The sequence below is a fragment of the Sciscionella marina DSM 45152 genome (genome assembly GCF_000379465.1).
Lineage (GTDB): Bacteria > Actinomycetota > Actinomycetes > Mycobacteriales > Pseudonocardiaceae > Sciscionella > Sciscionella marina.
Genome location: NZ_KB905399.1, coordinates 1 through 56,936, shown reverse-complemented (window position 1 = coordinate 56,936; position 56,936 = coordinate 1). Strand labels below are relative to the sequence as shown.

The window sequence follows — 56,936 nt, the reverse complement described above, 5'->3', positions numbered from 1 at the left end:
GCCGCGACCGTGGACGCCTGCCAGCCGTCCTCGAGCCGATGCCGATTCTGTTCCGGCTTGCTCGCCGAAGGACACGCGATCCCGTCCCGACACCGAGCACGCGGTCACTTACGACGACCTTGCGCGCGCCATCATCGAACAACACGGCCAGTACTCCGCGCTCTGTGGCACGCTCCTCCACCCGGCCGCACTCACCGCGACACCACTCAGCCGGTGCCCGCGATGCCATGCCGCCCTGCGCGTGACCGACATTCAGCCGAGCGGGCGGCACCGTGCCAACTGAATCCCGCCCGCCGATTTTCGTCCGCCTCCGCAGGGGCTTGGTCGGCGAGTCCCAGCGCGTCGTCCATCTCGTGCCGCCCCCCGACGACGTGCCCGACGAACTCGAAGCCTACTGCGGCCGGACCTTCGCAGCTGACACCACCGAACACCTGCCGCCCTTCTCCGGCATGCCGTGCATGTCGTGCATCGCCGCCGCGCGTCGAATTCACGCACCCGCACTCCCCGGCGACCAGTAGATGGACACCGGGACAGCCTCGAATCCGAGTGGCATCGACCCGATTTCACTCCGTTTGGGACGGCTGGGACACCCTTTGTCCCAGCCGTCCCAAACGTATTCAGCGTTACATAATCGCAGGTAAAGTGCTGTAGGTTGCTTTCCCAGCAGGTTGTCCCAAACGGACCGCCCTTGGGAAACTCGGCTAAAAGTTCGCTCGTTGAGCTCGGTCGACCGCAATGGCGCTACCGAGTTCAGTGCGGTTGGCCGGATGCATGTAGTAGTAGCCGAGCAGGTAGTAGGCGAACGTTGCGTCGGCTCCGAGCGTCTTCGCGGGAATCTGAATCACCGGACGATCTGGCAGTCGATCCTGCCGCCACCAACGCGTGAACTGTTTACGCTGCCACTGTTGCTCGCCGTCTCCAGCGGCTACCCAGATCTCGGGTCCATCGAGGAAATACGGCTGGATCGAAGTTATCGCCGACCACGGCAGAAACGACTCGAAGGTCCATCCTCGCTGATAAACCCCATCAGCCGTAAGCAGGATCCGGCCCCGGCGAAACCAGCCGAGCAGCACCACCGCCGGGAACGTCAGGACCAGTACGCCCACAATCACGAACGGGATCGTCGCGTTCTGCACAGTCGTGTCATCGGATGCGCTCGCGAGAACCGCGGCCAGGAAGAGAGCGACCGCGATCCAGAGCATCACGAACAGGTAGCCCACGAACTGCACCGCAGAATAGCTCAGTCCTGTTGCCGCGCGTCCCTCAGCGGTCACGGTCGTCACCACAGCCGAACCAGCCGGTTTCTTGCGTCGCAACCGTGCATCTACTCCGACTATGACCCAAGCGGCTATCAAAACCGCGAACCACAGTCCTCCGGTTCCGGCGATCCAGCGTCCCTCAGTGTACTCGTATCCACCGACCACTAGCGCCAGTATCGTCAGCACAACTAGGAAGATGATGGCGTTACGGTACCGGCCGATCGGTCCCGAAGCCCAAACATCCGGCGTGCTCAAGTGATCAGAAGATCGAGTCCCAGACATGCTTCACCCCGCTACCGACATCCGATGCAAGCGATCCAATCGCCTTGCCGGTATCCGCGACTGCCTTCGTGCCGTCTTCTATCGCCGTACCGACATGGCCGACCCCATGCTTGAACATCGAATCTACCGCACCTGAGGTGAAGGCACCGACCACCGTCCCCGCTACCGCCCCCACAGCCGTACCAACCGGTCCACCGATCACCGTGCCGACAGCTGCGCCAGTCGCCACGGAAGCACCGAAGCCTGCGGCTCCGGAGGTGACGGCCTGCGCTACGGGTTTGCCATGTGCGATGTCGTAGGCGACTCCGCCAGCGGCGAGGACACCACCCCCGACATTGCCCACCCGACTGAGCGTCTTACCGAACTTCGCCGCCCGTGCCGCCTGGCTGTCCGCAGCCGCAGTGTCTGCCGCAGCCGCGTCCAGGTTCTTGTAGAAGCCTGCAGGATCCGTACCGCCGATCGCTTCCGCATGCTTGAGCGACTGGGCGGCTCGAATCTTCAGTTCCTTGGAGTCATTCTCAAGAATCGATTTATGTACGCCTGCCGCCGTAGTTCCACCGGTCACCCCGAAACCGGCGAGCGTGAAGATGGTCTTGTTCTTCGTATTCTGGAAGTCCTGCGATCGCTGGTCGATCTGCTGTTTCCAGCGCCGATGCGCATCCTCCGCGTCGGCCTTAGCCTTGTTGTACGCATTGACCTTCGCAGTGTGGTCCTGCTGCGCTTGGACCGCCCCAGTGTGCTGCTGAGTTGCTTCCGGCGTAGCGTCCGAACCAGCCGGGGCAGGACCTGGTGCCGCCGGTGCGGGACCGGGGTCCTGAATGACAGTGCCTGATATCTGCAGCCCGGCTCCGGACGCTTCCGAGCGGATCCGCTGCATATCGGTCTGCACCTGTTGCAGAATATCGGCAGCGGCATCTACCTTCTGCGACACACCGGAAATCCCTTCCGTGAAGTCGTCAGCTTGCCGCGCTCCGGTCGTCAGCTTGTTCTGCAGACTGTCGGCCGCATCGCCCCGCAGACCACTCGCGGCACTGTTCCGCGCACCATAAACCTTGTCGTTTGCACCATGGATGGCACGCGAGAAGTCCTGCCGCAGCCAGTTCGCCGCAGCACGCATACTGCCGGGGTTGCCCTCTACCTTGGTCTCAATTGGCATCACTTCCCCCCTCTCACGCGGTGCAGCCGGTCCTTGGCGTCGGTCTCGACGCGGTCGTAATCTTTCTTACTGGCATCGACATCATCGGCCACACCGCCGAGTGCCGTCGAGAACTGTGCTGCGTTCTCGACCAAACTCGACAGCACTGCCTCGATCGGCCCCGTCAACAGACCAGCATCAACGCCGTGCGGAACCGAACCCGACAATCCCTCGATCTGGCCGCGCGCGTCACCCAGCTTGCTCCGAATGCCATCAAGTACACCCGGACCGAGCTCATATCCCTTACCCACGCCTGCCCCCTTCTTCCGTTCCACTCACTCCGAGCGATACTCCGGCGGGATGAACACATCCAGCAGTATCAGCTCAAACCCTTGCGACTGCTGCAACGGATCCATGGCCTGCACTGGGAGCAAAATCCACGGATGACCCGAACCACATCCCTCATGCAATCGGTCAAGAGCCGAATACACAAAGAGGGCGAGCTTTCCCTCCTTCGTCCGCCTCATTACCGGCCGAGCATCCGCGATCTCCTCGACGTGCTCAGCACACGGCACGTACACCACTGGAGGGAAATCCGGCGGTATCGGGGCCTGCCCAGCTTCTACCGACTCACTCACAGTGACCGATTGTCACAAAGACCAGCGCAAACCGCAATCGAATCGGACAAACTGGCACTGGACACCAGTCCAGCTCTCACTCGGACCTCACACCAGGCCATCAGACGCCGGATAAGGACGGCTGGGACACCCCTGACCTAGCCGTCCCAACGTGCCCACCGCAGTATAATCACAGTCCGTAGCCGGTACTCCGCTGTCCAAGCAGGGTGTCCGAGTCGGGAAGCTCATGGGACAGCTGGGACAGCGACCCCAGCCCACTACGCGGCCTGTTCGAAGTACACGCGGCGGGTGAATTGTTTCCGATAGCCCCCTCCGACACATTTGCAATCCCTACCAAGGGATTTCGCTTTCACAGTATTTTTCTAATCAAAGATCAGCTCCAAGCCAAGCTTCTTGTATAGCTCTTGTAATCGTTCCGGTTTTCCTTGATCGAGTATCCGGTCCACGTCTTCGAGATAATCGAGTGCCGCTTCGGTCTGTACCCGATCGACCGTGCGCCCCGCAGGTACTGCGCACGGCCCCGGCGACACGCCCGGCAGCGGCCGCACACCGCACGCCAGTTCAACACGACAAAGTCGCCGGGCCGCACCGAGTCCACGTCCTCGCCGACGCTCTCTACGGTACCGGCAGCTTCGTGCCCCAGCAGAAAGGGGAACTCATCGCTGACCCCACCCTCACGGTAGGTCAGATCCGTGTGGCATACCCCGCAGGCGCCCACCGCGACCACCACCTCGCCGCGCCGCGCCGCGCCCCGGCCCGGGAACGACGATATCCGTGAGTTCGACGGGCGCGCCGGAAGAACGGGCGATGGTACCACGCACGCGTTGCGACATGAGACCTATTTCCTTCTTACTCGGCGAAAAATATACGCCACAAGGCATTCCGGCCCCGACACCGGCGTCGCGAGCCCGGCGGGCGACCTAGCCATAAGACGAACAAAACCCGATCTTCCGAACAGGAGCTGGCACCGCTTGAGTGATGCGGTGAGCACCGTCCCGGACGAGGTACTCCCGGCGCTGCGTGAGGTGATCGAGGGGCCGCGGCACGAGATCGCCGCGAGGTTATCCCGGCTTCTGGCCAACCGGTGGCCGCACACCGCTCTGGTGATATTCACTCGCGAGTGCACCGGCCGGCCCCGCAAATTAGCCGGTGACACGACGACGATCAACAAAGTCACCCTCGCGGAGTTGGAAGAACTCAAAGCCATGGTGGAACCGGGCGTTCCACGAACCGCCACGGCGACGATCGCCGGAGCGCAACGAACGGCATGGGTGGTACTGGATCCGGTCGGCACCCTGCTCGTGCTCATCCCCTGTTCCCGGCGTCGGCACTTCCCGGATTCCGCCACGCTGGCAAAGATCTTCGGCATCGTGGCGACCTCGATTCGGCAACAAGTGTCCCAAGTAAGCCCTGACTACCTTGCCGAATCTCGCGCGGCATCCAGCGAACGAGCACGCACCATCGCGGAATTGTCCGCGCCCCACGAAACCACGCTGGTCACCATCCTCACCTCGCTACGCTCTGCGGCCTTGGACGATCACCAGGCACGCCACGCGGCCACCGACTCCGCCGCGCTGGTGGCGCTGCGTTCAGCACAGACGTCGGATCTCGCCTCGTCCGATGACTCGAGGTCCACCGCATTCACCAAGCTGCGCAAGGAAATACGGCAGATGCTGCAACACCATGACGCGCACATCGAGTTCACCGCTCCCTCCAAAGATGCGCCCGCGCTACCCGGCGAAGTGGCCAAGGCCGCGCACGCGATGACCCGGACCGCCGTCTTGGCCTTCACCGCCCAGCCGGGGGCTCGACAGAATGCGCATCGCCTAGCACTGCAACGAGAAAACGCTGCGCGTCGATGTGCGAGACCAGGGCACCGGAAGCGTGGACGCCCCGGCACTACGCCGCGAGCTGGCAGGACGCGCATATAAGCTCGGAGCCACCCTCGACATCGACACGGTTCCCGACTGGGGAAGCCGGACCACTATCGATCTGCCCCTCTCCCCAGCCGCCGAGCACTCCGAGAAGAACAAGCTCGCCGAGCTGAACCGGCGAGAAATGGACGTCCTACGGCTTGTCACACAAGGAAAACGCAACAAGGCCATCGGCGCCGATCTCGGTGTCAGCGAAAGCACCGTGAAATTCCACGTCGCCAGCCTGCTGAAAGAGCTGAACGTGATCACCCGCGGCGAAGCAGCCGCACTGGCAACGAACGCAGGCATCGAGGCCACGGCAACTTGAACCGGATTTCCGGTTCCCGCCCTCACCCGAACCGGCAGCCACCGCAGGACCCTCAGACCCGTTCGGGGTCGACGGATGCGGATTCCTCGGCTGCGCACCGCTGCTTCGCCGGACGTTGGTCCACACCCGGCAACAGCATCGTGGCAACAAAAGCAACCACACAGGTCACCATGAGGTACACGGCGATCGCGACCGAGGAATGCAGCGTCGCGATCAACGCCGTCGCGATCAGCGGAGCCGGACCGCCCGATGTGATCGAGGTAAGCTGGTAACCGAGCGAAGCGCCGCTGTAGCGGACATCGGCAGGGAAACTCTCCGCGATGAAGGATCCCTGTGGCCCGTACTGCATGTCCTGGACGATCATCGACACCACGACACCGACGAACAGCAGCACCGTGCTGCCACTGTCGAGTAATGAGTAGTACGGGATCGCGAAACAGAACATCGCCACTATTCCGATGAGCACGATGCGTTTGCGGCCGATCCGGTCGGAGACGGCGCCCCAGAACAGAGTTGTCCCGAGCGATACGGCCGCTGCGAGCAACACGGCGACCAGCATCGTGGAGCGCTCACGGTGCAGTGAGGTGACTCCGTAGCTCAGCACGAAGGTGGTGAACAGGTAGAAACCGGTATTCTGCCCGGTACGCATCAGTGTGACCTTGATGACTGTACGCCAGTGATGGCGCAACAGGTAGGCAACCGGAGCCTGGCGAAGCGCGCCGGTCTTCTTGGCGTCCGAGAAGGACGTGGTTTCGCGCACGCGTAGCCGCAAGAACAGAGTGAGGACAGTCAGCAACAGACTGAACAGGAACAGGATCCGCCAGCCGAAGGATTCGTAGTTCCCTGTGGGGAACAAGCGGTTGGTCGCTTCGGTGACAATCGTCGCGGTGATCAAACCGAGTGGACTGCCAAACTGAGGCAAGGCACCGAGCAGTCCGCGCTTACCGTCGGCGGAATTCCACTCGGTGGCCATGAGCACTGAACCGCCCCAGTCGCCGCCGACACCGATGCCCTGCACGACACGCAGGACGACAAGGATGACCGCACCCCAGCTGCCGGCGATCTCGTGGGTGGGTGCGAGTCCGACGAAAAAGGTGCCCAGTCCCATCATCAGAGTGGTGGCGATGAGTACCGTCCTGCGACCGAGCCGGTCTCCGAAATGACCGAAGAACATCGCGCCGAGCGGTCGGGTGAGGAATCCGGCGAAGAAGGTCGACAGAGCAAGCAGGGTGCCGGAGTAGGCGCTGCTGCTCGGAAAGAACAGGTGGTTGAAGATCAGCGCGGCCGAGAGACCGTAGACGTAGAAGTCATACCATTCGATGGCGCTTCCGACAGCAGAAGCCACCAGTGCTCGGCGCGCCATCCTGGACTCGGGTACGTCTTCTTTACGGGCAGCGGTGTTCGACATCCGAGACCTCCTTGTTTCGGACAGCGATGGCTGGTGTGCAAGAGTTCAGCGGCGACGCAGCAGTAGCGCACCTCCCTGGCCGCCACCACCGCAGATCGCCGCGACACCGACCGCGGCTCCGCGACGACACATTTCGTAAGCCAGGGCAAGAACGAGCCGGAATCCCGATGCGCCCAGGGGATGGCCGAGAGCGATGGCGCCCCCGTTCACGTTGACGCGGTCGAGATCGACGTCGAGATCCCGCGCCGTGGCCAGCACGACGGCGGCAAACGCCTCGTTCACCTCCCAGAGATCCACGTCCGCCGGACTCAGGCCATGCACTTCGAGTAGTTTCCGGGCCGCCCGCGCGGGTTTGAGATGCAGCGTCGGATCGGGACCCGCGATGGACACGTACCCTCCGATCTCCGCGAGCGGCTCGATTCCCATCGCCTCTGCCCGCGCCATTGTCGATACGAATCCGGCAGACCCCGCGTCGGACATTTGCGACGAATTGCCAGCGGTCAACGTTCCTCCCGGAGTGAAAGCGGGCGAGAGCGAAGCCAGCTTCTGCTGGGTCGAACCGGCCCGTACCCCTTCGTCCCGGTCGAGTTCGCCAAGTGGTGCGATTTCTTCGCGGAGCCGGTCGAGGGCAGCGGCTGCGCGAAGGTGGCTTCCCGCCGCGAACGCGTCCTGGTCATCGCGCGAGACACCCAGTTCCGCGGTCGCCGCGTCGGACATCGGCCCCATTCCCTGGTCACTGAGCGAGCACCACAACCCATCACGCACCAGAAGATCCACAGTGGACGCATCGCCGACTTTCGCCGCACCGCGCAGGCGGATCCCGTGCGGCGCGCGGCTCATCGACTCGAAACCGCCGACAAGCGCCGTTTCCACCTCACCGGCACGGATCATCGAGGCCGCCATTCCGGCTGCGGTCATCGAGGCCAGGCACACGTTGTTCAGCGTGATCCCGGGTACCGTGGTGGCGACACCTCCCCGCGTCGCCGCCACCCGCGCGGGGTTCTGCCCATTACCCGCCTGCACCACGTTGCCCAGCAGGATCACCTCGGGTTCGACGTCACCGGCGCGGTTCAGCGCGGAGCGCACGGCGTGGGCACCCAGATCGGCAGCGTCCACTCCGCTCAGCGCTCCACCGAATCGGCCCACGGGAGTCCTCGCCGCGGACAGCAGCACGGGGGCGCGTTCACTCATCGCCAGGCCCCTTCCAGTCAGACATCGCCATCGTGAAACAGACCGCGGTTCCTTCCAGGGCGACGGTTCCATCGCCGCGGACGACGGTGCACTTGAGTTTCGTGATGGGTTTGTCTTCCCGGACCTCGGTGACTTCGACCTGGCCGGTGATGATGTCACCGGGCCGGGTCGGCGCGGTGAAGTTCCACGAGACACTGAGGAAGACCGTGCCGGGGCCGGGCAGCTTTTCGGCAACGACCGCGTTGAGGATCGCGCTGGTGACCCCGCCCTGCACGACGATCTCGCCGAATCGGGATGATTTCGCGGCGGCGTCGTCGTAGTGCAGGGGATTGCGGTCGCCGGAGAGCTCCGTGAAAAGCGCGATATCGTCCGGTCCGACGGTGCGGCTCAGCTCGGCTTTCGCGCCCAGCTCGGGCATTCCGAGCGGCCAGGTTTCGGTCGTGGTCATATTGACTCCTTCAACTGTTTGGTGGCTCGCGAACCGAGCGCCCGCATCGCGAGCGCCCCGAGCACGGGGCCGGGAATGAGCAGCAGAAAAGCGAAACGCCAGCTGGTCAACCCGACCAGCACCGGGATCAGCTGGATGCTGACGACCGTCAGCGCGAACCCGAGCGCGGTCTGGGCAGTGAGCGCGGTACCGACGAAACGAGCATCGGCTGTTTCCGAAAGCGCAGCAGAGAACACACCGGAATCGGCGATGACCGCCGCACCCCAGATCGCGCAGAACACCGAGAGCACAGCCGGGCCGGCGTTGAACACCCACGGCGACAGGGCACAACACGTCCCACTCACGACCAGAGCGACAACCGCGGCCGGCGAACGCCCGTAGCGGTCCGCGCCCCAGCCCCCGAGCAGGCAACCCAATGCTCCGGTGACCCCCATGGTCGCGAACACGACGATCTCCGTCGACACCGGGAAACTCCTCGCAGCAGGTGTGGCCAACAGATAGCTGGGAATCCACGTCCACAGTGCGTACAGCTCCCACATGTGGCCGAAATACCCGATGTTCGCCAGCAACGGCCCACGCTCACGAAACATCATGAGGGCGTAGCGCGCGTTGCGAGCCGGGGCGGCGGTGCTCAGGTGCGGGCCCGGGCGCACGACGACCGCCGCGACAGCGGCCCCCAGCAACCCGATCAGCGCAGCCGCTTCCAACACGGCACGCCAGGGGAGGCTACCGAACCCGCCGATCAGGTGTGGCAAGGTCGACCCGAGCGTGAGCGCCCCCACCAGGATGCCCAGCGCACGGCCCCGAGCGGCCTGCCCGGACCACGACGCCATCAGCTTGATCCCCACCGGATAGACACCGGAGAGGAACACCCCGGTCAGAAACCGCAACGGCAACGCACCCGGCATCCCGTCGACGAACCAGGCCAGCAACACCGTGCACACCGCGGCGAGCCCCGCACTACCCGCCAGCAACACATGCGGACGTACCCGGTCAGGCAAGTTCAACGCCGTGGACCCCAGCGCGCCGGCGACGAATCCCAATTGGACGGACCCGGTCAGCCACACCGCCGCCGTCGTCGACACACCCCAGTCCGCGCGCAGACTGGGCACCACCGCCGACACCGAAAACCACACCGCCAGCCCGAACACCTGCACCAAAGCGACCGCACCACGCTGCAACCGGGGGCTCACGGCTCATCCCTGGCAAAGAACGGGAGGGGCCCAGCGGGGTCTCCCCCGGAGTCGGCGACGAACCGGACCCGCTGCCCCACCGCGACCCGGTACGGATCCGAGCCGAGCACGCCCGCGAGCAGGCAAGGGCCTTCGTCCAGCTCGACGAGCGCGATCAGGTAAGGGGCTTCTTCCCGCCATGCGGGATGGCCCGGCACCTCGATCACGGTGAACGTCCTGACCGAGCCGGTCCCCACCGTTTCCTGCCATCCCAGTTCCGCCGACCAGCACCGGGTGCACAGTGTGCGGGGGTAGAGCTGCTTGTGTCCACAATGGAGGCAACGCTGGATCAGCAGGTGACCGTCGGCGGCTGCCCGCCAGTATTCGGCGGTCGCGGGCGTGCTCAGGCGCCCCGGGCGCGGTACGGCGCTCATCCGGCAGCTCCCAGCACGATCGCGACCTCTTCGCCGAGCGTGGCACCGTTCCCGGTGACGAGCGCGAGTTCGGCGTCGGTCACCTGCCTGGCACCTGCTTCGCCGCGCAGTTGCCGGACAGCCTCCACAAGGTGACACATCCCGCCCGCGAGATCAGCCTGCCCGCAGGCGAGCTGACCACCGTGCGGGTTGACCGGGAAATTGCCCGTTGAGGAGAAATCCTGATCGGCCATCCACGGCCCGACGTCACCTTTGCGGCATAGCCCGGCATCTTCCAACGTCAGCGCGAGCATGATGGAATAGCAGTCGTAGAGGGAGAACACGTCAACGTCGTTCGCTTGCACTCCGGCCATGTCGTACGAAGTGGCGATCGCCGCCGCCAGCGGCGTGGTCGTCAGTTCCGGAGCCTGGCTCAAGGACCGGTGAGTCAGCTTCTCCCCCGCCCCGAGCAGCAGCACCGGACAGTGCGGGGCGCGCCGGGCTGGGTCCGCGCGCTGCACCACCGCAGCGGCCCCGCCACCGCAGGGCATCACGATCTCCAACCGCCGCAACGGCCACGCGATCATCGGCGATGACAGCACATCCTCGACGGCGATGTCCTTGCCGTGGAACACCGCGTCGGGGTTGAGCCCGGCGTTGCGGCGTTCGAATACCGGGACCGAGGCCAGTTGTTCCGCCGTGGTACCGAAATCAGCCATGTGACGGGCGGCGGCCATCGCATAGGCCTGGTTCGCGCCGCTGGCACCATAGGGAACTTCGAACTCGCGGATCGGGTTGCGGTTGGGCGAGCGCGGCACGTTGTCCGGGTCCCGGGTGTTGGCGAGTACACAAAGGACGGTATCGCACATGCCGGCTCGGATCGCCGCTGCCGCGCGCCAGATCATACCCGGCCCAGCGGCACCGCCGAGATCGACTACATCACCGTAGCGGGGCTCCAGGCCCAGGTATTCGGCGACGGTGGCCGGCACGTGCTGCGGGGTCTCGCCTACCTGGGGGCCGACGAGCAGTCCGTCCACATCGGACGGTTCGAGTCCGGCGTCGGCCACGGCGGCCGCGGCGAGCCTACCGATCAGCCCTAGCGTTGTCTGCCCGCGCGTCGTGCGGCGCGGAGGGATTTCTGCGACACCGGTGACGGCACAGGATCCGTGCAGGGTCATCGCGCCTCCCGGATGGATTCGAGTGCGTCGGCGTTCTCCAACGCGGACACGTTCGTCACCTCCTGGCCGAGGTACACGGCCCGAACGACTCTTCGCATGATCTTCCCGCTGCGCGTACGGGGCAGTTGATCGACGACCAGCACCGCCTTGGGCTTGAGGGGTTTGCCGAGGTTGTCCACGATCCGGCCACGCACCGCCGTGCGGACAGGTTCCTCCGCAGTGCCGGGAGCGAGCCGCAGGAACACCGCGATCGCCTCGCCCTTCACATCGTCGGGGACACCGACCGCGGCGGATTCCAGGACCACGTCCAGGCTGTTGGCGATGCCTTCGACTTCCGCAGGACCGACGCGCTTGCCGGCCACCTTCAAGGTGTCGTCGCTGCGCCCGCGGATGTACCAGACCGCCTCGGGACCGCTGACTTCGACAGAATCGCCGTGCACCCAGGTGCCGGGCCAGCGGTCCCAGTAGGTGCGCCGGTAGCGTTCCGGTTCCGCCCAGAAGGTGGTGGGCATTCCGGGTGACGGGGTGCGCAGTACGAGCTCCCCGACCCCGTGGTGCACCGGATGTCCTTGCTCGTCTGCGATTTCTGCCGCCATACCGGGCAATGGGCCGGCGAACCCGCACGGATGGATCGGTTGCGATGTGGTGTTGGACAGGATCGCACCGGAAACCTCGGTACCGCCGGAGTAGTTGATGATCGGTATTTCCCGGCAGCCGATTGTGGCGAACAGCCAAGCGTAGGCGTCCGGCGTCCAAGGTTCGCCGCTGGAGGCAAAAACGCGTAGCCTGCCGAGTTCGGGCGCAGCCAGATCGGGATCGGCGGCTGCCAAGATGCGCACCATTGTCGGCGAGACACCCAGCATCGTGATCCCCAGCCCATGCACCACGCGCCACAATCGGCCGGCGTCCGGGTGGTCGACCGAGCCCGAGTACACCCCCACCGCACTCCCGGCCAACAGACCACCCAGGACGGTGATGGGGCACATGATCCAGCCGGGATCGGTGATCCAGCAGGCAAGGTCGCCTGGGCCGATGTCAAAGCAGAATGCCGCATCGAACGCGGCCTTCACCGCGAATCCGGCCTGGCTGAGCACTACGCCCTTGGGTGCGCCCGTGGTACCCGAGGTGTAGGCGATCAGCAGCGGATGATCGGCGGGCAACTCGGCGGCTTCGACCGGTCCGGCCGGTCCTTCCGGAGTGATCAGCTGCTGCCAGCTTATTTCTCCACGCAGGCGTGGACTGGCCGTGTCGTCCAGATCGCCGACGACGACGGTGGTGCGCACACTGTGCGCTGCCTCGAGCGCGTCCGCAGTGCGCTGCCGCAGGCTCAGCGTCCGTCCACGCCGGACAGTCACACCGGAGACGATGTGCACGACCGCACCGGAAAGGCGCAATCGTTCGGCGACGGCGCCGGAGCCGAAACCGGAGAACACCGGCACCAGCACCGCCCCGATCAGTGCGCAGCCGAGCTGCACCGCCACCGCTTCGACCGTCATCCCGAGCTGCATCCCGACCCGGTCGCCCGGTTCGACACCGACAGCACGCAGCCCCCGCGCAACGCGGTCCACCAGCTCGGACAACTCGATGAAGGTATGGCTGGTCCGTTCGCCGGATTCATCCTCGGACACCAGCGCGACGTCGTCACCGCGGCCTTCGCGAACCCACCGGCGCACGGCGTTGTCGGCCAGGTTGAACCTTCCACCGGGAAACCACCGCGTGGTGTGCGGCTCGGCCAGCTGGTCCAGCACCGCATCGGCCTTGCGCTGCCAGGAAAACCCGAGCCACGCGGTCACGGTTGCCCAGAACGCCGCGGGATCATCCCGCGCGATGTCGTTGAGGCCGGCCGGATCCGAAGCTCCCGCGTGCACCCGGAATCGTTCGGCACGACTGCGGGCGAGTTCGGCGGGGCCGGGGCACCAGACCAGATCGGCTTCATCGGAACGGGCTCGATCGGCAGGCCCCGTGCTGCCGGGCTGGATTGAGGTCAACCTTGGCCTCCACAGGCGACTTCGGCGATGCGGTGTCCGGGCCACTCGGCGAGCGGCCCGGAATTCCTACGACGCTAGTTCGCAGAAGGCGGGCTCCGGTATGCGTCGGAGCGAGGAAACGAGGCACGAATTTCGTAGGATCCACAAACCGCCCCCATGACGACAAGTACGATCGCCACCCGGCAGTGCAGGTCGACAGCCGTAGAAAGGTGGTGCCGGGCTCGGCCGCAGGCGACGGTGAGGAGCGTCCGGGCGATGGCCTGGGCGATATCGGCCGCGCGGGGATCACTTTCCACCAGCACGGCCGTGATCGCACCTGCCGTCAACTGGACGACCTGCCGGGCGACGAAGGCCGGGGCGGCGGTGCCGCAATCGGCGAGCAGGTCGGTCACCCATGCACGGGTGCGTGTCTTGTGCTCGTGCACCGCGGTACGGGCCGGATGCTCCGGATCGGCCAGTTCGACGGTGGCGTTGACGAGCGCGCCGACCGCGGAAACCGGGGCCGGTGAACCAGCTCCGCAGCGAACCGAAGATCCCCGGCACCCGCTCGACGGGCCCCGCCGAGATGTCCGCGCCGTCGGCCAGTCGTTCCCGATAATCCGGGCGTCCACATGCCACAGGCAGACCAGGATCAGCTCGGCCTTGGTTGGAAAGTGTTTGTACAGTCTTATTTTCGCGACACCGATCTCGTCCAGCAGCGAATCGATACCGACCCCGGTACCGCGTTCGACAACCGCGCTGCCTGTTCGAGGATCTGGTCTCATTTGGTGGACTGCTGTCGGGGCAATACGCCGCTCCTTGTACCGGCCGGTCGAGCCGCGCGGCCAGCAGATCGGCAGCGACGAGGACAGGATCCCGCACCGGCGCCTAGCCGAGATCGACATCGATCACCGGCCCCGTCGGGTCGGAGTACCCTTGACCAGGAACGCCTGCATCCCCTTCCTGCCCGTCGCAGGTGACCGAGTCCGTGGCTATGATTTCGTTCATCTCCGCGTAGGCAGCGGGCGGCGGGAGGTCGATCTGACGGCGGAACGCCTGTCTGCCGATGTGCAAGAGCAGCGGGCTCGCGGTCGCGGTACACCGGGAAAACGAGAACGCATGGTCGCCACGACCGGCTGGACGACGTCTTGGATCGCGGTCATCATCTCCGTGCAGGCCTCGACGATCCGGTGCTCGTCGTCGAGGATGCGCCGGAGGATCTCCGGGAGGTCATGCCGAGCGGAGAAGACCGGCCGCCGCGGACTGTTCAGGGCCTCCGAGGCCGTCGACGGTCGTGGTCAGTATGGCCGCTACTCTCGCTGTTCATCCTCCGCGATATACAGACGAGTACGTATACTCTCGGTACCTCGGCTATCCTGGACGATCATGAGTGACGAGGGTCATCGGCCGGGCGACCCGGTGATCGCCGCGATCGCGGCCCGTGTGGCGGCCGACGCCGAATCCCTGGCCGAGCGGTTCGCCGAGGCTTACACCGCCGACATCGGCGACTACGCTCGTGTCCCGGTGGAAGGCCGCCACGAGCTGGTTCGGTCGGCTCGCGCCAACCTCGACGCCCTGCTGGAGGATTTACAAGGCACGGCAACGTCTTTCGACCCGGAACCGTTCGAATCCTTCGGCGCTGACCGGGTGCGGATGGGGATCACCATCGGCGCGGTCATGCGGTCGTTCACGGTCTGGGGCCAGCAGGCATGGTCGGCGTTCCTGCAGCGCGTGGACCACAAGAGCGGCGAGGAGATGGCCGGGTCACTCGCGATCGGCGAGCGGATCTTCGCGCACGTCGAGCGCGCCAGCGCCGCGACCGCGGCCGGGTTCATGCGCGAAGCCATGGCGGTGTGGAGTGATCGTGAGATCACCCGCAACGCGGTACTCGAAGCGATGCTCACCGGGCATGCCGATCCCGAAGAGCTCCGCCGGACCGGGATGGAGGTGGGTGCTGCCTACGCCGTGGTCGTACTCCTGCCCCGGGACCGGTCGGTCCGCCCTGAGGAACTCGTGGCACCCGCGGTCGCACTGACCGAGCGCCACCATTCCGGATCGCGCGTGCTGGTCGGAGTCCGAGAAGCGGCCCTGGTCGCGATCTGGCTGACCGACGGGCCGACAGCGTCGATCCAGCTGCTCACCGAACGACTCGCCGCGGCACTCGAGGCGACAGCCGGGATCGCCGTGGCCGGGGAGAGTTTGGCCGGTGTTCCTGCGGCATACCAGCAAGCGCGCCGGACGGCCCGGATCGCGCTGGGCCTCGGTTGCCCAGATCCCTTGTGGCACAACGATGTTCTACTCGAACGCGTCGTACTTGACAGCCCGGCCGTCGCCGAGCTGTGCCACGACGCACTGTCCCCCCTCATCACCTACGATGACCGGCGCGACGCCGACCTCGTGCCGACGATCACGGCGTTCATCGACTCCTGCGGCAGCGTCACCGAGACTGCCCGGGCGGTCAGCGTACATCCGAACACTGTGATCTACCGGCTCCGCAGGGTGGCCTCGATCAGCGGCTACGATCCCCGCGACCCGCGGGGCCTGCTCGCACTGTCGCTGGCGTCGCTGGCTCGGCGCCTCGGCGCGGAACCCGCCGCACCGAGCCGGAGCGACGCATGAGCTCTCGTCAGTCGGCCAGGATCTCCGCGAGCGACGAGCGGTCGCCGAACCACGAGTTCTGGCTGCACAGCGGGAGAAGCCGGACAGCAAGCTGGAACCGGAACGACGCTTCGGGCGACGCCAGCGCGACCCCTGAGGTCTTTGTCGCCTGACGCAGCCGGTAATCGAGCGTGTTCGGATGGATCCCCAGGCGTGACGCGGTGGCCCGCCGGTTCATCCCGAGGGTGAAGTACACGTACAGCGTCCGGACGAGAGCGATCTTGCCATTGCGGTCGGAGCCGAGCAGCTCGCCCAGGACCGCTTCGACGAAGGTGTCCACGGCCTCACCCTGGCGGAACAGGTCGAAGAAGCTCATCGAGTCGTAATCGTGCGTCCACGCATCCGGATGCAGGATCTCGCCGAGGGCACGGGCCCGCTCAGCTTCCCGGACGGCGGTGGCCACCCCGGCGGCGGTCATGGCCGGTCTGCCGACACCCGCGTTGAGGATGCCAGGGAGCTCGGCGACCTGGTGCAGTGCCCGGCTGACGATCTCGGCGACCGACGCCGTGGCCGCGGTCGGCACGAGAACGACCACGCCGCGGCGCAGGAGTGCGGAGATCGCGTCCGGCAGGAGCCTACGCAGGACCTGCAGTGCATGGCTCAGCTGACTCTCGAGTGTGCCACTCGCGCGGCTGGTGGCGTTCACGACGACCACGACGTGCGGGGTTTCCGGGTCCAGGCCGAGCGAGCGTGCTGCGGAGTCGCGCTGGCCGGAGCCCGGGAAATCGTCTTCCATCAGGCGAGACAACAGCAACCCGGCCGTCGCGAGCCGGGAGTCGAGGAGCTCGTCCCGTTCGGCGAGATAGGCCCGTTCCGCTTCACTGCTGACCCAATCGATGTAACGCAGCGTCCAGTCGGTGAGCGTTGGGTGATCCAGGTCGTCCCTACGTTCGCTGAGCTTCTCCCACATCGCGCGGGCTCCGATGCGGTACGCGCGCAACATCGCCGCCAGGGACACGCCTTGGTGGACACGGCGCCGGGCGGCATCGGCCAGCGACGCGAGATCTTCGCTGGTCGGTCTGCGCTGGAGCACCACGGCGTCCCGGTAGACCCTCGCGTTCTGGACGTTGGTCTGGACCACGTCGGCGAACACCGTGGCGCTGAGCTCTGAATACTCGGGGTTTCCGGCACAGATGGTTTCGGTGACGTAGCGGCCGATCCGGGCGAAGTCGTCGCCGGTCGGAGCCGTTTGCGATGTCGTCACAGTTTCCGCCCTCCAGATCGTGCGATGTCTCCGATGACGGCGCCTGGGTCACCTGGAAATGTTAATCACCAAGGCGACCGGTACCAAGGGAGTAAGCCATGCCGGGCAATACCAAGACAATCGATTCCGGGGAACTGGGAAAGTCGGTGGCCCCTACGACGCTGCGCGCGGTCGCGGGTACGTTCACCACCGGGATCACGATCATCACGTGCACCGCGGACGGCGCCCCTCAGGGATGCGCAGCGAACGCTGTGCTGAGCGTCAGCCTGGAACCACCGCTGATGCTGATTTCACTGGGCGAGACATCGCGTACTCGGGTGGCGGTCGAACGAGCCGGGGCATTCGCTATCAACGTCCTGCCCGACAACAGCAAGGGGTCAGCGCTCTGTTCGGTCTTCGCAGGCCGTTCGGACGACAAATTCGCCAGCGTCGATCACTACGGTGGCCTGCTCGGCGCCCCGGTGCTGACCGACGCGCTGGGGTGGTTCGAGTGCGCGATCGTCACCACGCAGGTCGCCGGTGACCACACCCTGTTCATCGGCCTAGTCGTCGACGCCGGGCATGTGCCCGGCGATCCGCTTGTCTTTTTCCGTGGCCAGAACCGGAAACTCGCGGCCTGACAGCCGTGGCCCGTCCGATACAAGGAGGTTTCGGATGTCGGTCTCCCGAGATGGTGCCGCCAAGTCGGATTCTCGGATGGCTCGTCGTGCTCTGGCCGCTTCGGCGGTCGGAAGCGCAATCGAATGGTACGACTTCTATGTGTACGGCCTCTCGGCCGCACTGATTTTCAACCACCTGTTTTTTCCTGCCTCGAGTCCGTACTCGGGAACGTTGCTGTCCTTGTCGACCTTCTTCGCCGGTTTCATCACCCGTCCCGTCGGGGCCATGATCTTCGGACACTTCGGCGACCGGCTTGGACGTCGGACCGTGCTGATCGTGACGACGCTGCTGATGGGGCTGGGAACGTTCTTCGTCGGCCTGGCCCCGACTCACGCCGTTGCGGGCATGTGGGGAGCGGCCATCCTGGTGGCGCTTCGCATCGTGCAGGGTATCGGGGTCGGCGGCGACTGGGGCGGTTCGGTGTTGATGGCCACCGAGTGGAACTCGGCGAGGGGCAAGCGCGGGTTCATGGGCAGTCTGCCTCAGTTCGGTTCACCACTCGGATTGATCACCGCAACGATCGTCACCGAGCTGGCCGGCAGAACGATGAGCCAACAGGCGTACGAGTCCTACGGCTGGCGGATCCCGTTCCTGTTCACCCTGTTGCTCACCATCCTGGCGCTGATCATGCGCCTCCGGGTGGAGGAAACCGCCTCATTCGCCGCAACGAGACGGGCCGGGACGATCCGGCGAGCGCCGATCGCGCACCTGTTGCGTCATCATTGGCGCACGGTCGTCAAAACCACGCTGATGCGGGCCGGGCAGCACGCTTCGTTTTACCTGTTCACGACATTCGTGCTCAGCTACGGGGTCACGACCCTGCATCATCAACGGTCGACGGTGCTGCTCTCGGTCATGCTCGCTGCCGCGATTTCGCTGGTCAGCACCCTGTTCTGGGGAGCGCTTTCGGACCGGATCGGCCGCAAGAAGATGCTGACGATCGGCATCGTGGTCATGTTCTGTTTCGCGTTCCCCTACTTCGGGCTGCTCGACTCCGGCGTTCCGGCGCTGATGACGATCGGCATCGTTGCCTCGCTGATCGTGCACGACATGCAGTACGGACCGCAGAGTTCTTTCATCGCCGAGAGCTTCCCACCCGATGTGCGCTACAGCGGGGCGTCATTGGGCTACCAATTGTCGTCGGTCACCGCAGGCGGGCCCGCGGCGCTCATCGCGACCGCGTTCATGGCCACCTTCAACTCGGCCATCCCGATCGCCATCTACCTGATGGCCATGTGCGTCATTTCGCTGGTCGCACTGTTCTTGCTCCCCGACATCGACAGTTCACTCCAGGACGACACGAACAAGCCCGCAGCCGAAGCAACCACAAAGAATCACTGATCACCGGCAAAGAAAGGATCGCCACCGATGCCGAGCAACTTCGAATCGGTCAGTACACCCGCACCTACTTCTCCACTCACCGCGGCGATGGAGAACAAACTGCTGCTGGGCTTGTTCCTTCCCTTGCAGGAAGGCGCGTGGAGTCCGTCGTCGGCGCCACGCGAAACTTCCTGGACCTACGACTACAACGCTCGCTGCGCGATCGCCGCTGAAGAGTACGGCTTCGACCTCGCATTCGGCCTCGGCCAGTGGCTCGGCAAAGGAGGCTACGGCGGCACGACCCACTTCCGTGAGCACGAACTGGACCCGCTGATCAGTTCGGCCGCGCTTGCCGCGCAAACGACGAAGCTGCTCCTGATCAGCACCGTGCACGTGCTCTATGGATGGCATCCGGTGCACCTGGCGAAGTATGGCGCGTGTATCGACCACATCTCCGGTGGTCGTTGGGGGCTCAACGTCGTGACCGGGTACAAGCCAAGCGAGTACCGCATGTTCGGCCTCGAACCGATCGAGCACGACCAGCGCTACACCATGGCCGCGGAGTTCACGGACATGATGCAGCAGCTGTGGACGAGCGAGGACAACCGCACCGAAGCCGGGAAGTACTGGTCCATGAACGACGCGCACATTCTCCCCAAGCCTGTGCACGGACGGCCCGTCTTGGTGAACGCCGCTTCCTCCTCCGCGGGGCTGGACTATGCGGCGCAGTACTCCGACCTCATTTTCATCACCAGTCCCGGCGGCGCCGATCCGCACCAGGCGGTGGAAACGCTTCCCGCGCACAACAAGAAGATCAAAGACCTCGCCAGGGCATACGGCCGCGAAGTGCGCACCGTCATCAATCCACACGTCATCTGCCGCGATACGGAGCAGGAAGCTTGGGCCGCGTATCAGGCGATCCTCGACAACGAGGACACCGTAGCCGCTGACAATTTCGTCGCCGGTTTCACCGGCGGGGACAACAAATCCTGGCGCGGGCACAGCCGTGAACAATGGGTCGTCGGCGGTAATGTGCATCTGGTCGGCACACCAGAACAGATCGTGGAATGGTTCACCAAACTCCACGAAAGCGGTTGCGACGGAGTACAGGTCAACTTTTTCGACTATCTCCCGGATCTGCAGCGATTCGGCGAACAGATCGTTCCGCTCATGGTCGAGGCCGGACTGCGGAAAGGAGCATGACCGTGTCACAGGACCAAGCTCCTCTGGCCGGACTGCGGGTGCTGGAGTTCGGCCAGATCGCGGCAGGGCCCTTCACCGGGTCTCTGCTTGCCGATCTCGGCGCCGACGTCGTCAAGGTCGAGCGGGCCGACGACGGGGACGGGATGCGGCAATGGCCACCGCTGATGGGCGAAACACCGGATCGCTACAGCGGCAACTTCGCCTCGGTCAACCGCAATAAGCGCAGCATCGCTTTGGATCTGAAGTCCGGAGACCACCGGACAACGGTGCTCGATCTGGTCCGCAATGCCGATGTTCTCGTCGAGAACTTTCGTGCAGGTGCGCTCGAACGTCTCGGCTTGGGCTACGAAGCGCTCGCCGAGGTCAACCCGATGCTCGTGTATTGCTCGATCTCCGGCTACGGACAGACCGGACCATATGCGCGGCGCGGCGCGTTCGACGTGACCGTACAGGCTGTTTCCGGACTGATGAGCGTCACCGGGGAACCCGATGGCGATCCGGTCAAATGTGGTGTCCCGGTCGGGGACTTCGTCGCCGGGCTCTACGCCGCTTACACGATCGTGGCGGCGGTGCACCGGGCAAGCCGGACCGGCGCAGGAGCCCACATCGACTGCTCGATGCTCGGCACCCTCCTCGGCATTTCCGCACTGCAGACCAGCGAGTACTTCGGCACCGGACACGACCCGCAACGCCTCGGATCCGCCCACCCACGCAACGCCCCTTACCGGGCTTTCCGTGCCGCGGACAAGAGCTTCGTGGTCGCCGCCGGCAATCAAGACCTCTGGCGACGGTTCTGTGAAGTGACGGCCCAACAGCGGCTGCTGACCGATCCGCGCTTCCGGACTCAGGAGCTGCGGGCACGCAACCAGGATGCGCTGGCCGCCGAACTGGCAGAGTCATTACTGCGCAGAAGCGCGGCCGAATGGCTGGCTGCATTCGAGGACGCCGGGGTGCCGTGCGCCCCGATCAACACCTTCTCGGAAGCTCTCTCCGACCCACAGGTGGCCGCGCTGGGCCTAGTGCGCCCGATGCCCCTTCCCAACGGCGTCGCAACACATTCGGTCGCCTTCCCGGTGCCGATCACCGGACACGAGCCGCAGCTACGCACACCACCACTGCTCGGCGAGCACAACGACGAGGTGATCAAGGGATGGACTGCTGAAGGAGGGGCGGCGTGAACACCGCCGAGCCCGATACCGGCCACCAGGCCGTGCGCACCGAACGCACCGGCGATGTGGTGACCATGGTTCTCGACCGGTCCAGCAGGGCCAACGCACTGGACGCGGTAACCGTAGAAGCCCTACACGACGCGCTGGACCACGTGGACGCGCGGACGACCCGCGCCGTGGTGCTCAGCGGTGGGGGCCGTCATTTCTGCGCGGGTTTCGACATGAGCGGAGTTCTCGACGCCTCCGACGGTGAGCTGTTGCTCCGCTTCGTGCGTATCGAACAGTTGCTGCAACGCCTGCACCGGGCCCCGTACCTGACCGTTGCCTGTGTAGCGGGCAAAGCGATCGGGGCCGGCGCGGACATCGTGGCAGCCTGTTCGCACCGGCTGCTGGACGCGGGAACCACCCTGCGCTTCCCCGGTTTCCGCTTCGGCGTCGCACTCGGCACCCGGCGTCTGGCCCAGCTGATCGGAACGAGGGCCGCGCGCCAACTACTCCTGGCATCTCGTGAGGTGACCGCGGATGAGGCCGTCCGACTGGGTCTGGGCACCGCCTCGGTCGACAGGCAGGCTCAACGATCCGCCGCGGAGAAAATCGTCGCCGAATCGGACGGCCTGGATGCCCCTTCGGTAGGGGCGGTCCTGGAGCTCACCTCGGCCGGGGACGGGCACGACGCCTCCGACCTGGCCGCGCTCGTGCGCTCCCTGACCAGACCGGGCCTGCATGACCGGCTGGCGCACTACCTGGGAGCCGACCGTGACTGAATCAGACGGGCCAGGACAAGCCGGGACGGCGGTGGCAGCGGCGCTCGCCCGCGCAGAACCGATCGCGCTCGCCGATCCTCTCCGAGACGCTGCGGTCCTCGTTCTCTGTGGCCGGACCGCGACGCCGAGCACGGTCGCATTTCTCGTACGGCACACCTCGGGATTCATCTCGGCCGCCCTGAGCTGGCAGACGATGCGACGCCTCACCATCCCGATGATGAGCCCTATCCACGAGCTCGGCCGGTCGGGCGACTTGTGCGGAGTCTCCGTAGACGCGACCGGAACCGGTACCGGAATCTCCGCGACCTCGCGAGCCATGACACTGCGCCGTCTCGCCGACCCCGAAGCCGGGCCCGCCGACTTCACCAAACCAGGTCACGTCATCACTGTTCTGGCCGCACGCTCCAGCGGCCACAGCGAAGTTCTGCACCCCGGTCCCTCCGCGCCGGAACTGGCCGACACGGCGATCGATCTGGTCCGGCACGCCGGTGGGGAGCCCGTTGCGGCGTACGCACATCTGGTCAGCACCCGCGATCCGGCCGGTCTCGCCGACTTGGCCGAGACAACCGAGTTCGCCCGCTGCACGGGCCTCATGATGCACACGGTCGCCGGCTGCCTGGCCGACCCCGGCCGCCCGGAAAAGACCCGATACCCGGCAGGCAGTGTGTCACGTTCGTGAATCCCGGATCGTCGACACCTTCCGGCCTGCTGCCGGGTCCACTGTTCGGGCTGCCGAGCTACGCCGTACCGGTGTTGCTGTTCATCACCGCGCAGCACTTCCGAAAGGTTGATTCGGCTGGCGAGCACCCCTCCACCAGGCGTGCTCTCTCAGATTCCGGTCCACGACCTCGTGGCGGCGGACCGGCATCGACCCCCGGTAACGCCATGTCGATCACCGAGACCTGCGTCGAGCAGGTATTGCTGATGGGCAGGGGCGATCCCACCGACGGGCGCAGGCGAGTACCGGAACTCACCTCCCAGGGCCGACGGTCTGCCACGAAGCGCCACTCCCCCAACGCCGACAGCGAGGAAGAGCCGCTGGACCCGCTCGCCCCAACCGATCGTGCCACCGTGCCGCGCACGCTGCTCGAGGCAGCCGATACGCACCACTGGAGTGTGTCACAGCGAACGTGGAACCCGGCCGGGTCGTAGTAAGGTAAGCTATACCTTAGTTTCTGGAGGAGGAGCAATGTGGCGCCGGTTGCGGCAATGGGGGATGTTCGGTGTGCTCATCACGGCGGCCGCCGTTACGGTCGGCTGTGGCGGCACACATGCAGCGAACGATCGGGATCAGACGGTAGCCGTCCGGTCTGCGCTGGGTACCGCGCATGTGCCGGTGCATCCGAAGCGTGTGGTGACCATCGGCTGGGGTAGCCAGGACGCAGCACTCGCGCTCGGGGTGGTTCCGGTCGGCATGCCGGACTTCAGTTCCGACTCGGGCACCAAGGACGGCATCCTCCCCTGGGACAAGCCACTACTGAAGGGGAAGAAGCCGGCCCTGCTGAACACCACCAGCGGCCATGTTCCGTTCGAGGACATCGCCAAGCTGCATCCCGACGTGATCCTGGCGGTCGATTCCGGGCTGGACAAACAGCAGTACGCGCAACTGTCCAACGTCGCACCGACGGTCGCCTACCCCGGCAAGGCGTGGGCAACCAGCTGGCAGGACCAGCTCTCCCTCGTCGGGAAGGCACTCGGCCGCTCGGACAAGGCCGAGGAATTGCGCAGGACCACCGAGGCGCGCATCGCCAAGGCAGCCGCCTCGCATCCGGAGTTCCGGGGGAAAACGGTCGTGTTCGGCAGCCAGCTCAAGGCAGGCACATTCAACCTCTACCACGCCGACGACGCCCGGCTGAAATTGCTCGCCGCGCTGGGCTTCACGGTCGATCCGTTCGTGCAGAACCTCGCGCATACTGACGGTTCCACCACGTTCTCCACCGCGATCAGCGCCGAACAGCTGTCCTCGATCAAGGCGAACGTGCTGATCGCCTGGTACCCGACGACGGCCGTACAACGGACCGCGGAAAACCAGCCGGGCTTCGCGCAGTTGCCCGCAGTGCGGAACAAGGCATACATCCCGTACACCGATCCGCCGTTCGTTTTCGCCACCAGCACCGCCAACGTGCTGAGCCTGCCGTGGATGCTCGACCGCTATCTGCCGAAACTGTCCGAGGCGGCCAAGAACGCGCGACCGGCGGGCTGACCTCGTACCGTGCCCCACCCGCCTGGCCTGCCGGTCCGGTAGTCCTGCCGTACGAGCGACGGACAGAGACGACGCGCTTGTCCACCACTCCGGGAGTAGCTCTGTTGTTCTACGCGGTGGTGGCGGCCGATACCCATCTCTCGTCGTTCCTCGCCGCGGAGCGTGAGCATCCGGCGCTGCGCTGGGATCGAACTCGCGGCGTATCTGATCAGCGGCTACCTGTTCCTGGTTACAGCCTTCGGTGGCGGGCTGCGGCACCGGTTCACTACTGCTGGCCGTGGGGAATCCCGTCGTGTCCGGTCTTTTCCCCTATATCGGGATGGTGATCGCAGCCCTCGGCCAGATCGTCAGCGGCGCTGACCAAGGGGCGACACTGCACACGAGAACGCGAAACCCGAGTCCAGCATCACGCGACCGAAGACGCGCTCGACTGACGAAGCCATCGGCTGTCGTCAAGTCATGGCCGCCGCACCGCTGCGCACCGTCCCGGTCTGCGAAGCCGGAGCCCGCTCGACGGACAGCTCAAACCTCCGAGAGCGTGGACGCGGGGTGCAGCCGGGAATCGGTGATACCGAGCGCGTTCAGGAGTGCGGCCGCCGCGCTCGGCACGACCGGACCGGCGGACTGTAAGGGCTCGCGCAGGTAGACGAGCGCGCCGCCTTCCTCGGCGATCTCCCGCAGGACGGGGCCGGGATCGCGCGGTGTGATCAGGTCACGCGGGGATTCCCGGTGCACGAGGACAACGGGCCGCCCGGTCCGGTGTTCGCGCGGGCGAAGCACGAAGTGTTCCGCGCCGGTGACCCGGTCCCGGTAGCTCAGCGCGGCGAACGGCCCGTGTTCAGTGGACAGCTCGGAGCGGGTCTCGAGGGTGACCCGATCGGCCTGTCGGCGGCGGTTTTCGGTCAGTTCGGCCAGATCGAGCAGTGGCAGCCCGTGCTTGCGGGCGAGTTCGGCCGGGCAGCCCGGATCGGTGACCACGTCCGCGAGCAGTCCGACCGGTGGCAACCCGGCGAGCTCGCAGAGCGCCACGGCGGCTTCGCCCGCACCACGGCGGCAAAGCAGCCCATCCGGATGGGTGCGGTATCCGATGACGTGGCCGGGCCGGTGCAGGTCTTGCGGGCATGTCGCCGGATCGGCCGCTAACCGGGCGGCTCTGGCCCGATCGGTGGCGCTGATGCCGGTTCCCACTCCGGTCGCCGCGTCGAAAGCGACGGTGAACGGCGCGGCTTCGGCGTCCGCGTTCGCCGTCATGGGCGGCAGGTCCAGCGCAGCGGCGCGGTCCGGCGCCATGGCGGTGTACAGGAAACCGCTGCTGTAGCGGACGGTCCAGGCGACCCAGCCGGGTTCGGCAAGAGCGGCGGCGAGCAGGATCTGGCCGCCGGTGTCATCGGCGAGCAGTACCGGTTTGCCGTCCAGCAGCGTGGCCAGCGCGGCGGGGAGGCCGCCGGTGTCCGGGGCGGTGGCGAGCCTCGGGTCGTATCCGGGCAGCACTGTCATGATGCCTGGTCCAGTTCGGCGAGCCCGTGGAAGTTGCTGGCGTGGAACACGAGCGCGCCGCGCTGGGGATGGGTGCACTGGCGGTGTACCCGGAACACGACGAGGTCGTGATCGCCCATGGTGACGGTGTGTTCGACGGCGCAGTCCAGCCAGGCGGTCGCGCCGTGCAGCAGTAGCGCCCCTTCCTTGGTGGTGTGCCAGTCCATTCCGGCGAACCGGTCACCGTTTTTCGCGGCAAGCTGGCGGCACGCGCGATCCTGGGACTCGCCGAGCACCGAGAGCCCGATCCGCGACCGGTGACGTAGCAGTGGCCAGGTGGTGGAGGTGTGTTGCACGCAGATTCCGACCAGCGGGGGTTCCAGGGAGACCGCTACGAAGGCACTCGCTGCCATCCCGGTCGGCGTGCCCGTTTGGTCGAGTGCGCAGATCGCGGTCACGCCGCTGGGAAACCGGCCGAACGCGGTACGCAGAGCGGTCTTGTCCACGACGCCGTCCGCGTCGATGGTGGGGATGAGGTCGCTCATCGGCTTGCCTTTCTCCGGCGGGAATGCTCAGGACCGCAGCACGAACGGGTCGCCTGCGGGTTCGTCACTGGTGTTGATCCACACGCTCTTGAGCCGGGTGTATTCGCGGATCACTTCGGTGCCGTGTTCGACGCCGAGGCCGGAGGTCTTGAATCCGGAGCGCGGGGACATGGGGGACATCGCGCGGTACATGTTGACCCAGACGGTTCCCGCGTCGAGCGCGGCGGCCGCGCGGTGGGCGCGGCCCAGGTCCTTGGTCCAGATTCCCGCGGCGAGGCCGTAATTGGTGTCGTTGGCGATGCGCAGTGCTTCCTCGTCGTCGTCGAACGGGATGATCGCCACCACCGGGCCGAAGATTTCCTCGCGGCACATCCGCGCGTGGTTGTCCAGACCGGTGAACACCGTCGGCTCGTGGAACCATCCGCCGAGTCCGGTGTCCGGCTGCCCGCCGCCGTAGGCGAGTGCGCCGCCGTCGGCCTGGCCCGCCTCGACGTAGTCCTGCACCTTGGCCAGCTGTGCCGGGGTGGCGAGCGGGCCGAGCTCGGTGCCCGGATCGGTGGGGTCACCGATCCGGATCGTCTTGGCGCGCTCGATGACGCGGGCGACCAGTTCGTCGTAGACCGAGCGGTGGGCCAGCACGCGGCTGCCCGCGATGCAGGTCTGTCCCGCGGCGGCGAAGATTCCCGCGATGACACCATTCGCCGCGCTGGCGATGTCCGCATCGGCGAACACCAGCTGTGGGGATTTGCCTCCGAGTTCGAGTCCGGCGCGCACCAGCCGCCGCCCGGCGCGTTCGGCGATCCATGCTCCGGTCGCGGTGCTGCCGGTAAACGACAGCTTCGCCACATCCGGATGGTCCACCAGTGGTGCCCCGGCATCGGCGCCGAGCCCGGTGACCACGTTCACCACTCCGGGCGGGAATCCTGCCTGGTCGAACAGCGGGGCCAGGGTCAGCATCGAGGCGCTGGTGTATTCGGAGGGTTTGATCACCGCGGTGTTACCGGCGGCCAGGGCCGGGGCCAGTTTCGCGGTGGTCAACAGCAGCGGTGAGTTCCACGGCGTGATGGCCCCGACCACGCCGACGGGTTCGCGCAGCGTGTAGTTGAGCACATCGACGCTGCTGGCCGGGATGGTCTCGCCGTGGATCTTGTCGGCGAGACCGGCGTAGTAGTGGAAGTACTCGGGCAGTCCGGCCAGCTGGGCGGTCATCTCGCGGAGCAGCTTGCCGTTGTCGTTGGTCTCCACGCGGGCGAGTTCCTCGGCATGCTCGCCGATCAGCTCGCCGGCCCGGCGCAGCAGCGCGCCCCTGCGGGTCTGGGAAAGCCGGCGCCAGGAGGGATCTTCGAAGGCCCGCTTTGCTGCGGTCACCGCGCGTTCGACGTCGGCGGCCGTACCGCGTGCGGCTTCGTACCAGGCTCGGCCGGTGGCAGGGTTGTCGCTGGCGAAGTACTCGCCCTCGGCGGGGGCGCGGGTTTCGCCGGCGATGTAGTGCTGATAGCGCGGAAGCTGATCGGTCATCGCTGAACGGCTCCTGTGGGTAGTTCGAGAGGACGGTCGTCGAGCTGGGCGAGGACCGCTTCGGTCACGGCTTCGGGGTGTTCGAGGGGAAGCAGGTGCCGGGCGCCCGGAACCACCGCCGAACGCCCGTGCGGCACCCGTTCGGCCAGCGCGGCGGACATCGCCGGAGTCGACCCGGGATCCTGTTCCCCGGTCATCGCGAGCACCCTTGGGTTCAGCCGCGGCAACAGCGGCCACAGCTCGGCGTCCGCGTGCGCGAACACCGTGTAGCAGGCCAGGTAGGAGGAGGGCCGGTTGGCGCGCAGTACGGCGCGTACCCGCTCGGCCAGCTCCGGCTCCGTGGCCCGCCACTGCGGGGAGAACCAGCGCTCGATAGCGGCGTCGAAGGTGGCGGGCAGGTTCTCCCGGGCCGCCTCCAATCGTCCGGTCACCGAGGTACGTTCGATCGCGGAGCGGTTCGCCACCGCGCTGATCAGGGTCAGTGAGGCCACCCGTTCCGGATGGTCGAGGGCGAACCGGGTGGCAACCAGCGCGCCGAGCGAGAACCCCACGAGATGAACGGCACCGGCGCCGAGTCCGGTCAGTGGTGCGGCCAGGTCGGTGAGCGTGCACCCCTCGGGCGCGTCCGGCGCGTCCCCGTGCCCGGGCAGGTCCGGGGTGTGCACCGTGCACTGCTGGGCGAGTGTGGGCGTGACCCGATCCCACATGGTGTGGTCCAGGCCGACACCGTGCAGCAGGATCACCGTCCCGGCCGGGCTCACTGTTCGCTCGCCAGTGAAGCCAGCCGTGCCTGCGGACGCCCCTGCGCGGCCGCGGCGAGTCCGACGATGATCTCCTCGCCCCGCGGTGCGTCCGGGACCCGTACTTCGACGCTCTGGTGATGCGAGCGAATGGTCGCGTCGGTGACGTGTTTGAGCGGAATGTCGAACACAGTTCCCGCCGGGGCGCGCTTTTCCACCGCGGGCAACAGCGTGCTCGCCTTCGCCGCGTCCCGGAAGTGGTTGCCGAACTTCAGCGTGTGGATCAGTCCGGATCCGTGCTCGATCTCCCCGTCGAGGCCCACGATCGCCGCTTTCCCGTACGCCTCGACGGGGGCGCCGAGCGCGGTGACCACCCGATCGCTGAGCAGCTTGCCCAGATCGGGTGCGACCTCGTCGATGGTCGGGCCGAGCTCGGTCACGAATCCCTGGCCTGCCCAGGGATTCGTGAGCACGGCGAGCACGACGGCTACGCGTGCGGCGGGTTCGACCGGCCTGCCGCCCTCGGTCAGGGTTTCGTCCACGTAGGTGGTGATGCTGCGGATAGCGGTGCTCATACGGTCTGTTCCACTCCTGTTCGGGTCAGTACGGCTTCGGCGAGCGGGGAATCCGTGGCGCGGTCGCCGATGCGCGCGTTCGGGCGCGGTCCGTCCGAGGCCACCGCGATCACCGCGATCTCGCCGGGCCGCGGTGCGTCCGGCACCCGCACGGACATGGTCTGGTAGTGCGAGCGGGTGGCGGCACGTTCCTTGTGCCACAACGGAACCTGCAGGGTGGTTCCCGCGGCGGCGCGCTGATCGGAGAACACGATGATCGCCTCGCCCTCCGTGCGGTGGCGCAGCACATCCCCGAAGTACGGGGTGTGGATCAGCGCTCCGGCGTGCTCGATCTCGCCGTCCAGCCCGACGATCGCCGCCTTGCCGAAGGCCTCGACCCCGGTGGCACCGCCGAGTGCGGCCAGCAGCCGGTCGGCGAGTGCATGCGCCAGCAGCGGCGCGAGCTCATCCGCCTCGGCCGAGAGATCGGTGCGGACTCCCCTGCCGAGCCAGGGATTCGCCACCACCGCCACCGATGCGGCCTTGCGCACCGGAGTGTGCACCGGTGCACCGAGCTCACCCAACGGTTCCTCGGTGATCGTCACGATCCGCCGTATCAGGTTCACGCATTCTCCCCGGCGAACTGGGGCATGACCTTCTCGGTGAACAGCTCGAAGCTGCGCATCGCCTTGCGGTGTTCGAGGCCGGGGTGCGTGGTCCACAGCATCAGGTCCTGTAGATTCAACTCCTCCTGCAGCTCCTGCACCTTCCCGGCCACGAAGTCCGGGGTGCCGACCAGCAGATTGCGTTCGGCCAGGAAGTCGTAGTCCAGTTCGCGGCCGCTGATGTCCTCGCCCACCTCGCGCAGATTGTTCAGCCCGCGCCAGTGGCAGATCCACCGGTAGGAGGTCAGCAGCGCCTCCTCGAAGTCGGCGCGCGCCTGCTCCATGGTGTCGGCCACGTACACATCCCGGACCAGGGATAGACCGGCGCCCAGCTGTTGTGGCGTACCGGTCGCTTCGGAAAGCGTGTCCCGGTAGAGCGCGAAGCGGTCCTTGAGTTCGGAGATCGGCGGCATCCAGAAGATGCCGTTCATCCGGGACCGCGCGGCACTCTCGATCGACCGCGGCGAATCGATCACCTGAGACAGCGGCGGATGCGGGCGTTGCAGTGACTGGGGGACCACGCGCAGCTTCGCGATCGTGCCGTCCTCGCCGATGAACTCCGGCGAGGACGGTGAGAGCGGGTGGTCCCAGGTGATTCCCGGAGCGGGCAGCTGGTGGAACTGTCCCTGGTGCGCGAAGAACTCGCCACTCCACGCCTTGCGCAGCAGTTCGAGTGTTTCCTCGAACAGCGCCCGATTCTGTTCCTGATCGCGTGGATCGGCACTCGGATTGAGGTTCATCGCCTCACGGCCGTAGAGACCGCGCCCGACTCCGACTTCCACTCGACCACCGGAGAGCTGGTCGAGCATGGCGATGTCCTCGGCCAGCCGCATCGGATTCCAGAACGTCACGATGTTGGCCGCCTGGCCGATCCGGATACGCGAGGTCCGCGCCGCGATATCGGTCCCCATCAGCACCGGGTTGGGCACCAGTTCGAAGCCCTCGTGCCCGAAGTGGTGCTCGGTGTACCAGATCGAATGGTAGCCCGCCTGATCGGCGAACGTCGCGATGTCGCGCATCTCGTCGAATACCGTCGCGACTTCGTGCAGACGCCCGGGTGCACCGACGTTGTGGAAGATCGAAAAACGCATCTACTACAGCTCCTTCCGTAGTGGACGGCCGCCGAGGAGCGGATCATCGGCGGACATGGTCGCCCGTTCGCTGGAACGGACGTGGTCACGCATGGCGAATTCGGCACCGAAGCCGTCTTTTTCCCGGATCAGCTCCAACACCCGCCGGTGTTCGGACAGTGAGACATCGGGCCGGCCGGGCTGGGTCAGCGAGGCCGAAACCAGGCGGTGATAGGCCAACTGGTTCATCAGCTGCTGGTAGTGCACCTCGAGCTGAGTGTTGTCCGCACCGGTGACCAGCAACTCGTGGAACTGGTGGACCAGCTGCGAGTACTCCTCGGTGTCACCGCGCTCCACCGCATGAGAAGACTGCTCGATGTTCTCGTCGAGCTGGTCGAGTATCGGGACCGATCCGCGACCGGCCAGCAACCGGGCCGCCATCCCTTCGAGCATCTCCTTGAGCTCGAACAGTTCCACGATTTCGCGGCGGCTCGGGGACCGGACGAAGGTGCCCACCCGCGGCCGGATCTCGATCAGGCCCTCGCTTTGCAGCTGTTTCAGCGCTTCCCGCACCGGAGTCCTGCTGACCTCGTACTCGGCGGCGATCGAGGACTCGTACAGCGGCTGCTTGGGGCGGTGTTCCCCGGACACGATCGCCTGGCGCAAGCCTTCCATCACGCGAGCCCTGGCTCCGCTGCCCTTCGCGGGCATCTCTTTCATCGGAGCCTCCGGGACGGCGGCTTCATCGCCGCTGACAGCTTCTTGCATACAAGAACCGTAACTTGCATGCCAGCCGACCGTCAATGATCCGAATCAAACTCCCGCTCGGCAGGGATAGCGCAGCCCAGGTGAACCGGGAAATAGCCGAGGAAACTAGTAGTAGCAACCGAATACGGCGGAAATATGATGTGGCTCGGTCCCGGCTTGCCGGGATTGACGCAACCTCACCATGCATGCAACAGTCATTCATTATTCGACCCGGTGGCCGTCGTGCCACCCACTTACTTCCTATCCTCAACGCCGAGGAGTGACTCATGTCCGTCGTCGACGAGACTCCGGCGGAACCGAGCGCCATCACCTTACGGTTCCCCGACGATTCCCAACCTGCCGAACTCGACTGTGCCGCGAACCCGCTGTTCCTCGGCACCGTCCGAGCCCGGACCGCGCACCGCGCGGAGCGCGCGGGTGAACACGATGTTCTGACCGTCACCTTCGAGCCCGGCTCCGGAACGATCTGGCACGCCCACGAAGCCGACCAGACCCTGGTGCTGCTTGCCGGACACGGTGCACTGGAAGACGAACGCGGCACGCATCCGCTGCGCGCAGGCGATGTCGTGACCATCCCGCGCGGTCGGCCGCACCGCCATCTCGCCGCCCACGGTCACGCCATGACCCACCTGTCGATCACCGGCCACGGCGCGCACCCGGCAGTGCCCGAACCGCGCTGATCCGACCCCGTCCCGCACCCCGTCCCTGGAGTACCCGTGTCCTCACTCAGCCGCCCGGCCACCGGGCACCAAACGGAGACCAGTGGTCCCCGGTACGGCACCTCCCTGACCACCGTGGAACCGTTCGGGGTGGACCACATCCCGGACGCGGAACGCCACGGCAAACCCCGCTCGCAGTTCTTCGTGTGGTTCGCCGCCGGACTGAACTTCCCCGTCGTACTATTGGGATTCAGCGCCGCCGCCTACGGGCTCGGCGTCGGCTCGGCCATCCTCGCCATCGCCACCGGCACCGCACTGGGATCGGTCCTGATGGCCGTCATGTCCCGGATGGGCGTGCGGCTCGGCGTGCCACAGCAGATTCAGGCGCGTGGCCCGCTCGGCTTTCTCGGCAACGTGCTGCCCGTGGCATACATCAACGTGTTCGCGGGCGTGGGCTGGTCTGCGGTGACCGTCATTCTCGGCAGCAAGGCGTTCAGCGCACTGACCGGTGCGCCGTTCTGGACGGGCGCGCTCGGCCTGACCTTGATCGTGATGGTCATTTCCATCTACGGCTACAACATGATCCACTATTTTCAGCGATTGCTCTCGATCGTGCTGTCCCTGCTGTTCGTGATGATCACCGTGGTCGCTATAGTGCGCGGGCCCGTCGGGCAGGTGCACACCGGCGCCCTGAAGGCCTCCGGCAGCGGCGGGTGGATCACCTTCGCCGGATTCTTCTTGGCCTTTCTCGTCGCCTGGGCACCGTTCGCCTCGGACTATTCCCGTTATCTGCCCGATTCCCGTTCGGTCAGCCGCGCGACCGCCTGGTACACCGGGATCGGCAACTTCATCACGCTGTTCTGGCTGGGCACACTCGGCGTCCTGGTCGGCAATGGAGCGGGCGGCAGCGATGCCGTCGAAGCACTCAAACAGCTCACCGGACCATTCGCCACCCCCGCCCTGATCGCGATCGTGGGATCGGTGCTGGCGCAGAACTTCCTCAACATCTACGGCGGCGCGATCTCGATCCAGACGCTGCGCATCCCCATCAGCCGCACCACCGGCGTGGTCGTGATGTCCACGCTGTCGTTTCTGACCTGTCTGTGGGGCGAAGCCGGTGTGGAGGACAAGTTCTCCATCTTCCTCAACCTCACCTCGTACTTCATCGCCCCGTTCGCCGCGATCCTGCTCGCCGACTTCTTCTACGGCACGCGTTCCGACCGCGGCCGGATCCCGGAGCTCTACGACAGCCGGCGCAAACTCGAGTGGGGCGCGCTCGCGTGGATCATCGGCGTACTCGCCTCAGTCCCGTTCTGGAACTCCACCGCCTATGTGGGACCGTTCGTCCGGGCGTTCCCCGCGGTCGGCGATATCGCGATGTTCGTGGCCGCCGCCGTCGCCGTGCTGATCTACCTGACCACCTACCGGCTGCCCGCACTATGGCACACACGCTCGCGATGACCCAGTCATCGCCCCAGTCCCCTGCTTGGCCCAGGCTTTAGGTCTGTAACGCGGCGCTAGTCCGGCTGATCATCCGTGGTTCCGCTGACGATCTCGGCGCGCAACTGATCGAGCAGTTGGCGTGCGGTGACCGAGCCGACTTTGTCACGCCGCGCAAGCTCGAGCGTGAGTGCGTGGGCGAAAAGCAGATCGATGAGGTTTTCGCTGACCATGGTGACCGTCGCCGAGGGCACCTCGAGCACCACGTCGACCTCGTCGCGCAGCTTCGCTCCCAGTGCTTGGGTCACCAGGATCACCGGCACGCCGAGCCTTCGGGCATGCGCGATGGTGACGTCGATTTCGTGGAAACGGCGTAGTGGTGCGTAGATCAGCACGGCGTCACCGCGGTCGATACCCATCAGCGGATCCGCCAGCCGGAACCCGGTCTGGGTCACGGCCTGGGCTCGACGCTGGAGCCGAGAGAACGCGAGTGCGTGGTACTCCGCCACCAGACCGGCCGGTCCGAACCCGTACAGCCACACCTTCTGCGCACTGTCGAGCAGATCCACCGCCCGCTGCCAGGACCGTTCGTCCAGCTCCTCGGGAACACGGGCGAGCAGCGCTGCCGCGTCGGTGAGCACCTCACCGAGTACCGGACCGAGCGCACTGTCCGAACGCGCGATCCGCCCCTCCAGAACGCGTATCGGATCGGGCGGGTCGGTGACCCCGGCCATCAGTACCTTCTTCAGCTCGCGCAGCCCCGAGTAACCGAGGGCTCGGGCGGTGCGCACTACTGTCGCGTCACTGGTGCCGGTGGCGGAGGCGATGTCCGAGGTCGATGCGAGAACCGCCTGGTCAGGTTGCGCCAGCAGGTACTCGGCGACGACACGTTCCTGCGGCTTGAGTCGCGCCGCGGCATCCGCGACACGACCGGCGAAGTCTTCAGCCATGTATGGAGTTTCCACTTCATCATTGCGATCAATATGGAGTTCTGACTACAGTGTAGCCAATTCACCGAGCTGTGGAGGTTCTGTGCGGTACAAGTTTGTCATCGTCGGCGCCGGAGTGTACGGCTGCGCCCTCGCCTTCTACCTGGCTAGACGAGGTGAGCAGGTCGTGGTGCTCGAGTCCGCGGAGGTCGCTTCCGGCGCTTCTGGCGGACTCGGCAAGCGCGGCGTACGGGCCAACCGCCGAGCCGCCGCAGAGTTGCCGTTGATGCGGCTGGCCTACCCCCTCTGGGAACGGCTCGCCGACGACCTCGGGGCCGATATCGGCTATGAGCGGACCGGCGGGCTCAACCTGGTCGAGCAAGAGGTTACCGGGACCACCGGTGGCCTGGCCAGCCTGCGCGCCCGCGCATGGCACCAGCGCGAACTCGGCATTCCCACCGAGGTGCTCGACCGTGATCAGGTCCGGGAATACGAGCCAGGCGCGGCCGAAACGGTGCACGGTGCGCTGTGGTGCCCGCTCGATGGCATGGCCGACCACACCGCCACGACCCGGGCCTTCGCCACCGCTGCCATGGCGGCCGGTGCCGTGTTCGAAGAACACACCGAGGTGGCGCAGCTGATCCGGGACGGAGCTCGGGTGTCCGCCGTGGAAACCGCCGATGGCCGACGATTCGAAGCCGGTGAGGCCGTCGTGCTGCTGAACAACACCGGGGTCGCCGATCTGGCCGCCACGCTCGATGTGCAGCTGCCGTTGTGGTGGCTGATCCCCCAGGCGATGACGGTGAAGACGGCCAACCCGATCTGCGGGCACCTGCTCGGGCATGACCACCGGGCGCTGTCGATGAAACCATTGGACGGCTCGGTCATGATCTCCGGCGGCTGGCGTGGCCGCTGGAACCCGGAAACCCGGCGCGGCGAGCCGGTTCAGCAGAACGTCGAGCGAAATCTCGCCGAGGCACGGACGGTGTTTCCCGCGCTTGGCGACGCGATCGTGGAGCAGGTCGACACCCGCAGTGCGGAGACATGCAGTGTGGACGCGCTGCCGATAGTGGATGTGTTGCCGACCGTCAGCAACGTCCTCATCGGCGCTGGCTGGTCGGGACACGGCTTCGCCATCGCGCCCGCCGTCGCGACCCTGATCGCCGACTGGCTGACCGGACCCACCCAGCCGGATACACTGCTGCCGTTGCGCTACCAGCGATTTCGCAGCCCTGGGCTGCCGGTGTCGAGGAGTCACGATGTTCCCCGTTGACACGGTCGGCAACCTCGAGACGCTCATGTTCGCCCTCGTCGTCCTTGGCGTCCTCTTGCTCGCCGGCACCGTGATCAGGATCGTGGCCCGCCCATTGCGCCGGTTGTTCCTCCCGGCAGCGCTGATCGGCGGCGTCGTCGGGCTCGCGCTCGGACCGTACGGCGCCGGATTGTTCCCCACGTCGCTTGTCGAGACCTGGTCCGGACTGCCGGGCGTCCTCGCGACGGTCGTGTTCGCGCCGATGCTGATGGGGATGCGGATCCCCAAAGTGCGCGATACGTACCGGATGATCGTCCCGCAGGTGTTGTTCAGCTACATGGGCTCGTTCCTGATGATCGGAGTGCCACTGGTCGTCACCGGACTCGTCCTGGTACCGCTGTGGAACGTCAGCCCGATGTTCGGCAGCCTGGTGGAGATCGGCTGGGCCGGTGGGCACGGTGCAGCCGGAGCAATGGCCGAGGTGTACCAGCGACAGGGCTGGAGCGCCGGCGTCTCGCTGGGCCTCACTTCGGCGACCGTCGGGCTCGTCTTCGGTATCACCATCGGGATGGTGTTGGTGAACTGAGGCGTGCGCCGTGGTCACGTCACCGCGCACGATGTCGGCGAGGACGACCGGCGCAGCGATATCCTCCCGGAGTCCCGGCGCACCTCGACGGGTCGCACCGCGTTCAACAAAGACCTCATCGATTCGCTGACCTACCACGCCGCGCTGGTCGCGGTCGCCGTGCTGATCGGCTGGGTGCTGCAGTACTTCATCGAACTCGCGGTCCCCGGAATGCCGCTGTTCCCGCTCGCCATGATCGGCGGCGGCATCGTGCAAGCGGTACTCGACAGGACGCCGCTGCGGAACACCGTTGACGCGGCGAGCTTCCGCACGATCCAGGCGATCGCGCTGGACGTCCTGATCGTCGCGGCCGTCGCATCGATCCAGCTTCCGGTGGTCGCCGACAACGCCGGTGCACTCATCGTGCTCATGGTGCTCGCGGCGGTACTGGCGATCGGCTTCTTCTTCCTCATCGGGCCACGACTGTTCCAGCAGAACTGGTTCGAGCAGGCGATCGTCAACTTCGGCACGCTCACCGGGGTCGCCTCCGTCGGCCTGATGCTGCTGCGCATGGTCGACCCGAATCTCACCACCATCACGGGCAAGGCGTATGCGCTGAGCAAACCGTTCCGCAGCCCCTTCATCGGCGGCGGACTGATCACCGCGGTGGTACCGATACTGGCCATCACACAGGGACCGCTGCTGACCGGCGGACTGTTCATCGTCCTGTTCCTGGTACTACTCCTGGCCGCGCGCCTACTCGGTTTCTGGCGCAAACCACCCGGAATATCGTCCAGCCCGGAATAGCAAGCGCGGGCGACCAGCGAACATCTCCGAATTCCGAGAATTCGCCCGCCGGGCCGGCTTGGATCTGGAAGCGCGCGAGGATCCGCTGCGGCTGGCGGTTGTCGGCGCCGGTGGGGTCGAGAAACCTACGCCGGTTCAACCCGAGATGAAGCAGCTGCCGACCACCCAGGATGGTGAAACCGCCGCTGTATCACCGGAAGTACGGGCTCGATCTCGGCCCCGAAACTCGTCAGACATCAACTCCTCAACCACGCCAACAGCATCCAACACGGCTCAACCACAAGGAAAACGACACGACGTGTCATTATGCTACGACCACTGAGCGCGCGAACCCACGCTGACAGCGATACACCATGAGGTCACGCAAGTAGCTGCATCGATCAACCAGTCCCTTGTCCTACTTGCCTCTGCCTCTGTCGGAGTCCTGCAGTGACATCTGCTCGGATGCAAGCGCGACGATCTCGTCGGCGGCCTCATCAAAGATACAGTCCAGGATCTCACGGCGTCCGGTTCGGCCGATACGAGGTCGGGCAGCCGGAGCCCGAGGATGGTGTTGATGAGCATCCCTCTGGCCAGGAACGCCTCGACTTCGGCAGGGCGCAGCCCGATCTCGTCTCGCAGTACCCGACATCTCTCCGCGCACTACGCAAGCTGCGAACGAGGAACCAGGAACCCCATGAGCCAGCCGATCCCGGAGACGAAAGTACCCCGAAGAATCCGGTGATCGACGACACTTCGACAGCAAACAGGGTTCCCAGCGAACCGAGTACGAGCAGCGCGGTTCCCAGAAACATCACCGTTTTGGCCGTGGTGCGCGCGAGCACGATGGTGATGATCGAAGACCGCGCTCACCGCGGTGAGCGCGAAAAGTCCGAGCACCGAGCACCACGGAACTCGACCCGGACAGTTGCCGTGCCAGGGCCGGTGCGAGCGAGGCGTAGAAGCCGCCGAGTGATCACACGGCGAACAGCACCGGTGCCACCGCGAGGAAGGCGCGGTGCAGGTGTCGGGGTACCGCGAATTCAGGCACGAGGGCGGCGCGCAGTCCGGGCCTGCGGCCAGATCTTTCCGGCAGCAGCGCCAAGCCGATTGCCTGCACGGCGAAGATCCCGATGAACACGAGGTACACAAGCCGGGTGGGAGCGGGCGGATACTGCACGACCAGTCCGGAGAGCAGCGCGCCGGTCCCGGAGCCAAGTCCGGGCGCCACGGCATTGGCCCGGGTGCCGCGTTCGATATCCAGCATCATCACGCCGAGCTCGCCCGGTTGCGATCCCTAATAGGCCCCGCGCGGGGAACAGGGCCGCGGTGGCCCCGGCTTCACTGAACACGACCATGGCGGCGATCTGCAGCACCAGCGCGCCCAGCGGCACCGCCTTGCGGCCGAGGTAATCGGATGCTCTGCCGAACACGAGCAGCGCGGCCAGAACGGCGATGGCGTAGGTGCCGAAGAGGGTGGCGGCTGTTATCGGCGTGAAGTGCCATCGGTCGGCGTAGCTGGCGTAGAGCGGCGTAGGAGCGCTGAAGGAGGCCAGGAACGTGACGATCATCGAGGTGAGCAACAGGAGATGGCGTTGGCCCGGACACCGGACGGTCTTCATCAGCGACTCCCGGAAGGTGATTGCCCGGTCCCGGGCCCGGCGGCGAACTGTCAGGACGGGCCGGGGTAGGCGGCGGTGGCGCGGATTTCGACGAGCAGTCCGGGGCTGGCCAGTCCGCTGACCCCGATCAGCGACCAGGTCGGGAAGGGAGGCTCGACCAGCCGCTTCTTGGCCGCGGAGAAACCGGGCAGGTGCTGGTGAATATCGACGTGGTAGCTGGTGACGTCGACGAGCGCGGACAGGTCGAGTCCTTCCAGTCGCAGGATTTCGGCGATGCGCTCAATTGCGATCTCGGTTTGTTCCTTGATGTCCTCGGGTATGGTGCCATCGGCGCGGCGGCCGATCGTGCCCGCGATGAACAGGTGCCCGTGCGAACGGACCGCGGCGGAGTACCCGAAGTTCGCGAACGCACTGACGGTTTTACCGAAGACCTCGGAATCCTCGGGAACCTCGACGATGTGCTTGCTCATTGTTGTGTTTCCTTTCATTGTCAGGTGGTTGGTGAATCGGGAGAGTTCAGTTGCCCCAGCGGGAGGAGCCGAAGGACTGCTCCATTCGGGTCCGGCCGTAGGCCTCGCGTTCCCGCAGCAGTTCGCCGGGAATCGAATAGCGGGGTGCGTTCCTCGCGGATCGCGAGGCCTGCGCGGCGATCGCGTCGACGAGCGAACCGATCATGTTCAGCCGGGGATACACCGCGTGCACGGCATCGGCCTGCTCATCGCTGACCGCCTCGACATACGCATTTCCCATCGGGCCACCGAAATCGAGCGCGATGCCTTCGCGGACGAGCAGGCACAGGGTGCCCCGGCGGTTCGCGATGCCGGTCGAAGTATGCAAGGCGATCGCCTGCCACACCTGATCGGCCTCCGCTGTGGACACCCCGCGACCGGTGAGGAATTCGGCGGCGCGATCGGCACCCTCGACCTCGAATCGCTGCTGGTGCGGGCTGCCCACGGCGACACCGAGATCGTGCATCGCGCACGCGGTGAACAGCAGATCGTCGTTGTAGTCGCTGTCCGCGGACAGGCCGAGATGACCTGCCAGCCGCCGGGCGAACAGGTAACTGCGGATGCTGTGGTTGAACACCGCCGGCGTGTGCACCGGGCGGATCAGCTCCACCACGGCCTCGGCCAACGGCGTACCAGGCAGCGCGATCAAGTCGTCAGCCACCGCGGAGGGCGGCTCATGGGTCGGTGTTGGCATGCCTTCAGCGTGCCCGATGCCGCCATGAACTGGTGATAGGCAAAAATGACCTGCTTCGCTAGGATATTGCCATGACGGTTCATCGGATCGCGATCCTCGCTCTCGACGGGGTCATGCCCCTCGATCTCGCGATCCCGGCGCAGATCTTCGCCCCTCGGCCCGAGACCCCGTACGAGACGACCGTGCACACCTTCGGCGCGAAAACGCACACCACCGGAGGCTTCGCGGTCATCGCCGAGGCAGGCCCGGAACAACTGAGCCGCGCCGACACCGTGATCGTGCCCGGCTCCGAGCCACCCCGCCGCCAGCCCGAAGCCGTACTCGCCGCCCTGGCCGAGGCACACGAACAAGGCAAACGGATCGTGTCGATCTGCACGGGCGCCTTCGCACTGGCCACCGCGGGCGTCCTGGACGGACTGCACGCCACCACCCACTGGCAGTACATCGACCAGTTCGAACACGAATTTCCCGCCGTGTCAGTGGATCGCGACGTGCTCTACATCGACGAGGGCAACATCCTCACCTCCGCGGGGGTGTGCTGCGGAATCGACCTGTGCCTGCACATCGTGCGCCGCGATCTCGGGGCAGTGGTGGCCAACCGGATCGCCCGCGGCCTGGTCGCCGCACCACACCGCGAAGGGGGGCAAGCCCAGTACGTTCCCGCGCCCGTCGCGGTAGCCGGCGAGGCATCGCTGTCCGATACCCGCGAATGGGCCCTGCAACACCTCGGCGAACCGATCACCCTGCGTCAGCTCTCCCGGCATGCGGGCCTTTCCCAGCGCACCCTCATCCGCCGGTTCACCGAGGAGACCGGCACAACCCCATTGCAATGGCTGCTCGATGCGCGTCTGGGCCGGGCACGAGAACTGCTGGAGACCACCGACCAGCCGATAGACCACGTGGCACGCGACTGCGGACTCGGCACAGCCGCCAACCTGCGACTGCACTTCCGGCGCACACTCAACACCACCCCCACCGCCTACCGGCACACCTTCAAAAACTGACCCGGCACCGTCGAGGCGGGAAAGGCGACCGCCTTGGCGACTTCCTCGAACCGGCCGACGCGTTTCATCGGCGTTTGCCGCCTCTTGTGCCGACATCATCTTGGTGTGTATCCCGGTGTCGATGCCACCGGGACTGACGGCGTTGACCCGGACAGTGCGGGGCACCAGCTCCCTGGCGAAGGTGCGGGCCGCGCCCCTGCGGCCGGAGCTCGGTCGCCGCGACGTCGAGGCTTTCCCTTGCCGCGTCCGGTGACCAGCATCCGAGCACCTCGGACGGCGACGTATTTCGCCGTGGCCAATCCGATACCGGTGCTCCCGCCGGGGGTGACGATCACGGGGAGGCGACCGGTCCGGAAAGGAATCGTTCCCACTGCACGGCATTCTCGCCCACACGATCCGGCCCGCTCACACCGAGAGCCGTCTGATGCCGGAAGTTTCAGCCAGCAACAGATGACCTCGACGTGGCCCCAGGAACTCTGCTCCAGGACCCGGCCCCCTGGCTGAATCCGACGACCGTGTTCGTCAGCCGGCCGTGAATCCGACGCTGGATTCGGCAGTGAACGGCTGAAAAGTCAGCGACTCCTGAAGGTACAGCTCGATGTGGTCGCCGTCGTGCGAGGTGTAACCGATGGAAAGGTCCTGGCCGATGTGCAGTTGATAGTCACCACCACGGGTGGAAACCAACAGCGCACCCTCCAGCGCCGGCGCCCAAATGGCGCCCCCGTTGGGCAGCAGCCGTTCGAGGTGATCACGGACCGGGTAGCCGGAATGAGTCGTCTCCGCCACCGCGGTGTACGCATCCGCCGAGAGCAGCAGGCTGTACGGCCCGTCGACGCCGGCCAGCCGTAGAACGGTCAAGGCCTGCGCGACGGCGTCGGGATACTGCTGGGCCTCGGCAGGCAGCGTGAGAGCCGCGTTGGAGCTGGTGGCGACGATACCGTCGATCCCGGCTGCGGCGGAACCATGAAAGATGGCGTGATCCTCGGCGAACGCGATCAGCTTCGCGGCATCCTTGACCGGTTGCCAGTCGGAATCCTGCGCTCCCCGCTCGACGTCGTCCACCGCCTGCCTGGTGACCGTGAACGGCACCCGCAATTCGATCAGCGGCTGCACCTCACGCTGGTGGACGACCACGCCCTCGAGCGGACCGTCGATCGCATGGACGTGACCGGTGCCCACCGCGGAGAACTCCAGCCCCGCCGGACCGTCCACATCCACAATCCTGCGGCCGGCGAGATGCCGGGTGAACGTCCGCCGCGTCTCCTCCTCGATCTGGGACCACGCGCCATCCGAGATCGGCGCCAATTCCCGGTGCAGATTGTTCACCATGCACTGCTCCTCTTCAGATCGCCGATGGCCAATGATCCCTCGGCACAACTTGGTCCGCCCGCATCGACCGCCGGCACGGCTTCGGGTCCTGCAGAATCGAGCACGGCAGAAGGGTCATCGAGAAACTCCGCCGTGGGCACGAAGAACAATCCCCCGGTGACCGCCCTCGAGAAATCCAGTATCCGGTCGTGATTACCCGGCGGGTCACCGATGAACATATTGGTCAGCATTCGTTCGATCACGTCCGGATCGGCCGCGTACCCGATGAAATACGTGCCGAACTCCGCGGCGCCGATCTCACCGAAGGGCATGTTGTCCCGCACGATCTGCCGTTCCGTCCCGTCGGCATCCACGATCGTGTTCGCCGCGACATGGGAGTTGTCCGGCTTGTCCGCGTCGGGCAACTCGACGTCACTGAGCTTGTGGCGCCCGATGACACGTTCCTGCTCCTCGACCGTCAGCGCGTCCCAGGCATCCAAGTCGTGCAGATACTTCTGCACGAGCACATAACTTCCCCCGGCGAAAACCGGATCCTCATCCCCGACGAACACTGCCTCGGCCGCTTCCGCACCGGTCGGATTCTCCGTGCCGTCCACGAAACCGAGCAGATCCCGCTGATCGAAATACCGGAACCCGTGCACCTCATCGACAACCTCGCCATACCCGGCCAACCGCCGGGCGAACTGGCTGGCGAGCTCGAAACAAAGGTCGAGCCGGCGCGCCCGCACATGAAACAACAGATCACCGGCCGTCCCCGGCGCGGTGTGCACCGCGCCGGTCAGCGCGCGGAACGGATGCAGCCCCGCGGGCCGTGGGCCATCGAAGAGCCGATCCCACAGCTGCGCACCCACCCCCACGGTGCAGCTCAGCTCGTCCTCCGGAGCCCGGAACGCCACCGCACGAGCCAGCCCGGCAGCATCGGCGAACAGCTCACGGATCTCGTCCTCGGCACCAGGACGGACCGTGACCACCATGAAGATCGCCGCCCTCGCCGGGGCTTCGGGAACGTACTGTAACGGAGCCGGACGCCTCATCGCCGCATCCTAACGCGCAATCGGATCTCGTTCCTCCCGCAGGCGACTACTCCGGCGATTCCGGGCAAGGGTTACACACGTGTCCCGCACGATCGGCACGCGCGACTGCGGCGAGACCAACCACGAAGCCAGGAACAGGCAAAAATCTTGTTCCCCACGATAGCGAACATTGTTCCACCCACCGGACCTCGAGCCACAAATGCAACCGACTCATCACCGGGTCTGATCCACCACTGCGATACTGGAAGCAAGTACATGTCGGTGAAGTTCGCCGAACCCCTGTCCTGCAAGGATTCTCGGCGTCCATCGGTTCCGGTGACGACCTCTCCTCCATGGGCCGGATCCACGGGCGGCGCCGATCACCGCAGAGCGCCGCTGCGCGCGAGACGGTGCGCTGCGGTTTTCCACCGTAGGGAGGACTACTCGACGCGCAGCGGCAGGCCAGGAGTTTGACATCTCCACTCCCAACCGTGATTCTGATGGCATGCGCCTTCAGAGTTGGGCGGCTCCGGGAATTTCCCGGCGCAGCCGAGCGGCCATCGGCCTGCTCGCTGCCACATGGCGGCCGTCGACGTTCGCCATCCCGAACAACCGCGCCGAAGTGCGTGCCAGCCGGGCGCTGATCGCTCGCGGACTCGCGGTGGCCTCACCACCGGTTCCCGGTGCGGTGTTCGAGCGTGTCGAGCAACCGTCAGCGGCAGGCCCGATCGTCCGTGGAGAGTGGGTGCGCACGCCGGGTACGGCCCGCGCCGACGGTGCTGTGCTTTCCATCCACGGCAGTGGTTACGCGGTGTGCTCGAGTCGCACGCATCGCGGCCTGACCTCGCATATCTCCGAGGGCACCGGCCTGCCGGTCTCCTCCATCGACTACCGCCTGGCGCCATCACATCGCTACCCCGCCGCGTCCGGAGACATCCGCGCCGCCTGGGACTGGCTGCTCGGTCAGGGCTATGCAGCCGGGCGCGTCGTCGTGGCCGGCGATTCCGCCGACGGGCACCTCCTCGGGCTTGAACTCGCGCGAGCCGGTGAGCCCTTGCCTGCCGCCTTGGTCACCTTGTCCCCCGTGGTCGACCTGTCGCTGCGGCTGGCGGTGGCCCGTGATCGCGTCGAGCGGGACCCCTTCGCCGCGGCCACGGTCGCACGGGGGATTTTGGCCACCTACGCCGATGCCGAGTCTCGGCGCGATGAGGGGCTCCGCCTCGAGTTCGCCGGTCTCGATGCCTTCCCGCCGACGCGCATCCATGCCGGTTCCACGGAGATGCTCAGCGCGGAATGCACCGAGCTCGCGCGTCGTATCCGCAATGCGGGGTTCACCGCCGAGCACCGGGTGTGGCCCGGCCAGATGCACGTGTTCCAGGCCATGACCGCCGTGGTGACCGGGGCAGCCGGCGGAATCGGCCGGTCCATGGCCACCGAACTGGCCGAAGGCGGCATCCGTGTCGCCGTCCTGTGCCCGACGTTCGTCAAGACCAACATCTTCTCCGGTGAGCTCATCGAGACCGAGACCGAGACCGCCACCGCGCGCATCGCCGACTGGGTCGGGACGTCCCCGCAGAAGGCCGCCAGGATGACGCTCGACGGTCATGACAAGGGCAGGCGCTGCGTCGTGCCCCAGCTGGATGCCCGCGCCATCCGGCTCACCAAACGCCTCATCCCCACCACCCACGCCCGCGTCGGCGGTCTGCTGAGCCGCCTGGCGTCTTTCAGCTCGGAACAGGAGGATCAAGATGAGCTACGACTTCGAAGAAATGCTGCAGACGATCAAGCACAAGCAGTGGTCGCTGGCGGACATCGACTGGGACGCGCCGGGTGCTGAGACGATGTCACAGGAAACGCGTGACAAGCTGACCCCCTTCATGGCCGATCTGGTGTGGATCGAGCACATCGGCGCCCGCGGGTTCGCGTCACTGGCGGCGAAAGCTCCGACAGCCACGATCCGCGAGATCTACCGGTACTTCCACGCCGAGGAGCAGAAACACGCGAACGCCGAGCTCGCGCTCATGCGTCGCTGGGGCATGCTCGAGCACGGCCGGATCCCCGAGCCGAACACGCAGGTCAAGCTCGCCATCAAGGTTCTCGACACCTACGGCGACACCCTGCCGTTGCAGGGGCTCGCCGCTCTCATTCCGCTGCTGGAGTGCGCTCTGGACGGGGCCCTGGTGAAGTTCCTCACCGATACCGTCGAGGATCCGCTGTGCCACGAAGTCTTCCGCCACATCAACTCCGACGAGGCCCGGCACATCACCGTCGATTTCGAGGTCTTGGACTACCTCGGCGCGCGCGGCTGGATCAGCTCGATCAGCAGCGCGGCCGAGTTGCTCGATCCCCGCGTCGTGGTCGGCCTGATCGTGGTGTTCGCACCGTTGATCAACAAGATGCGCGACAACATCGTCGGCATGGGTCTGCAGGAGAAGAAGCTGATGAACGCCGTCCGCCGCTTCGAGAAACTCGGTGGCCGCGGCGAGTACACCGCCCGGCTTGCCTCCTACCAGGCACTCAAGGTCATGGGGAATATGATCATCGACCGCAGCCACCCATACCACCGGCTGCTCGCCGACCCGATGGTCAAGATCACCAACCACGTCCCCCGGTTCCTCATCGACAAACCGCAGTCGTGGGTCAAGGGCCTGTCCCCCAAGGCGGTCGCGTGATGGCATCGGCCACCCGCAACGCCCCGGCACGCCCCGGAAGCGGACGACGTGCCCGGGCAGAATCCGCGCCCTTTCACGGCAAGCTGCTGACCGGCACCGGCTGGTTCGAACACTATTACCACGGGGAGCGGGTCGCCATCCTGGCCAGCGGCGCCGAGGCGGCCTCGATCCTGCCGGAGGTACTGCACACGGCCGAAACGGTGACGGTCTTCGAGGAGACCTCTACCTGGGTGACTCCCTTGCGCGTGCCCGGCCCACTGCGCGGCCTCGCCTCGCGTGCCTGGCTGCGGCTCTCCGTCGGTGACGCCTGGACCCGTCGCCAGCTCACCCCGAACAAGCGTTTCGACAGCCGGGAGGTCACGGTCAGCCCCAGTTACTACGCCGCCCTGCAGAACCCGCGCACCCGGCTCATCCACTGGCCTGCCTATGCAATCGCCGTCAACGGCATCCGCTCCGCCGACGGTGTCGAGTACCAGGTCGACACGATCATCGTGGGCGCGACCTCCCGGTTCGCGGCCACCGTCCCCACGACCGCGAAGGAATCCGCCCGATGACTCACGCAGTTCGCTCCGGCGCCGCTACTCCCACCCCTGCCAGTACCGGTGCCCGCATCCCGGATCACGAAATCGTCATCATCGGCGGAGGCCTGTCCGGCATCGGTGCCGCCATCATGCTCGACCGCGCAGGCTTCAGCGACTACCTGCTGCTGGAGGAAGGCGACGGCTTCGGCGGCGCCTGGCACTGGAACACGTACCCCGGCGTCGGCGTGGACATCCCGTCCTTCGCCTACCAGTTCTCCTTTGAGCAGATCACCGGCTGGTCGCGCGTCTACGCCCCCGGCGTCGAACTCAAAGCATACGCCGAGCACTGCGTCGACAAATACGACGTCCGCCGGCGCAGCAGGCTCCGCACCACCGTCCTCGCGGCGGCCTACGACGATGCCGACGACCTGTGGGAGATCCGCCTCGACGGCGACGAGGTCATCTCGGCGCGGTACGTCGTCGCAGCCACCGGCGTGCTCACCAAACCGAAAGAACCCGAGATCCCCGGCGTCGGCGAGTTCGCAGGCGAGGTCATGCACACCGCCCGCTGGGACCATTCGGTCGACCTGAACGGCAAGCGGGTCGCGATCATCGGTACCGGAGCCTCGGCGGTGCAGATCATCCCGAGCATCGCGTCCGAGGTCGAGCAGCTCACCGTCTTCCAGCGCACCCCGATCTGGTGCCTGCCCAAACCCGACGGCGCTCTGCCCTGGCCGCTGCGCACCGCACTGAGCATCATTCCGGCGTCCAAAGCCCTCGCCCGGCTCGTCAGCCAAACCTACGTGGAGATCACCTTCCCACTCGCAGCGCACTTCCATGGGTACGTCCCGACCGCGTCGTTCGGGGAGAAACTGGGCCTGCTGCACCTGCGCCGCTCGGTGAAAAACCCCGACCTGCGGCGCAAACTGACTCCGCACTATTCGCTGGGCTGCAAGCGCCCGAGTTTCTCCAACACCTACCTCCGGACATTCAACCGCCCGAACGTTCACCTCCAAACAGATTCGATCGAGGCGATCACCCCGAAAGGCGTGCGCACCGCCGACGGTACCGAGCACGAAGTCGACGTGCTGATCCTCGCCACGGGCTTCAAGGTCTTCGACAAAGGCAACATGCCACCATTCCCGGTCAGCGGCGCCGACGGCCAGGACCTCGAAACATTCTGGACCGAGAACCGGTTCCAGGCCTACCAGGGCATCAGCGTCCCGGCGTTCCCCAACTGGTTCAGCATCCTCGGTCCCTACGGCTACAACGGATCGTCCTACTTCAACCTCATCGAAACCCAATCACGGCACATCATCCGGCTGCTCAAAACCGCACGCAAACGCAAGGCGACCCGCGTGGAGGTGACCGAGGAGGCCAACGCCGAATACTTCGAAGCCGCCCTGAAACGCCGCGATAAACAGGTCTTCTTCCAGGGTCGGTGCGCGGGCGCCAACAGCTACTACTTCGACGACAACGGCGACGTCCCACTGCGCCCGGCCGCCACACTCGAAACGATGTGGGAGGCCGACCACTTCCCACTCGACGCCTACCAATTCACCGACACCACAGCCCATCTCCCGACACAACCCGCACGCTGAGATTCCCCGCTGCAGTACCCATGGGTCAGCCCGGATAAGACGGACTGTTCGTTCGCCAGCGCGGGCTGGGCCGGTGGTTTCGCAGCCTCGGCTGCGCAGTGTGGCCGGGGTGACCGCGGCCTGACCGGGCTCATCCGCACCAGACCCGACGATCTCGGTGACACGCAACGAAAATGACAGATCCCTGACGATCCCTCACCGGATAGCGAAGATCACTCGATTGCGCGGAAGCCTCGTCCAGTGCTGCTGTCTCGTCCGCGGGGAGATCGAACTCCGCCGAAGCCAACAAGGCCGGGAATCGTTCGAAGTTCGAGCGCTCGCGATCGGTGCGGCCACGGTTGCGCGGTCACGCAGCCAGGCGATCGCGACCGTGGCCAGCGCCGCTCCACGAGCGGCCAGCCACGAGCCGGTGATCGTCTCCGACTCGCCGCCGGATTGCCCGGCACGAATACGGAGCAGCCGTCGCGGTGTCGATGAAGGTGCCACCACCCGCGAGATAGGTATCCAGTACCCGGTGCGAATCCGTTTCGTCGCCGGTCCGGCCGAACGTGTCACCGCCGAGAGCGACCGGAAACACGTCGGTCCCGGATCGGCCTCACTGTGCCTCGGCTTTCCTCTCGATTGTCGAGTGGATCCCGATCGCCGCTATCCGGCTGGTTTTTCCGCCGTGCAGGTGTGGTCGTGCGCCGGTCGCCTTCCGGTGGTCAGGAAAGTGGTCACCGTGTTGTTCGCGCAGTTGTTGTGGTTGAGCAGGTAGACGCCGTGCCCGCCCTGGTCGGCGGTGATCATCCGGGCTCGGTGTCCGAATGCTCGGCGTAGTTGCCGGGCACCGGCGAGCGGGGTCACGGGATCGCGGAGGTTCTGCACCATGAGGACATTCGAAGGTCCCCGGTCACCGATGTGCACCGGTGGCTCTGCCGGGTTCGGCCAGAATGCGCATGGCTGAATGTTCGCCCCTGCAGCGCCGAACATGGGGTATCGGAGCCGGTCGATCGCGACGTGCCGCACATAGGAGGAGATCGAGGTGGGCCAACGTGAGTCGCCGCAGGTCATGGCCAGTTGGCCGGAGGTCTCGTTGTCCGGGTCCGGTGTGGGACCGGTGGCTGGCGGGCCGGTGGGTAGGGGGCGGCCGGTGTCCAGCCGGTGCCAGATTTCGGCGAGTGGGCGCAGGTTCTGATCACCGAACAGGGCGCCCCACGTGACGTACCGGAATCCTGGACCGTCGATCCCGTCGACCGGTTTCTTGTCCAGTCGGGCCGCGAGGGTGAAGTACTTCGCGGTCACCTCTGCCGGTGTGTCGCCGAGGCCGTACTGCGGGTCGGCCGAGGCGAATTTCGCGAAGTCCGGGAACCGGTCCTGGAAGCCCTGGCCGTAAAGGCGTTCATAGGGATAGGTCCAGCCACCGGGGCTCAGATTGCTGTCCAGCACGATCCGGTCGCTGTGTCGCGGGAACAGCGTGGTGTACACCGCGCCGAGGTGAGTGCCCCAGGAAGCACCGAGGAACGAGAGGCTGGGTTCACCGAGTGCTTCCCGGATCCGATCCATGTCCCGCGCGGTGTTGGCGGTGTTGATGTAGGGGCGCAGCCACGCCGTCCTCGCCTTGGCGCATTGTTCGGCGATCCGTTTCGACGCCGCGGCCTGCTCGAGCACATCGGCGGTGTCCCTGGCATACGGTGGGACGATGCCGGTCGCGGCCTGCTTCGCGGTGAGGTCGCAGGTCACCGGTGCGCTGTTGCCGAAACCCCTGGGGTCGAACCCGATCACGTCGTAGCTGTCCCGCACACTCTGCGGCAGTCCCTGTTCGGCCAGTCTCGCCGGGTAGTTCATTCCCGGATCGGGCCCGCCGGGGTTGGTCAGCAGTACACCGCGGCGCTGTGCCGGTTTTTTGCTCGGCAGTCGCGATATCCCGATCTTGATCTTGCGGCCATGCGGGTTCCGGTAGTCCACCGGAACGGCGAGGCTCGCGCACTCCAGGCCATGCCCGGTGACAGTCGCCGGGCAGCTGCCCCAGTGCAGGGCGCCCGGTGCTGCCGCGGCGGCGGTTCCCGGAATCGCCGCCGCCAGCATGGTGACGGTGATGGCGAGGAATACGGTCTTGGGCATGCGGATCGCTCCCTGTGCTGCATTCGAGTTCGTGGTCAGCGGCCGATGACGGCAGCCCGGCGGCGTCGTTGCCACATGGCCAGTGCGACGATCACGATGAACACCGCTGCTGGGCGGTCGAGTCCGGGTAAGTGGGCTTCGGCGCCCCGGGAGACCCTGCGGACCTTGCCGATCTGATCGGTGTCTTCGGTCAGCTCCAGGTTCCGGGCGCCGATCCCGGCACGGGTGATGCGTAGCTGCCGTCCGGCGGCGGTGATGTTCCAGCTGCGGAGCCCGGCGCGTTCGGCGCTGGCTATGACGTTGCCGTCGGTGGTGTGCAGTCGGCAGTCCCAGCCGAACGCGGAGTTCTCGAGTCGGTAGGTCTTCCCGCCTATTTCCAATTCGCCACCGTGCTGTGCGGTTCGCGCGGAGACCCTTGTGAGGGTGTCGCCGCCCTCGGCGATTTCGTACTGAGCGGGTACTCCGGTGCGGCGTACGCGAATGTCGGTCATGGTCTTCTCCTCGGCTGTTCGGATCAGCGGCTCATCGCGGGATGTCCGCGTGCGCGCTCATTTCGGTATTCTGGAATGCGGCGATGAACCAGCGTTCTTCGCGGCGGACGAGCGTAAACGTCTGGAATTTGTCGAACTCGATGCTTTCGGTGCCGATTCCTCCCTGGGTGAGAATGACAGCCGTATTGTCATCGAGCATCGTGGTCTGCAAGGCCTCAACGAGGAGTCTGGTGCCTTTCTGCCATCTCGTGAACACCTCGTGATGATCGTTCTGGATCTGCTTTCGCCCGCAAAGGGCGTGGCCGGTGAAGATCACATACGTCGCGTCCTCGGTGAACAGGTTCCCGAAAGCCGAGGCGTCACCGGAATCCCACGCCTCCCGGTACAGTTCCAGCACCTGCGCGGTCGTGGTCGCTTCACTCATGAGTGGACTCCATCGTAGAAATACCTACCTTTCGATTGCTCTGGTCCCAGCGGAATCGTTTGCGGGTGAGGGCGGCGAACATGATGGGCCAGAAGATCAGGGCCGCCACCGCGGGCAGTGCGGCCGGAACACCACCGGTTCCTGGTGCCCAGGTGTTTCCGTGATACGCAAGGGCGGCGAACCTGCCGATGGTGGTGCCGGGGATAGCCATGAGGATGTGGGGCAGGCTGCCGGTGGTGTCGAGGGTGAGCACGACCGCGCCGATGATGAGCACGAACACCAACGGCAGACCGGTGACGTTGGAACGCTCCGGGCTCGGCGTGATCAGCGTGGTGGCCAGTGCCGCGGTGCCGGCCAGAGACAGACCCGCGAGAACGGCCAGCGCCAGCGCACTCGGATCGGCCGGTGCCGGTGCACCCGCGAGGATGTCGGCGGTCCCGAGCACGATCAGTTGGGCCAGCGCTGTCACTACGCTGGGCGCCAGAAGACCGGCGAGCAGTGCGGAATCCGAAAGCTCACCGGTGCGCAGTCGGTTGAGCACAAGGTGACAGCGTCTGGCCACGATCGTGGATGTCGCGGTGAGATAGAGGCTCATGCCTACCACCACCGCGAGCTGAAGCGCGATCACCGTGGCCCACTGGCCAGGGGTCTGCCTGGGGTAGGCGAACAACCAGAAGACACCCAGTGCCAGAGGCAACAGGCCCGCGGTGAACAGCGCCGTACGGTTGCGCCAGAGCACGCGCAGTTCGGTGGCTGCCAATGCGCGTATCACGGTTCAGTCCTGCTCGTCGGTGTCGGCGGCACGAATACCGTGATAGATCTCGGCCAGCGAGGCCGGAGCGGCCCGCAGACCGTCCAACCGGATCCCCGCGCTGTCCGCCCAGCCGAGGAAGCGAGTGAGATCGGTCTGCAGGTCGTTGGTCGAGACCGCGATGACCGTCACGCCATCGGATGCGGTGGTGGTGACCTCACCACCGAGTTCGGGCAGCCCTTGGGATGGCGCGCCGGGCACTGTCGCGGAGAAGCCGGCCGGACGGGCCGCGACGACATCGGCCAGCGTGCCCGAGGCCGCGATCCGCCCGCGGTGCATGATCGCGAGCCGATCGGCAAGTGCCTCAGCCTCCTCGAGATAGTGGGTGGTGAGGATGACCGTACGGCCGGCCTCGGTGAGCTCGGCGATCGCATCCCAGCTACGGCGCCGTGATTCGGGATCCAGCCCGGTGGTGGGCTCGTCCAGGATGACCAGTTCAGGGGTGCCCCACACGGCCAGCGCGAGGTCCAGCCTGCGGCGCTCGCCACCGGAGAGCTTCGCGACCGGCACATCAGCGCGCTCGGCGAGCTCGAAACGGGCCAGCAGCCGTCCGGGATCATCGGCCCTGCTGGTCAGCCGCTGCCAAAGGCGCAGCGTCTCGGCGACCGAAAGCTCGGCGATGAACCCACCCTCTTGCCGCATGACCCCCATCCGGGCACGCAACTCGATCATCCCCGAACCGGGGTCGATACCGAGCACGGACACCGTTCCGCCCGAACGCCTATGAAAACCGCTGAGCACCTCGAGCGTGGTGGTCTTGCCCGCACCATCGGTGCCCAGCAGGGCGAACACCTCGCCCCGTCGCACCTGCAAGTCGATGCCCCGCACCGCCTCGTAGTCGCCATAGCGGCAGCGCAACCCGCGGATCTCGACCACGGCACCGGTCGGCGCCTGTTTCCCGGCCGAGGCGGATCGACGCGTCGTTCGTGTCATACCCCGAGCGTGGCGGCCGGGCGGAACCCACGGTAGTAGCCGGCATCATCAGGACAGATGACAGCTGTCATCAACTTGCCCCGTATCGAGTGAACAGCGATAGCCTTCACCGGTGAGCATCGCAGCAGCCACCGACGCCGAGGATCCGGCGCTGCCCGCGGCGCGCCGGAGAATGGTGATCATCTTCGTCGCGATGACCGGTCCGATCGCCGCCGGGCTACCGATCGTGTTCCTCATGTTGGACTGGCCCGGCATCCGGTTCGCCGCACCATTGGTGCTCCTGGATGCCAGCGTACTGACACTGCACTCCTGGTGGTTCCGCCGAAGCCTGCGACACCCGAAAACATACCCACCACGAAGCTATCTCGTCCTCGCGACAGTATCGGGGACGAGCCTGCTCTGCCTCGGGATCCTGAGCAGCCCGCTCGGTTCCATCTGGGCGTTCGGTCCCGCACTTCTGCTCGGCGACAGCCTCACCCGGCGCGACCGGCGGACCGTGATCGCCTCGGTGACCGGTGCCTGCCTGGCCGCATTCGGCATCGGCGTGCTCCTGGCACCCCCACCACCCGACGGCGGACCGAACTGGGCCAGCGCCACGATCGCCGCCGCCTATATGGCCGTGCTGTGGATGGCCAGTTTCAACCGTGTCTACTGGCTGGGTTCGATGAACACCCTGGACACATCCCGGCGAATGGCCACCGAGCTCGCCACGGCACGGGAACGGCTCCGGCTCGCCGACGACCTGCACGATATCCTCGGCCACGCGCTCGAAGTGGTGGCCTTCAAAAGCGAGCTCGCCGGCAAACTCCTGCCGGCCGGGGCCGGAGAAGCACGTGGCGAAATCGACGAGGTGGCGCGAGTGGCGCGTAAGGCGATGAGTGAGGTGCGTGCCCTGAGCAGAGACCGGCGCACCACCACCCTGGCCGCCGAACTCGCCGGAGCCCAGGAGACACTCGGCTCCGCGGACATCGAACTGTCCGTGACCGGCGACCCGGCACGGCTTCCCGACGAGACCCAGGACATACTCGGACGGGTACTGCGCGAGGCGATGACCAACCTGCTGCGGCACAGCAACGCCGGCCACTGCTCGGTGATCCTCGGCTATGACACCGGTATCGCCGAACTGCTCGTGACCAACGATGGCGTACCGGCCACCAACAGTAGGCCCGGCACCGAAGGCACCGGTCTGGCCGGGCTGCAGCGCTATCTGACCGAACGCCTCGGACGACTGACCGCGGGACCGGAACAGGAGGACACCTTCACCGTCCACGCCGAGCTACCGGTGCGTTCATGATTCGGCTCATCCTGGCCGAAGACGAGCATCTCACTCGTCATGCGGTGGCGACCCTGCTCGGTATGGAAGACGATCTCACCGTGGTGGGTCAGGCGGGCACCGGCAACGAAGCGTTGGAGGTGATCCGCGCCCATCGGCCCGATATCGCGGTACTCGATATCGAGATGCCCGGACTCGACGGTGCCCAGGTCGCCGAACACGTCGCCACACACCATCCCGGTACCCGCTGTGTCATCCTCACCCGCCACGCCCGCCCCGGCGTACTCCGGCGCGCCCTGGCCGCCAAGGCGATGGGGTTCGTCACCAAGAACACCCCGGCCACAACGCTTGCCCACATCATCCGCACCGTGCACGAGGGCGGCCGCTACGTCGACCCCGAACTCGCCGCCACCGCACTCGACAACGCCAACTGCCCGCTCACCGACCGCGAACTCGACGTACTACGCCAGGTCGGGCCCGCCAACACCGCCGAGGAAATCGCCACCACGGTGCATCTGTCCCCCGGCACCGTCCGCAACTACCTCTCCTCGGCCATGCGCAAACTCCAGGCCCGCACCCGCACCGAAGCCGCCGCCCATGCCCGCGACCACGGATGGCTGTGACCCAGATCGGCACAACCCGACACGAGCCGCCGGGACACACCCTGCCCGAGCAGGCCGACCTGCGCTTCGAGGAACACCTCGAAACACTCATCGACAACGGGGACCGAGTCACAGTCACCGTCGCCTCCAGCCACGAAAACACCCCGGACCTCATCGTCGGCACCGACGAAGCACACTCGCCAGCGCGCCGACCGGTATTCGGCCCGGACGAGAAGCTCACCGAACACCTCGGGCTCTACATCGCGATCGGCAACACCCCCAGCCACACCACCACCCCCACACAACGGCGGCCCAACAATTCGCACACAAGGGAGCCGACCTCACGATCCCCACCACCTGGAAAGCCATCGAAGCACGCAACACCCGACTCCACACAACCCGACCACGGTAAACTGCCATCCGTGGCCGAGGACGGATCGACACGAGGGCCCACCCGCCGCCCGGGCGGGCGCACCGCTCAGGTGCGACGCCGAATTCTCGAGGCGGCCGCCACACTGATCGCCCGCGAAGGCATCGGCGGCCTGCGCTACGACCAAGTCGCCGAGCTTGCCGAGGTCAACAAGAACACCGTCTACCGCAACTGGCCCAACCGCACCACACTGGTCGCCGACGCACTCACCAGCTTCGGCGCCGACGCCGCGCCCCTGCACGACTCCGGCGACATCGACACCGACCTCGTCGACTTCCTCGAAGCCGTCGCCACTGCCATGGCGAGCCCGCAAGGCCGGGCACTGCTGAGCGTGGTGGCCTCGGCCCGGGAGAGCCCCGAGCTACGAGCCGTCGTCGACGAGGTGTCCCACCGGCGGCAGGCAACCCTGCACCACCGCTTGCGGACCGCGATCGAACGCGGCGAGCTGCCCACGATCGATCCCTCCTTCCTCAGCGAGATGCTCACCGGACCCGTCCAGATGCTCATCACCCGCGGTACCCGCACGTTCACCCGAGCCGACGCGCACCGGGTGAGCGCAATCGTGCTCGCCGGCGTCCGTGCCACCGCCGCCGACGACGGATCTCCCGTCGTCGTTGCACGTGATACCGAAGACGCCGAGCCCCACTCGCCAGGCTGAATACCCGGTTTCCAGGATGGGGAGGGAGTGTCCGTGCTTGTGCGGGCACTCCCTCCCCCGTGTTCTAGCGTTCCGGGGTGGGCGCGGTCCCCGCGTGCACGGCACCGACATCGATGGTGTGGCTGTCCGCATTGGCATCCACCGCACCGAGATTCCAGCCCAGGCTCACGTTCGGATCGATCGGATCCCCGTGCGGATTACTCCCCGCCGCAGCGGTGTAAGTGATCGCGTTCGGCGTCTGCTGCTCCTCGGCGACCGCTGTCCAGTGCAAAGGCACATAAGCAGAACTGCCATCAGCGATCCCGACAGCAGGCGCACCACCGGCCGCCTCGTTGTCCACCAACACGTTGTGCGCACCCACCAGCCCGACCTCCGGCACCCCGGCAAGCGCACAACGCTCACCCTGCTTCGCGGTGAACTGGATCGCCCCGGAACGATTCCCCATACCCGCATCACCAGGCACGAGGTTGGTCGTGAACTGATTCGCAGTACACGGCAGCAAACCCGCACCAGAAGCCTCAGCAGCACTCGCGGTAGCACCGAGCACACCGACACCGATCCCGGCCACCGCGAACCCGGCCACCATCCGACGCACCACACTGTTCATGACTTCCCCTTCCCAGGCACCCCAAGCAGGGCACCACCATCGGTGAACCACTCACCACGATTGATCTCTCACCGGAAAAGATGCACAGACCCACGGGAAGGAGGCCAAAACATGACACCGCTCGCCAAAAGACAACCCCGACGCCACCCACACGTCCAC

General features: G+C 66.2%; 58 protein-coding genes and 2 pseudogenes (1 of these 60 running past the window's edge). 24 read left to right on the top strand and 36 right to left on the bottom strand.

The features are described 5' to 3' along the window. The 6 genes and pseudogenes from A37U_RS44940 to A37U_RS50005 all read right to left on the bottom strand — a co-directional run. Positions 1–80 carry the 5' end (the start) of a recombinase zinc beta ribbon domain-containing protein gene (locus A37U_RS44940; RefSeq protein WP_083933781.1) on the bottom strand. 973 nt of this gene lie to the left of the window's left edge, so 80 of the gene's 1,053 nt are visible here — the first part of the coding sequence; the start codon lies at positions 78–80; its stop codon lies beyond the left edge, outside the window. 621 nt (positions 81–701) lie between these two features. Continuing rightward, the gene (locus A37U_RS44935; RefSeq protein ID WP_157182994.1) at positions 702–1,274 is read right to left on the bottom strand and encodes a hypothetical protein; all 573 of its coding nucleotides are present in this window, start codon (positions 1,272–1,274) and stop codon (positions 702–704) included. A 244-nt stretch (positions 1,275–1,518) separates the two neighbouring features. Then, positions 1,519–2,697 (bottom strand): DUF1269 domain-containing protein, encoded by a 1,179-nt coding sequence (locus tag A37U_RS48500; protein WP_157182993.1) that lies wholly within the window; start codon positions 2,695–2,697, stop codon positions 1,519–1,521. Further along, complete coding sequence (locus A37U_RS0123590) at positions 2,697–3,011, bottom strand: hypothetical protein (protein ID WP_040588582.1); 315 nt, start codon at positions 3,009–3,011, stop codon at positions 2,697–2,699. The genes A37U_RS48500 and A37U_RS0123590 overlap by 1 nt, the downstream gene beginning before the upstream one ends. Beyond that, on the bottom strand, positions 3,012–3,314 hold the full coding sequence (locus A37U_RS53065; RefSeq protein WP_205623001.1) for an SAV_915 family protein: 303 nt from the start codon (positions 3,312–3,314) through the stop codon (positions 3,012–3,014). It lies immediately after the preceding gene. Between the two features lie 505 nt (positions 3,315–3,819). Beyond that, a pseudogene (locus tag A37U_RS50005) lies at positions 3,820–4,147 on the bottom strand (alcohol dehydrogenase catalytic domain-containing protein); the annotation flags it as partial. Positions 4,148–4,285: 138 nt separating this feature from the next. On the opposite strand from A37U_RS50005, the gene A37U_RS44920 reads away from it, so the two are divergent. Further along, positions 4,286–5,245: a hypothetical protein gene (locus A37U_RS44920; RefSeq protein ID WP_240437659.1), complete on the top strand. Its 960-nt coding sequence runs from the start codon at positions 4,286–4,288 to the stop codon at positions 5,243–5,245. After that, a complete protein-coding gene (locus A37U_RS53850) occupies positions 5,199–5,555 on the top strand; it encodes a response regulator transcription factor (protein WP_240437658.1) in 357 nt (118 codons plus the stop codon). The genes A37U_RS44920 and A37U_RS53850 overlap by 47 nt, the downstream gene beginning before the upstream one ends. A gap of 52 nt (positions 5,556–5,607) precedes the next feature. Here the strand turns inward: A37U_RS53850 and A37U_RS44915 are convergent, their stop codons facing one another. The 8 genes from A37U_RS44915 to A37U_RS52680 form a co-directional block, all read right to left on the bottom strand. Beyond that, complete coding sequence (locus A37U_RS44915; RefSeq protein ID WP_240437657.1) at positions 5,608–6,963, bottom strand: MFS transporter; 1,356 nt, start codon at positions 6,961–6,963, stop codon at positions 5,608–5,610. Positions 6,964–7,008: 45 nt separating this feature from the next. After that, the gene (locus A37U_RS0123565; RefSeq protein WP_020499132.1) at positions 7,009–8,154 is read right to left on the bottom strand and encodes an acetyl-CoA C-acyltransferase; all 1,146 of its coding nucleotides are present in this window, start codon (positions 8,152–8,154) and stop codon (positions 7,009–7,011) included. Then, entirely contained in the window at positions 8,147–8,602 is a 456-nt protein-coding gene (locus A37U_RS0123560; RefSeq protein WP_020499131.1) for a MaoC family dehydratase, read from the bottom strand. Before A37U_RS0123560 ends, A37U_RS0123565 begins: the two co-directional genes overlap by 8 nt. Continuing rightward, positions 8,599–9,795: an MFS transporter gene (locus A37U_RS0123555; protein WP_020499130.1), complete on the bottom strand. Its 1,197-nt coding sequence runs from the start codon at positions 9,793–9,795 to the stop codon at positions 8,599–8,601. The genes A37U_RS0123560 and A37U_RS0123555 overlap by 4 nt, the downstream gene beginning before the upstream one ends. After that, a complete protein-coding gene (locus A37U_RS0123550; RefSeq protein ID WP_020499129.1) occupies positions 9,792–10,208 on the bottom strand; it encodes a Zn-ribbon domain-containing OB-fold protein in 417 nt (138 codons plus the stop codon). The genes A37U_RS0123555 and A37U_RS0123550 overlap by 4 nt, the downstream gene beginning before the upstream one ends. Beyond that, positions 10,205–11,365, bottom strand: coding sequence for a thiolase family protein (locus tag A37U_RS0123545; RefSeq protein ID WP_020499128.1), 1,161 nt, complete (start codon positions 11,363–11,365; stop codon positions 10,205–10,207). Before A37U_RS0123545 ends, A37U_RS0123550 begins: the two co-directional genes overlap by 4 nt. Then, complete coding sequence (locus tag A37U_RS0123540) at positions 11,362–13,353, bottom strand: AMP-binding protein (RefSeq protein ID WP_205623000.1); 1,992 nt, start codon at positions 13,351–13,353, stop codon at positions 11,362–11,364. Before A37U_RS0123540 ends, A37U_RS0123545 begins: the two co-directional genes overlap by 4 nt. 74 nt (positions 13,354–13,427) lie before the next feature. After that, the gene (locus A37U_RS52680) at positions 13,428–13,745 is read right to left on the bottom strand and encodes a hypothetical protein (RefSeq protein ID WP_169526927.1); all 318 of its coding nucleotides are present in this window, start codon (positions 13,743–13,745) and stop codon (positions 13,428–13,430) included. Positions 13,746–14,718: 973 nt separating this feature from the next. Between A37U_RS52680 and A37U_RS0123525 the strand changes: the two genes are divergently transcribed. Further along, entirely contained in the window at positions 14,719–15,951 is a 1,233-nt protein-coding gene (locus A37U_RS0123525; RefSeq protein ID WP_020499125.1) for a PucR family transcriptional regulator, read from the top strand. A 7-nt stretch (positions 15,952–15,958) separates the two neighbouring features. On the opposite strand, the gene A37U_RS0123520 is transcribed toward A37U_RS0123525, so the two are convergent. Then, on the bottom strand, positions 15,959–17,194 hold the full coding sequence (locus A37U_RS0123520; RefSeq protein ID WP_020499124.1) for a PucR family transcriptional regulator: 1,236 nt from the start codon (positions 17,192–17,194) through the stop codon (positions 15,959–15,961). 98 nt (positions 17,195–17,292) lie between these two features. Between A37U_RS0123520 and A37U_RS0123515 the strand changes: the two genes are divergently transcribed. The 8 genes from A37U_RS0123515 to A37U_RS0123480 all read left to right on the top strand — a co-directional run bounded on the left by A37U_RS0123515 (position 17,293) and on the right by A37U_RS0123480 (position 24,513). Beyond that, positions 17,293–17,814: a flavin reductase family protein gene (locus A37U_RS0123515; protein ID WP_020499123.1), complete on the top strand. Its 522-nt coding sequence runs from the start codon at positions 17,293–17,295 to the stop codon at positions 17,812–17,814. A 34-nt stretch (positions 17,815–17,848) separates the two neighbouring features. Beyond that, entirely contained in the window at positions 17,849–19,195 is a 1,347-nt protein-coding gene (locus tag A37U_RS0123510; RefSeq protein ID WP_240437656.1) for an MFS transporter, read from the top strand. A gap of 27 nt (positions 19,196–19,222) precedes the next feature. Further along, positions 19,223–20,377: an LLM class flavin-dependent oxidoreductase gene (locus tag A37U_RS0123505; protein ID WP_020499121.1), complete on the top strand. Its 1,155-nt coding sequence runs from the start codon at positions 19,223–19,225 to the stop codon at positions 20,375–20,377. Next, on the top strand, positions 20,374–21,555 hold the full coding sequence (locus A37U_RS0123500) for a CaiB/BaiF CoA transferase family protein (RefSeq protein ID WP_020499120.1): 1,182 nt from the start codon (positions 20,374–20,376) through the stop codon (positions 21,553–21,555). Before A37U_RS0123505 ends, A37U_RS0123500 begins: the two co-directional genes overlap by 4 nt. After that, positions 21,552–22,310, top strand: coding sequence for an enoyl-CoA hydratase/isomerase family protein (locus A37U_RS0123495; RefSeq protein WP_020499119.1), 759 nt, complete (start codon positions 21,552–21,554; stop codon positions 22,308–22,310). Before A37U_RS0123500 ends, A37U_RS0123495 begins: the two co-directional genes overlap by 4 nt. Further along, positions 22,303–22,989 carry a 3,4-dihydroxy-2-butanone-4-phosphate synthase gene (locus A37U_RS44910; RefSeq protein ID WP_157182991.1) on the top strand — a complete coding sequence of 229 codons (687 nt, stop codon included), beginning with the start codon at positions 22,303–22,305 and terminating at the stop codon, positions 22,987–22,989. Before A37U_RS0123495 ends, A37U_RS44910 begins: the two co-directional genes overlap by 8 nt. Before the next feature lie 206 nt (positions 22,990–23,195). Then, positions 23,196–23,462, top strand: coding sequence for a hypothetical protein (locus A37U_RS51875; protein ID WP_157182990.1), 267 nt, complete (start codon positions 23,196–23,198; stop codon positions 23,460–23,462). A 184-nt stretch (positions 23,463–23,646) separates the two neighbouring features. After that, positions 23,647–24,513, top strand: a complete 867-nt coding sequence (locus A37U_RS0123480; protein ID WP_205622998.1) for an iron-siderophore ABC transporter substrate-binding protein — start codon at positions 23,647–23,649, stop codon at positions 24,511–24,513. Positions 24,514–25,035: 522 nt separating this feature from the next. Here A37U_RS0123480 and A37U_RS44905 read toward each other — a convergent pair. The 8 genes from A37U_RS44905 to A37U_RS0123440 are packed head-to-tail and all read right to left on the bottom strand — an operon-like array spanning position 25,036 to position 31,849. Beyond that, on the bottom strand, positions 25,036–26,010 hold the full coding sequence (locus A37U_RS44905) for a 3,4-dihydroxy-2-butanone-4-phosphate synthase (protein WP_020499115.1): 975 nt from the start codon (positions 26,008–26,010) through the stop codon (positions 25,036–25,038). Beyond that, complete coding sequence (locus tag A37U_RS0123470) at positions 26,007–26,534, bottom strand: flavin reductase family protein (protein ID WP_020499114.1); 528 nt, start codon at positions 26,532–26,534, stop codon at positions 26,007–26,009. Before A37U_RS0123470 ends, A37U_RS44905 begins: the two co-directional genes overlap by 4 nt. 27 nt (positions 26,535–26,561) lie before the next feature. Further along, entirely contained in the window at positions 26,562–28,052 is a 1,491-nt protein-coding gene (locus A37U_RS0123465) for an aldehyde dehydrogenase (protein ID WP_020499113.1), read from the bottom strand. Further along, entirely contained in the window at positions 28,049–28,813 is a 765-nt protein-coding gene (locus A37U_RS0123460) for an alpha/beta fold hydrolase (protein WP_020499112.1), read from the bottom strand. The genes A37U_RS0123465 and A37U_RS0123460 overlap by 4 nt, the downstream gene beginning before the upstream one ends. Further along, positions 28,810–29,367 carry an amino acid synthesis family protein gene (locus A37U_RS0123455; RefSeq protein WP_020499111.1) on the bottom strand — a complete coding sequence of 186 codons (558 nt, stop codon included), beginning with the start codon at positions 29,365–29,367 and terminating at the stop codon, positions 28,810–28,812. The genes A37U_RS0123460 and A37U_RS0123455 overlap by 4 nt, the downstream gene beginning before the upstream one ends. Beyond that, positions 29,364–29,972 carry an amino acid synthesis family protein gene (locus A37U_RS0123450; protein ID WP_020499110.1) on the bottom strand — a complete coding sequence of 203 codons (609 nt, stop codon included), beginning with the start codon at positions 29,970–29,972 and terminating at the stop codon, positions 29,364–29,366. The genes A37U_RS0123455 and A37U_RS0123450 overlap by 4 nt, the downstream gene beginning before the upstream one ends. Beyond that, positions 29,969–31,102 carry an LLM class flavin-dependent oxidoreductase gene (locus A37U_RS0123445; RefSeq protein WP_020499109.1) on the bottom strand — a complete coding sequence of 378 codons (1,134 nt, stop codon included), beginning with the start codon at positions 31,100–31,102 and terminating at the stop codon, positions 29,969–29,971. Before A37U_RS0123445 ends, A37U_RS0123450 begins: the two co-directional genes overlap by 4 nt. Positions 31,103–31,105: 3 nt before the next feature. Further along, positions 31,106–31,849, bottom strand: a complete 744-nt coding sequence (locus A37U_RS0123440) for a GntR family transcriptional regulator (protein WP_240437655.1) — start codon at positions 31,847–31,849, stop codon at positions 31,106–31,108. A gap of 266 nt (positions 31,850–32,115) precedes the next feature. Here A37U_RS0123440 and A37U_RS48495 point away from each other — a divergent pair, with 266 nt between their 5' ends. After that, positions 32,116–32,529 (top strand): cupin domain-containing protein, encoded by a 414-nt coding sequence (locus A37U_RS48495; protein WP_020499107.1) that lies wholly within the window; start codon positions 32,116–32,118, stop codon positions 32,527–32,529. Positions 32,530–32,565: 36 nt separating this feature from the next. Beyond that, positions 32,566–33,969: a purine-cytosine permease family protein gene (locus A37U_RS0123430; RefSeq protein WP_020499106.1), complete on the top strand. Its 1,404-nt coding sequence runs from the start codon at positions 32,566–32,568 to the stop codon at positions 33,967–33,969. A gap of 56 nt (positions 33,970–34,025) precedes the next feature. On the opposite strand, the gene A37U_RS0123425 is transcribed toward A37U_RS0123430, so the two are convergent. Then, positions 34,026–34,898 (bottom strand): MurR/RpiR family transcriptional regulator, encoded by an 873-nt coding sequence (locus A37U_RS0123425; protein ID WP_020499105.1) that lies wholly within the window; start codon positions 34,896–34,898, stop codon positions 34,026–34,028. An 82-nt stretch (positions 34,899–34,980) separates the two neighbouring features. Here A37U_RS0123425 and A37U_RS0123420 point away from each other — a divergent pair, with 82 nt between their 5' ends. Genes A37U_RS0123420 through A37U_RS54700 form a run of 3 tightly spaced genes read left to right on the top strand, consistent with a single transcriptional unit; the run spans position 34,981 to position 37,501 of the window. Then, a complete protein-coding gene (locus tag A37U_RS0123420) occupies positions 34,981–36,150 on the top strand; it encodes an NAD(P)/FAD-dependent oxidoreductase (RefSeq protein WP_020499104.1) in 1,170 nt (389 codons plus the stop codon). Beyond that, positions 36,137–36,715 carry a sodium/glutamate symporter family protein gene (locus A37U_RS54705; RefSeq protein ID WP_020499103.1) on the top strand — a complete coding sequence of 193 codons (579 nt, stop codon included), beginning with the start codon at positions 36,137–36,139 and terminating at the stop codon, positions 36,713–36,715. The genes A37U_RS0123420 and A37U_RS54705 overlap by 14 nt, the downstream gene beginning before the upstream one ends. Positions 36,716–36,718: 3 nt before the next feature. Further along, complete coding sequence (locus tag A37U_RS54700; protein ID WP_020499102.1) at positions 36,719–37,501, top strand: sodium/glutamate symporter; 783 nt, start codon at positions 36,719–36,721, stop codon at positions 37,499–37,501. 955 nt (positions 37,502–38,456) lie between these two features. On the opposite strand, the gene A37U_RS48490 is transcribed toward A37U_RS54700, so the two are convergent. From A37U_RS48490 to A37U_RS0123400, 3 genes are all read right to left on the bottom strand, one after another. After that, positions 38,457–38,753 carry a hypothetical protein gene (locus tag A37U_RS48490; RefSeq protein WP_157182989.1) on the bottom strand — a complete coding sequence of 99 codons (297 nt, stop codon included), beginning with the start codon at positions 38,751–38,753 and terminating at the stop codon, positions 38,457–38,459. Between the two features lie 399 nt (positions 38,754–39,152). Further along, a complete protein-coding gene (locus tag A37U_RS0123405) occupies positions 39,153–39,572 on the bottom strand; it encodes a Rid family hydrolase (RefSeq protein ID WP_020499100.1) in 420 nt (139 codons plus the stop codon). Positions 39,573–39,618: 46 nt separating this feature from the next. Continuing rightward, on the bottom strand, positions 39,619–40,305 hold the full coding sequence (locus A37U_RS0123400; RefSeq protein ID WP_051111718.1) for an HD domain-containing protein: 687 nt from the start codon (positions 40,303–40,305) through the stop codon (positions 39,619–39,621). Between the two features lie 71 nt (positions 40,306–40,376). Between A37U_RS0123400 and A37U_RS0123395 the strand changes: the two genes are divergently transcribed. After that, entirely contained in the window at positions 40,377–41,309 is a 933-nt protein-coding gene (locus A37U_RS0123395) for a GlxA family transcriptional regulator (protein ID WP_020499098.1), read from the top strand. Positions 41,310–41,366: 57 nt separating this feature from the next. Here the strand turns inward: A37U_RS0123395 and A37U_RS54985 are convergent. The 3 genes and pseudogenes from A37U_RS54985 to A37U_RS0123385 form a co-directional block, all read right to left on the bottom strand. Then, positions 41,367–41,690 (bottom strand): annotated as a pseudogene (locus tag A37U_RS54985) (SDR family oxidoreductase); the annotation flags it as partial. Positions 41,691–41,831: 141 nt separating this feature from the next. Next, entirely contained in the window at positions 41,832–42,638 is an 807-nt protein-coding gene (locus A37U_RS0123390; RefSeq protein WP_020499097.1) for a family 1 encapsulin nanocompartment shell protein, read from the bottom strand. Then, positions 42,632–43,672: a Dyp-type peroxidase gene (locus tag A37U_RS0123385; protein ID WP_020499096.1), complete on the bottom strand. Its 1,041-nt coding sequence runs from the start codon at positions 43,670–43,672 to the stop codon at positions 42,632–42,634. Before A37U_RS0123385 ends, A37U_RS0123390 begins: the two co-directional genes overlap by 7 nt. Before the next feature lie 484 nt (positions 43,673–44,156). Between A37U_RS0123385 and A37U_RS48485 the strand changes: the two genes are divergently transcribed. From A37U_RS48485 to A37U_RS0123365, 4 genes are read left to right on the top strand one after another with little or no spacing between them, the layout of a single operon-like run. Then, entirely contained in the window at positions 44,157–45,488 is a 1,332-nt protein-coding gene (locus A37U_RS48485; RefSeq protein WP_020499095.1) for an alpha/beta hydrolase fold domain-containing protein, read from the top strand. Then, positions 45,400–46,323, top strand: coding sequence for a hypothetical protein (locus tag A37U_RS0123375; protein WP_026197522.1), 924 nt, complete (start codon positions 45,400–45,402; stop codon positions 46,321–46,323). The genes A37U_RS48485 and A37U_RS0123375 overlap by 89 nt, the downstream gene beginning before the upstream one ends. After that, entirely contained in the window at positions 46,323–46,877 is a 555-nt protein-coding gene (locus A37U_RS0123370) for an NAD(P)/FAD-dependent oxidoreductase (protein ID WP_020499093.1), read from the top strand. The genes A37U_RS0123375 and A37U_RS0123370 overlap by 1 nt, the downstream gene beginning before the upstream one ends. Beyond that, positions 46,874–48,445 carry a flavin-containing monooxygenase gene (locus tag A37U_RS0123365; protein WP_020499092.1) on the top strand — a complete coding sequence of 524 codons (1,572 nt, stop codon included), beginning with the start codon at positions 46,874–46,876 and terminating at the stop codon, positions 48,443–48,445. The genes A37U_RS0123370 and A37U_RS0123365 overlap by 4 nt, the downstream gene beginning before the upstream one ends. A 645-nt stretch (positions 48,446–49,090) precedes the next feature. Here the strand turns inward: A37U_RS0123365 and A37U_RS0123355 are convergent. From A37U_RS0123355 to A37U_RS44880, 5 genes are read right to left on the bottom strand one after another with little or no spacing between them, the layout of a single operon-like run. Next, positions 49,091–50,548, bottom strand: a complete 1,458-nt coding sequence (locus A37U_RS0123355) for an alpha/beta hydrolase (protein ID WP_020499091.1) — start codon at positions 50,546–50,548, stop codon at positions 49,091–49,093. A gap of 35 nt (positions 50,549–50,583) precedes the next feature. Next, complete coding sequence (locus A37U_RS0123350; protein WP_020499090.1) at positions 50,584–51,039, bottom strand: hypothetical protein; 456 nt, start codon at positions 51,037–51,039, stop codon at positions 50,584–50,586. Positions 51,040–51,070: 31 nt separating this feature from the next. Then, positions 51,071–51,463 (bottom strand): SgcJ/EcaC family oxidoreductase, encoded by a 393-nt coding sequence (locus A37U_RS0123345; RefSeq protein ID WP_020499089.1) that lies wholly within the window; start codon positions 51,461–51,463, stop codon positions 51,071–51,073. Continuing rightward, positions 51,456–52,235, bottom strand: coding sequence for a hypothetical protein (locus A37U_RS0123340; RefSeq protein WP_157182988.1), 780 nt, complete (start codon positions 52,233–52,235; stop codon positions 51,456–51,458). The genes A37U_RS0123345 and A37U_RS0123340 overlap by 8 nt, the downstream gene beginning before the upstream one ends. Before the next feature lie 3 nt (positions 52,236–52,238). Next, a complete protein-coding gene (locus tag A37U_RS44880) occupies positions 52,239–53,207 on the bottom strand; it encodes an ABC transporter ATP-binding protein (RefSeq protein ID WP_020499087.1) in 969 nt (322 codons plus the stop codon). Positions 53,208–53,319: 112 nt separating this feature from the next. Here A37U_RS44880 and A37U_RS48480 point away from each other — a divergent pair, with 112 nt between their 5' ends. The 3 genes from A37U_RS48480 to A37U_RS53840 are packed head-to-tail and all read left to right on the top strand — an operon-like array spanning position 53,320 to position 56,170. Beyond that, the gene (locus tag A37U_RS48480) at positions 53,320–54,501 is read left to right on the top strand and encodes a sensor histidine kinase (protein WP_020499086.1); all 1,182 of its coding nucleotides are present in this window, start codon (positions 53,320–53,322) and stop codon (positions 54,499–54,501) included. Continuing rightward, positions 54,498–55,103 (top strand): response regulator transcription factor, encoded by a 606-nt coding sequence (locus A37U_RS0123325; RefSeq protein WP_020499085.1) that lies wholly within the window; start codon positions 54,498–54,500, stop codon positions 55,101–55,103. The genes A37U_RS48480 and A37U_RS0123325 overlap by 4 nt, the downstream gene beginning before the upstream one ends. Then, positions 55,100–56,170 (top strand): TetR/AcrR family transcriptional regulator, encoded by a 1,071-nt coding sequence (locus A37U_RS53840; RefSeq protein WP_020499084.1) that lies wholly within the window; start codon positions 55,100–55,102, stop codon positions 56,168–56,170. Before A37U_RS0123325 ends, A37U_RS53840 begins: the two co-directional genes overlap by 4 nt. Before the next feature lie 64 nt (positions 56,171–56,234). Here A37U_RS53840 and A37U_RS0123315 read toward each other — a convergent pair whose 3' ends face one another. After that, a complete protein-coding gene (locus A37U_RS0123315; protein WP_020497574.1) occupies positions 56,235–56,777 on the bottom strand; it encodes a DUF4232 domain-containing protein in 543 nt (180 codons plus the stop codon). Positions 56,778–56,936 lie beyond the last annotated feature (159 nt).

Bases quoted from the DNA above. Each gene is read 5' to 3' on its own strand.
- A37U_RS48500 (WP_157182993.1), bottom strand. From the start codon at position 2,697: ATGCCAATTGAGACCAAGGTAGAGGGCAACCCCGGCAGTATGCGTGCT.
- A37U_RS44915 (WP_240437657.1), bottom strand. From the start codon at position 6,963: ATGTCGAACACCGCTGCCCGTAAAGAAGACGTACCCGAGTCCAGGATG.
- A37U_RS0123565 (WP_020499132.1), bottom strand. From the start codon at position 8,154: ATGAGTGAACGCGCCCCCGTGCTGCTGTCCGCGGCGAGGACTCCCGTG.
- A37U_RS0123560 (WP_020499131.1), bottom strand. From the start codon at position 8,602: ATGACCACGACCGAAACCTGGCCGCTCGGAATGCCCGAGCTGGGCGCG.
- A37U_RS0123550 (WP_020499129.1), bottom strand. From the start codon at position 10,208: ATGAGCGCCGTACCGCGCCCGGGGCGCCTGAGCACGCCCGCGACCGCC.
- A37U_RS0123545 (WP_020499128.1), bottom strand. From the start codon at position 11,365: ATGACCCTGCACGGATCCTGTGCCGTCACCGGTGTCGCAGAAATCCCT.
- A37U_RS0123525 (WP_020499125.1), top strand. From the start codon at position 14,719: ATGAGTGACGAGGGTCATCGGCCGGGCGACCCGGTGATCGCCGCGATC.
- A37U_RS0123515 (WP_020499123.1), top strand. From the start codon at position 17,293: ATGCCGGGCAATACCAAGACAATCGATTCCGGGGAACTGGGAAAGTCG.
- A37U_RS0123510 (WP_240437656.1), top strand. From the start codon at position 17,849: ATGTCGGTCTCCCGAGATGGTGCCGCCAAGTCGGATTCTCGGATGGCT.
- A37U_RS0123505 (WP_020499121.1), top strand. From the start codon at position 19,223: ATGCCGAGCAACTTCGAATCGGTCAGTACACCCGCACCTACTTCTCCA.
- A37U_RS0123500 (WP_020499120.1), top strand. From the start codon at position 20,374: ATGACCGTGTCACAGGACCAAGCTCCTCTGGCCGGACTGCGGGTGCTG.
- A37U_RS51875 (WP_157182990.1), top strand. From the start codon at position 23,196: ATGTCGATCACCGAGACCTGCGTCGAGCAGGTATTGCTGATGGGCAGG.
- A37U_RS44905 (WP_020499115.1), bottom strand. From the start codon at position 26,010: ATGACAGTGCTGCCCGGATACGACCCGAGGCTCGCCACCGCCCCGGAC.
- A37U_RS0123470 (WP_020499114.1), bottom strand. From the start codon at position 26,534: ATGAGCGACCTCATCCCCACCATCGACGCGGACGGCGTCGTGGACAAG.
- A37U_RS0123465 (WP_020499113.1), bottom strand. From the start codon at position 28,052: ATGACCGATCAGCTTCCGCGCTATCAGCACTACATCGCCGGCGAAACC.
- A37U_RS0123455 (WP_020499111.1), bottom strand. From the start codon at position 29,367: ATGAGCACCGCTATCCGCAGCATCACCACCTACGTGGACGAAACCCTG.
- A37U_RS0123445 (WP_020499109.1), bottom strand. From the start codon at position 31,102: ATGCGTTTTTCGATCTTCCACAACGTCGGTGCACCCGGGCGTCTGCAC.
- A37U_RS0123440 (WP_240437655.1), bottom strand. From the start codon at position 31,849: ATGCAAGAAGCTGTCAGCGGCGATGAAGCCGCCGTCCCGGAGGCTCCG.
- A37U_RS48495 (WP_020499107.1), top strand. From the start codon at position 32,116: ATGTCCGTCGTCGACGAGACTCCGGCGGAACCGAGCGCCATCACCTTA.
- A37U_RS0123425 (WP_020499105.1), bottom strand. From the start codon at position 34,898: ATGGCTGAAGACTTCGCCGGTCGTGTCGCGGATGCCGCGGCGCGACTC.
- A37U_RS54705 (WP_020499103.1), top strand. From the start codon at position 36,137: ATGTTCCCCGTTGACACGGTCGGCAACCTCGAGACGCTCATGTTCGCC.
- A37U_RS0123405 (WP_020499100.1), bottom strand. From the start codon at position 39,572: ATGAGCAAGCACATCGTCGAGGTTCCCGAGGATTCCGAGGTCTTCGGT.
- A37U_RS0123400 (WP_051111718.1), bottom strand. From the start codon at position 40,305: ATGCCAACACCGACCCATGAGCCGCCCTCCGCGGTGGCTGACGACTTG.
- A37U_RS0123395 (WP_020499098.1), top strand. From the start codon at position 40,377: ATGACGGTTCATCGGATCGCGATCCTCGCTCTCGACGGGGTCATGCCC.
- A37U_RS0123390 (WP_020499097.1), bottom strand. From the start codon at position 42,638: ATGGTGAACAATCTGCACCGGGAATTGGCGCCGATCTCGGATGGCGCG.
- A37U_RS0123385 (WP_020499096.1), bottom strand. From the start codon at position 43,672: ATGAGGCGTCCGGCTCCGTTACAGTACGTTCCCGAAGCCCCGGCGAGG.
- A37U_RS48485 (WP_020499095.1), top strand. From the start codon at position 44,157: ATGCGCCTTCAGAGTTGGGCGGCTCCGGGAATTTCCCGGCGCAGCCGA.
- A37U_RS0123375 (WP_026197522.1), top strand. From the start codon at position 45,400: ATGAGCTACGACTTCGAAGAAATGCTGCAGACGATCAAGCACAAGCAG.
- A37U_RS0123370 (WP_020499093.1), top strand. From the start codon at position 46,323: ATGGCATCGGCCACCCGCAACGCCCCGGCACGCCCCGGAAGCGGACGA.
- A37U_RS0123365 (WP_020499092.1), top strand. From the start codon at position 46,874: ATGACTCACGCAGTTCGCTCCGGCGCCGCTACTCCCACCCCTGCCAGT.
- A37U_RS0123355 (WP_020499091.1), bottom strand. From the start codon at position 50,548: ATGCCCAAGACCGTATTCCTCGCCATCACCGTCACCATGCTGGCGGCG.
- A37U_RS0123350 (WP_020499090.1), bottom strand. From the start codon at position 51,039: ATGACCGACATTCGCGTACGCCGCACCGGAGTACCCGCTCAGTACGAA.
- A37U_RS0123345 (WP_020499089.1), bottom strand. From the start codon at position 51,463: ATGAGTGAAGCGACCACGACCGCGCAGGTGCTGGAACTGTACCGGGAG.
- A37U_RS44880 (WP_020499087.1), bottom strand. From the start codon at position 53,207: ATGACACGAACGACGCGTCGATCCGCCTCGGCCGGGAAACAGGCGCCG.
- A37U_RS0123325 (WP_020499085.1), top strand. From the start codon at position 54,498: ATGATTCGGCTCATCCTGGCCGAAGACGAGCATCTCACTCGTCATGCG.
- A37U_RS0123315 (WP_020497574.1), bottom strand. From the start codon at position 56,777: ATGAACAGTGTGGTGCGTCGGATGGTGGCCGGGTTCGCGGTGGCCGGG.